Source organism: Micromonospora sp. C97 (genome assembly GCF_018070385.1).
Classification (GTDB): Bacteria; Actinomycetota; Actinomycetes; order Mycobacteriales; family Micromonosporaceae; genus Micromonospora; species Micromonospora parva.
The window spans coordinates 621,742-675,641 of sequence record NZ_JAGPXU010000002.1 but is presented as its reverse complement, the minus strand read 5'-3'; the positions used below and the strand labels follow the sequence as shown (position 1 = coordinate 675,641).

Genomic DNA, 53,900 nt, shown 5'->3' with positions numbered 1-53,900 from the left:
GAGTTACGGCGGTCATGGCGGAGGGGAAACGCCCGGTTACATTCCGAACCCGGAAGCTAAGCCCTCCAGCGCCGATGGTACTGCACTCGTGAGGGTGTGGGAGAGTAGGACGCCGCCGGACAATCTTTCAGAAAAGGCCACCCCTCACGGGGTGGCCTTTTCTGCGTCTCAGCCGCCAACGGGAACGGGTGGACCGTCCTTGAGCGTCACGGTCGCGCTCGATCCAGGATGTAGTGGCTTTGGTGGTGTGCGGGCACCACGACAACCAGGATATTGCGCGATCTTGCGTCCGCCCCTGGGCCGGGTGCCCACGGATAGGCTCGGTCTGTGGACGAGGTCCTGATATTCGTGGTGTTCGCGGGCTGCGTGGCCGCGGTCCTGAGCACCCTGTGGTGGCTCGCATCCCGGGTCCGTCGTCGTGGCATTGGGGGCGAGGTCATGGGCCCGTTCGAGGAGATGTGGCACCCGGCGGCGCACCGCTTCCGGGCCGAGATCCGGGTGCAGGAGAGCCGCACGGTGCCGATGCCGCCACAGGGTGGGAGGCGCGATGGGGCCCGGCGGCAACGCCGCCGAGCTGACCCACACCTGTGACTTCAGGAAAAAGGCCGACCTGGAAGTGGACCTCAGGACGTCTTCGGGCCGCAGACGTAACGGGGTTCCGCGTCGTAGCGCCAGGTGAACTTCTCCCGCTTGACCACCACGCCGCCCTTCTTGATGACCCGGAAGGCGTCCTGGGTGAAGCCGTTGATGCCGTTGGTCTCGATGCACGAGGGCCCGGGGGTCAGGTGGATCTGCTTCGGCGTCGTGATGTTGCGGCGCGGGCCGTACTCCGTCTTCACACTGTCGTAGATCTTCGTGCTCCAGATCGACACGGTGACCGAGCTGGACGTGTACGACGTGTCGATGAGGACGCCGTACTCGGTGTTGTTGCGGAACTTGAAGTCCAGGTTGGGCCAGAAGATGGTCGACTCGATGACCGCCGGGTACCTGTCGAACCAGTACGAGTGCGGCTTGTGCTCGACGTCCTCCAAGCCGGCGTAGTAGGTCGCGTTGAACAGCGTGGTGGTGAACTGCGAGGTGCCACCACCGACCCCCGGCACCAACTTGCCGTCGAGGATGACCGGTGCGTCCCGGTAGCCCTGCGCGTAGCCGCGTTCCCCGGTGTGACCGTTGAGCGAGAACGTCTTCCCGGGCAGCACGACGGTGCCGTCCACCTTCTTCGCGATCGTGGCGATGTTCTGGCTGCGCGACGAGGCCATGCCGCCGGTGAACCGGGTGGTGAAGGTGGAGACCCGCTCCTTGATGCCCAGGCCGGCGAGCTTCTCCGCGGTCAGCTGCGGCGGCGTCGGCTTCAGCTCTCCGGTCACCTCGCGACCGTCTGCCTTTGGCAGCACGGCGAGCAGGTCCCGACTGAGCGCCGCCGTGTCCAGCTGCTGCCCGGACTGTCCGTCCTTCACGGTGGGCCGGCCGCCGGCAATCGTCATCGTGGCGTCCTTCGGCGGCACCTCGATGGCGGCCAACTTCTCGCCGAGCGCGGTGCGCAGGCGCTTGACGTCCACCGTGGGGGTCAGCTTGCCGGTCTTGTCGGCGTTGAACCGCAGGCTCTTCGCGATGGCGGCGGGCGGGACCGTCACCGAGCCCTTGCTGGTGCGCAGGGTGACCGGTGCGGCCACCGCAGGCTTCGCCAGCTCGTTGACCAGCCGATCCAACTCCTCCGGGGTGGTGGCCGGGTGGGTCTCCACCAGGGGCACGGTGACCGGCTCGCCGGCCAGCCAGCCGGCGCGGACCACCTCGGCGGAGCGTTCCGGGTTCAAGGCCAGCCCGGGCTTGGGCTGCACCACCTTCGGGGTGGTGCCCTGATAGGTGATCGCCGGCATCGTCATCCCCTGGGCCTGGTCGCCGAGCACCTTGCGGAGCGCGTCGTCCAACCGGCCCACGTCGACCGTCACCACCGGCTCGACGGTGCGGGAGCCGACCAGCCGGCTGACCGGGTGCGCGTCGGCCTCAGCCGCCGCCGCGACGGTCGCCGGCACGTCGACGGCCAGCCCCACGTCGGCCGGTTTGATCTCGGCGGTACGCCCGTCGACGGTCACCTTCAGCGGTGTGGCCAGCGTCGCCGCCCGCCGGTCCAGCTCCGCCCGCAACTCCCGGTCGGCGTCCGCGCGGCTCCGGCCGCCCAGTTCGGTGCCGAGCACGCTGGTGCCACGGGGAACGTCACCGGCGTACGCCCAGGCGCCGGCGCCCGCCACGGCGGCGAGGACACCACCGGTGATGCCGGCGGCGAGCAGCATCCGCACCCGGCGTGACCGGCGCGGGCCGTTGTCGGGTTCGCCGGGAGCGGCTGTCGTGACCGGCTCAGGTCCATCGTCCGGCCAGGTGACGGCGGTGACCTGCACGGTGGGCCGGTCGTCGACAGGTGGACTGCTTTCGCCGTACAGCGTCACTGCAACCTCGATCGCCAGGGTGCCGCGGGAGGTCCTTCCCTCCCGGAGCCACCTACGGTAACGAATGCCCAGCCGTCCTCGTGGCTGCGCCCACCAGGCGCTGCCACCGCGTGTCGTACGGCGTGTCGCACCGAGCCGGGGGCGGTGCCGGGGGCGGATCACCGACGTGGCACGGTGACCGGGTGGGCACTGCGGAGCGGGTGTTGGCGTACGGGGGCGGCTGGCTGGACCGGGCAGGCCCGTTGCGCACCGATCCGACGCGGTTGAGCGAGCTGTTCGCCGAGCCGACCACGGTGCTGCTGGCCATATGGCGGGACCGCTGTCTCGTCGACGGCGACGGGCCGGTTCGGCTCAGCGCGGAGCGCGCGGCGCTGGTCCGATCCGCCGCCGCCGAGACCGTCTTCCTGGGGCTGGACGCGGAGACCGCCGTGTTCGCCGCAGACCTCTCCGACCTGCCCGAGCGGTCCGCCGTCGAACTGGCCGGTGCGGTGCGGTCCGTCGACGTGCGGGCCCTGGTCGGGCGACTCGAACCCGGTCACGCGGCCGTCCAGGCGTACGCCAGGGGTTTGTTGCACTGGCACCGGCAGCAGCGATTCTGCGGGACGTGCGGCGCGGCGGCCGTCACCGGCGGCGGCGGGCACCTGCGGACCTGCACCGGCGCGGAGTGCGGGCGTCTGCTGTTTCCCCGGATCGAGCCGGCGATCATCGTGTTGGTCGAGGCACCCGGTCCGCCCGGGCGGTGTCTGCTGGCCCGGCACGCGGGCGCGGCCGAGGACGCGTACTCGACGCTCGCCGGTTTCGTCGAGGTCGGCGAGAGCCTGGAGGACGCGGTCCGTCGGGAGATGGCCGAGGAGGCGGGCGTGACCGTCACCGACGTGACCTACCAGGGGTCGCAGGCGTGGCCGTTCCCCGCCGGCCTGATGGTGGGCTTCCGGGCCACCGCCACGTCCGACGAGGTACGCGTCGACGGCGAGGAACTGCTGGAGGCGCGCTGGTTCACGCGGGCGGAGCTGCGGGACCGGGTGGCCTCGGGTCGTCAGCTCGGTCGGGTGGACGCGATCGACCACCGCCTCCTGGCGGACTGGCTCGCGGAGGGTTAGTCGGGCTCGCCCACCGGTGCCCGGGCTGGCCGACGGGCCGCCACCGCCATGATGGCGGTGACGACGACAGCCGTGCCCAGGGCGGCGAGAAGGAGACCGGGGACGGTGTGCGGCCGCAGCGTCGCGGTGACGGCCACCAGGCCGGCAATGCCCACCCACAACGGCGTCGCCGCCCACCGCGTGCCGGCCGCGAGCCGGTCGTTGAGCAGCACGAACGTCACCGCGTAGAGGGCGCCGACCGCCGCGAAGAGGGGCGCGTACCGGCCGAGGTGGTCGTAGTCGGGCCCACCGGCGAGGCGGAAGGCGAGCCCTCCGGCGAGCGCCGAGGCGAGCACCAGGACCAGGCCGCATCCGCCGGTCACCGCGAGCGCAACCGTTCGGCTGCGCCGGTCACCGCGAGCCAGCCGCGGTAGGGCGAGGACGGCGGCGACCTGCGGCGCCCAGAGCGCGCCCTTGCTCAGCACGGTGCCGACCGAGTACGCCCCGGCATCCGACGGGGGCAGCAGTTGCCGGGCCAGCAGCAGATCGGCGTAGGAGACGACGAGCATCGCCAGCGTCGCACCGCAGCCGGCGACAATCTGAGCGACGGCCAGCCGTGGGACGTCGGACTGTCGTCCGGGCTCGCGGGCGAGTCGGGCCAGCACCGGCGGGGCGAGCGCGGCGGTCAGCGCGCCGGCCGCCAGCGCGCCGGTCGGTCCCGCGCCGAGCAGCAGTCCGGCGATCACGCCGCCGTAGCGGCCGGCGGCGAGCACTGCCATCCCGATGGCGAGTCGTACGAAGCGCTGGCCACCCTGCAACTCGCCGAGGGACCGGGAGGAGAGCACGATCGCCGCTGTGCTGACCGCCAGCAGTGCGGGCATCTCGACCGGGAGGTCCAGGGCGGTGACCAGCAGTGGCGTCGCCGCGATGAGGGCCCCCGCGCAGACGGCAGCGGTGATCGCGGTGAGCCGTCGAGTGTCGGAGGACCCGTGTCGGGCGTGGTGCACGGCGACGGCCAGTTGCAGACCGAGCCCGGGCACACCGGCGATGGCCACCAGACCGAGGGCGGCGGCGAGCGCGCTGAGGTCGGCCGGGTCGAGCCGCCGGGCGGCCAGCACCGGCACCACGTACGCCAGGCCGTTGACGAGTACGCCGGCCACCGTGACGCTGATCCCGGCCGCACCGAGACCGTTGTTCCGTCGGCCCGGCTCCTCCGTCTCCGCCGTCCGCTCTGTCGCCTTCGGACGGACGGGTCGCCGAAGGCTCACGTGATCTCCGAGAAGGTCGGACGCTGCCCGTCGGCCGGGCCGGTCGCCTGGTCCGGGCCGGTCGCCGGGTCGGGCTCGGCCGCGTCGGGCTCGGTCTGGTCGGGCTCGGTCTGGTCGGGCTTCGCCGCGTCCGGTTTCGACTCCTCCGCGACCAGCGCAGTCGCCGCAACGGCCGAGGTCACGGCGGTCGGCGTGGTCCGGCGTACGGGTCGTCGGCGGGCGGCGGTGGAGAGCCAGAGAGCACCCAGGGCGACGACGGTCGTGAGTTGCAGCAGGGCGTCGGTGTCGCGTTGCGTCGAATTCAGGTAGAGCCACCCGGCGAGCACCAGGAGCGCTCCCGGCAGCCAGGTCTCCACGGCCCGGCTGATCGTCCTGGCCCGACGTGGGTCAGCCGACCAGGGCAGGCGGCGTGGCCCGGGCACCGCCAGCATGAATCCGGCGGCGACCAGCAGGCCGCCGATGAGGCCGCTCCACAGCACCAACGCGCCGGCCCCGACCGCCAGCAGTGGCAGTGAGCGGGTGACCCGGCGTCTGCCACGCGGTAGGGCGCTCGTCGAGGTTCGCCCGGTGGGCTGGCGGGCGGGCAGCACCGCGAGGAGGACCACCGCCGCCAGCAGGACGCCGCCGAGCAGAAGGCCCGCCCGGTACGTCGTGTCCGGGGCGAAGCGGAGTACCACCTCCCCGGAGGTGCCAGCGGGAAGAATCCAGCCCTGCTGCCATCCGTCCACCACCAGCGGCTTCAGCGTCCGCCCGCCGATGGTCGCCTCCCAGCCGGTGTTGGTGTTCTCCCGAACGGCGAGTACGCGGTCGACGGGGTGGTCGGCCACCCGTACCCGCCGCTCGGTGGCCGTCCAGGAGCCGACCTCGATGGCGCTGGCGACCGCCGCAGGGGTCGGCGTGGGCGTACGCGGCACCAGGGCGACCCGAGTGGGCGAGGCGAGCTTGCTCGGTGTGGTCACGATGCGGTGCTCCCCGCGGCCCAGGTCGAGCTGTCGGGGCGTGTCCCGCCCGCACGGTGTCACCGCCATCTCGCGCAGTTCCAGCAGGTCGCGGAGTGTCCCGCGGAGCGTGGTGGTCACCCGGGACGCGCCGATCCGCAGCGTCGGACCCGACCCGCAGGCCAGCGTCACTGGTGCGTCGGGGCGCGGTTTGACCGTTGACGCTCCGGGCAGCACTGTCACCTCGCCGACCGCGACGGGCAGCTTCTCCGGCAACCGCAGCTTGTACGGGTCCGTGCTGGTGGCGGCCGGCTTGTCGAGGAACTGGATGGTGATCTCGTCGGTCCGCATCGGCGGGTCCAGGCGAAGGAGCCCGTCGTCGCCGAGCAGGCTGCTTCGGAAACCGTCGTCACCGACCACCCGCACACTGCCGAGGCGGGTGGCGGCCGCCTCGTCGTCCACGGAGAACCGGAGTCCGGTGATGGTCTGCGGCTTGAGCCACTTGAGGCGCAGGATCGGTGCCTCGTCGCTGACCGCCGGTGACCAACTGGTGGTCGGGTCCCCGTCGAGTGCCGCGCCGGCCCGACCTGTCGGGTCGGGAACGGCCGTCGAGGAGGCGCTGACCTGCGCCGCGAGGCGCAGTGGCTGTGCGTCGGCCACCAGCTTGTCGAGAGTGTTGTCCAGGTCCGGGCCGGCCGTCGGCCGCGCCCACAGCTTGGCCTCGTAAGCCCCGGCGGCGGGCAGGGTGAGGGTCCGGTCGATGCTGGAGGCGTCCTCGGAACCGCGGACGGCGTCGGTGGAACAGTGGGGGTGGCCGTCGACGGTGAAGCAGGCCGGGGTGGTGGGCGGCGCCGACACGACGACGGTCGCCGGCCGGTCGGTGGCCGGTGCGGCGGGAAGGACAAGGGTCCGGCTCGTCTGGACGCCGGGAATCGTGATCTCGGCGAGGCCGACCGACCCGTTGCCGAACGAGCGGAGGTCGTACGCGTCGTCGATCGAGATCTTGACCGTGCGGGTGGCGTGGACGCCGGGCAGCTCGAAGACCATGTGATCGCTGAACTGTTCGACGGTGCGGCTCTCGTACCCGGCGGCGACGGTCACCGTCGTGGGCAGGGCGTCGGCCTTCAGGTCGAACCAGACCTCGACCCGGGTGACCCGGGTCGGGTTGGCGAGGCCCACCTCGACCCACTGACGGTCGCTGGGCGAGTACGGCGCGGACTGCCAGGACGTTTCCGGATTGCCATCCATCGCCGCGTACGGCTGGTGCTCGGGGCGGGCACCGCCGGGGGAGTCAACCTGCGAGCGGGCGGTCGACGCGCGGATCGCGCTGATGCCCTCGAAACGGGCGACGGTGGACTGCTGCGCCCCCCACTCGGGCAGGTAGTCGTGGGCGGGCGCTGTCACCTCGAAGGTGTCGTCGGCGGTGAGAGTCTGTGAGGCGTTGTCGCGCGAGCGGCCGAACGACACGTCGCGCCTGCGCAGCCCGTCGGTCATCGCGACCGGCCCGGCGATGCCGGCCGCCGTCGCATCGCCGGCCAGGACCGTCGGCGCCGTGCCGAGCTGCCCTGCCGCGGCGAGGTCGAGGAGCGACTCGGGGCCGCCCACAACTGTGGTCACGGCGTCACGGTCGTACGCGACAACCGGCTCGACCGGCCGGTCGACCCGGTAGACCTCCAACGCTCGCACGGGCACGTCGAGCCCCTGGTCGCGGAACTCGTCCGGGGACGAGGGCCCGCCGCGCAGGGGGCCGAAGGAGGTGACGCGGGTCAATCCGGGTGAGCGGTCCAGTGCCTGGCGGACCACAGCCGGGCGGGCCGTGTCCGAGCGGCCGTGGTCCAGGTCGGCGCGGAACAGGACGTGGCTGATCCCGGACCGGGCGAGCAGGTCGGCCAGGCCCGCCGACCCGGCGCCGGTGGCGAGTGTCGACTCGATCGCGTCCAGCAGCCGGATCGTGGTCGGTGGGGTGAAGGGGATGGAGTTGCGTACCGCCCACCGGCTGTTCAGCAGCGGCTGGGCGATCTCATCGGTGGTGTTGCCCCAGTCGTACGAGGGGAAGCGCGCCCCGGGTACGACGAGTACCCGCCCGCGCCCGGTGTTCGCGTCGAGCCAGTCGGTGGCCTCGTGCCAGTAGCCGGGCACCGCCTTGACGCCGCCTGGCGTGGCGAGACCGCCGGCGAGCGCGGGCGTGGCAACCGCCGTGACGGCGACCATGGCCACACCGGCTGTGAGCCAGGCGCGTGCGACAGTTCGTGGGCGGTGCTGCTCGGGCGCGGTGCGTGCCGCGCGGATGGCCAGGCCGATCAGGTGCGCCATACCCAGGGCCAGGGGCAGGCGGAGCAGAACGTCGAACTTGTGCACGTTACGCAGGGGGGCACCGACGCCGTCGAGGAACTCCCGCTGCGGGCCGGCGAGGATGTTCGGCAGGTCACCGACGTGCCCGAGACCGACGAGCGCGGCGCCCAGCACCAGACCGGTGATGAGGAACCGGCGGTGCGGCATCCCGCGTCGGGACAGCCCGAGGACACCGAGGGCCGCGACCACCAGGGTGGCGGCGACCAGTAGCGCCTCGTTGGCGAGTCGTGCGCCGGCCGGAAGGATCGGCCCGAACGGGGTGGCGAGGTAGGCGAGCCAGTAGGAGGCGCCGCGGAGGGTCGTCACCGCGTCGGTGACGCTGGTCGTGTTCCGGGCGGTCTCGATGTAGTCCAGGAAGGGTGGGCTGTACCGGCCCAGAACGAGCAGCGGAACCAACCACCACGCCGTGGCCAGCGCCACCGCGCCACACCACGCGGCGATGGCGGTGACGCGGCGGCGTACGGGCTGGAGGGTGGCGAGCCAGAGCAGGGCGAGTGGCACCACCGCGGCCACGGCTGTGGCGTTGACTCCGCCGGCGCAGGCGACGGCTACGGCCGACCCGGCGACGGCGCGCCGCAGCGGGGTGCCGCCGGCGAGGCCCACCAGCGGGATGAGCACCCAGGGGGCGATGGCGCTGGGCCAGGACTCGACCGAGGCGTAGCCGAGTTGGGTGAGGATGCGGGGTGACAGCGCGAAGGCGACACCGGCGATCATGCGTCCGGCGGGCGTGCCGATACCCAGCCTGCCCGCCAGCCGTACCACTCCCAGGTAGGCGACACAGAAGATCAGCGCCCACCACAGCCGCTGGACCACCCACGGCGCGATGCCGAGTTCCGATCCGAGCAGGAAGAACGGGCCCATCGGCCAGAGATATCCGTACGCCTGGTTCTGTAGCTGACCGAACGTGCCGTTGGGGTCCCAGAGGTGCAGCGAGCGGAGCAGCCAGCCGGCCGGGTTGACACTCAGGTCGATCTTGGTGTCGGGGACGACCTGGCCCGGGGCCTGCTGAAAGGCGAGGGCGGTCAGCGCGATGCAGATGACCAGGTGCCGGAACCGTCGGGCCGTGTGCCGGCTTCGACTGGACACCGGAGCGGCGCCACCGGTCACCTCTGCACGCATTTCGGCTCCTGTCTTCACCGGCCGGACGCGCACCTGCAGCCGACTACTGTCGCGCGACGTTATCCGGACCGGGCACGGACGGGCGACCAGGGGCGCTGCGGTGGCGTTATCGGGAGAACGGCCGTCCCCACGGCGTGTAAGCGTGTGGCAGGCTGCCGACCATGTCAATGCCAGAAGCTGAGGCCGAGACGCATCCGGAAGGCGTCACGTCCGACGGTGACCGGCCGGGGCCGATCGGCCGATGGGTCCGTGCCGACCGCGTCCGCGCGGTGGCGATCGCCCTCATCGTCGTGTCCGTCGCCTGGCGCGCCGGCCTTGCCACCCGTGGCTGGTTCTCGCAGGACGAGTTCGTCATCGCCGCCCAGGTCCTCGACACCCGGTTGGACGCGGACTTCCTCCTGCGTACCTTCAACAACCACCTCATGCCCGGCGGCCTGCTGGTGGCGTGGGCGATGGTGCGGGTGGCGGGCTTTGTCACCTGGCCCTGGGTGCTGCTGCTGGCGGTCGGCCAGGCGGCGATCGGGTTCGCCGTCTACCGGTTGCTGCGCGATCTGCTCCGACCAGGCTGGGGGCTGCTCATCCCGCTGTGCCTGTTCGTGTTCAGCCCGCTGACGCTTGAGGTCTCCTCGCTGTGGTTGGTCGGGCTGCTCGTGATGCCGATGCAGTTGGCCCTGGTCATGGCGGCGACGGCCCAGGTCTGGTACGTGCGGACCGGTCGGCTGCGACACCTCGTGGTGGTTGTCCTGTGGGTGGTGTTCGGCCTGCTCTTCGACACCAAGTCCCTGCTGATCGTGCCGCTGCTGTTCCTGCTGACCGTCTTCCTCTTCACGTCGGGCGGCCCCTGGCGCAGCCTGGTGACGACGGTCCGCCGGCACTGGCCGGCGTGGCTGGTGCTCGGTGCGCTCTCGGGGGCGTACCTGGCGTTCTATCTGACCCGTCCCGCCCGCGAGTTGGACGAACCCACATCCGTCGGTCAGGTCCTCAAATTCCTCGGTGACCTGGTCGGCGAAACCGTCGTTCCGGGTCTGCTCGGCGGACCCTGGCGTTGGGCGTACGCCGGTGACGGTCCGCCGGCCGTGAACCCGTACGACATCGCCAAGTGGCTGTCGTGGGCGGTGCTGGGGGCTCTCATCGTGGTCACCGCGCGGCGGCGCCCGTCGGCCCGGCGGGCCTGGTTGCTGCTCGCGTGCTACCTCGGGCTGGTCGCCGCGCTCTTCGCCGTGACCCGCCTCGGTGGGCCGCTCGGCTCGTTCGTGGGCATCATTCCCCGGTACGTCGCCGACGTGGTGCTGGTCGCCGCGATCTGTGTCGGCGCGGCCCTGTTGGGGACGAAGGACGCCGATGAGGACGACGTGTCCGCGTGGCCGCTGCCGACCGTTCTGCGGGAGCCGGGTGCCTTCGCGGTCGGTCTGGTCTCGATAATCGTCGTCCTGGCCACCATCGGGGTGGGCACGCTGTGGAGCACGGCCCGTTTCGGGGACAACTGGAGCACCAAGTACGGACGGGACTACCTCGCGACGACGCAGATCGAGCTTGCCGCCGCCGCGCCGGGCACCGTCTTCCTGGAGACCACCGTCCCGGACCGCGTCATCGCCGGCTACTTCTGGCCAGACAATCTCCAGTCGCACTTCTTCCGCCCGGCCGAGCGGCGGCCCACCTTCGTGGAGGAGGCCGAGAAGCCGTTCATGTTCGACGACTTCGGCCGGATCCGTCCGGTAGTGGTTCAGGGGCGGAAGGTCGTGCCCGGGACGGTGCCCAACTGCGGGCACCTGGCGGAGGGTGGCGTACCCGCCCGGATCCCGTTGGACGGGTACCTGGAGGAGTGGCCGTACGCGGTCCATTTCGGCTATGTCAGTTCGGGCGACTCGACGGCACTCTTCCGTCTCGGGGACGCGGTCCGGGTAATCACCCTGAAGCGCGGGCTGAACGACGTGTTCTTCCTGCTGGAGGGGGCTGGGGACGCCGTCGAGGTCACCGTGAGCACCTCGGGGGTCCGGGTGTGCACCCAACTGATCACCGTCGGCCGCGCGGTGCCGGCACTGTGAATGGTTGAGCAGACCACCGGCGTCGGGGCCCCACCGGTGCGGCGGGCGCGGGACACGTTGCCGCTGTACGCCGTTGCGGCGGCTGTCACGGTGCTGGTGCTGGCCCCGCTCGCGGCACCGGGATACGCGCTGCTGTACGACATGGTGTTCGTACCCCGGCAGCCGCTGAGTTGGGATCTCGTCGCCCCTGCGCAGACTCTGCCCCGGGCGGTGCCGATGGACGCACTGATGTCCCTGGTCACCCAGCTCGTGCCGGGCTGGGCGGTGCAGCGGGTGGCGCTCGGTGGAGCGGTTCTCCTGGCCGCGGTCGGTGCCGGCCGTCTGGTGCCGACGGAACGGCTCGCGGTCCGGTTGCTCGCCGCGGTGGCGTACGCGTGGACGCCCTACCTGGCCGAGCGGTTGCTGATCGGACAGTGGGGGCTGCTGCTCGCGTACGCCGCGCTGCCCTGGTTGATCCGGGCGGCGCTGGACCTGCGGGCGGGTCGTGACGGCGCGCTCGCCCGGGTGGTGCTCGCCGCGGCTCCCGCCGCGATCACCCCGACCGGTGGGTTGATCGCGTTGGGCACTGTGGCCCTGCTGGTGCCGGACCGGACGCGCCTTCGCCGGTCGGCGCTCGTGGTGGGCGGCGTCGCGTTACTCAACGCCCCCTGGGTGACCGCGGCCCTGGTCACCGGCGCTGGCGGGTCATCCGATCCGGCGGGGGTGGCGGCGTTCGCGGCGCGTTCGGAGAACTGGGCCGGTCCGCTGGTGGCGCTCGCGGGTACGGGTGGCGTCTGGAGCGCACAGGCGACCCCCGCCAGTCGCGCTGCGCCGCTGGTACCGCTGGCGACCCTGCTCCTGCTGGTCCTGGCCGGTGTCGGTGCCGGCCTGCTGCGGCGCCGGGTGCCCCCGGGTGTGGCGGTGCGGCTGGCGCTGCTCGCCGGGATCGCCTGTCTTCTCGCTGCCCTCGGGGTGCTCCCCGGTGGGGCCGCCGTGTTGCGCTGGGCGGTGGTGCATCTGCCGGGTGCGGGGCTGCTTCGAGACGGCCAGAAATTCCTGGCCCCGTACGCCCTGCTGCTGGTGGTGTGTGCCGCGTTGGGAGCCGAGCGGCTGGTGGCCAGGATCGACCGGGAGGTGGCGGGGGTGGTTCTGGTCGGCCTGCTGCTCCTGCCGGTGGCCGTCATGCCGGACCTTGCCTTCGGCGGTGCCGGTCGGCTTCGTCCGGTGAGCTATCCGGCGGACTGGCAGGCGGTGGCCGAGCGGGTGGCCGGCGAGCCGGGGGAGATCCTCGCGCTGCCGCTGTCCGCCTACCGGGCCTACCCATGGAACCCGGGACGTATCGTCCTGGATCCGGCGCCGCGCTATCTGCCGGGGACGGTGCTGACCGACGACACGCTCCGGGTCGGCGACGTCGCGGTGGCCGGGGAGAACCCACGGCTCCGCGAGGTGCGCCGGGTGCTGGCCGAGGGGCGGCCCGTCTCGGCCACCGGTGTGCGCTGGGTGGTCGTGCAGCACCAAGGGCCCAGCGAGGTCGACCCGGCGACCCTTCGTGATCTCGAAGTCGTCCACGAGGGACCGTTTCTCACTCTCTACCGAAACCCGGCTGTTCCTCCGGAATCGGACGCCCCTGGACGTGGTGCGTGGGCCGTCGTGATGGCGCTCGGCGCTGCCCTTCTGGTGGTCATGGCGGCCGCCATTTCGGCACTACACCGGCGTCCTACCGCGTGGTAACGTCCGCTCGCACGTCTCGCCATTGGAGGATTGGCATGCGTAGAGCTCTGACCCTGGTCGTCTCCGGCATGGTGGCGGCGTTGCTGGGGATCCTGGCCCTCGGCGGGCTCTCGGCCGCCGCGACCGCCACCGACAAAGAGGCGGCCAACGAGGCCAAGAGTGTTTCGGAAGCGGCCAAGCGTGCCGGAAAGAAGGACCCGTACGCCCCCGAGGTCTACGGCGACAGGTAGGACGGCTCGCCCCGCTGCTGCACTGGGCGGGGCGACTCCACCCCGCTCAGCAGGTCCGCGAAGCGCCCACCCGCGACCTGCCAGGTGAAGCTCGCCGCGTGCTCCCGGGCCTGCGCCCCCATCTCTCGCCGCATGTCGTCCTCGCGTAGGAGCGTGCGCACCTTCGCCAGGTAGTCGTCGATGTCGTCGGCCAGCAGGCCGGTACGCCCGTCGACGACAGCTTCGGCGACCCCACCCGCTTCCCGGAACGCAACCGTTGGCGTGCCGGCGGAACCCGCCTCGACAATCGTCAGGCCCCAGCCCTCCTTGAGTGACGGGGTCAGGGCGACCCAGGCCGAGGCGAGCAGAGCGGCTTTTTCCTCCTCCGTCACGAAGCCCCGGAAGTCCACCCGCTCGGTGATGTCCAGCTCCGCGGCGAGTTCACGCAGGTGCGACTCCCACCAGCCCTGGCCGGCGACGACCAGCCGCAGCTGGGGCAACTCGTCGGCGAGGGCCGCGACCGCCCGCAACGCCACCTCGACCCGCTTGTGTGGCACCAGCCGATTCAGCGTCACGAGCAGCGGGAACGGCGCCCGCTCGGCGTCGGTGCGGGGCAGCGCCGGGGTGCCGTTGTGCACCACGGCGACCTGCTCCGGCGGTACGCCCAGCACGGCCAGCTCGCTGCGGGTGGCCTCGGAGACGGTGACGTACCGGCACCGCCGGTAGACGCGCACAGCCAGCGACGACTCGACCCACCAGCCGAACCGGGCGGCCCATTTCGGAAGGACCACCGGCCACTGCTCGCGATGCACGTGGTGGATCAGCTTGACCACCGGGCGCCGTGCCCACAGCGGGGAGAGGAACGGCAACCCGTTGCAGACGTCGACCAGGATGTCGGGCCGGCCGCCCCGACGGCTCGACAGCGGGCCCACGCCCAGCGCGCCGGCCAGGTAGCTGAGCGCCGCCCAGAGGTAGACGGTGTGTCTGCCGCCGCGCCGCACCAGCCGAACGCCTGCCTCGTTGACCTCGTCGCCGGGTGCCTCGCTGTGGGCGGCGCAGAAGAGGGTCGCGCGGAAACCGCGCGCCACCAACTCGGCGGCGATCCGTTCCACGTACACCTCGGACCCGCCACCCTCGGGGTTGCGGGTGTCTCGCCAGTTGAGGAACAGCACGTGTCCGGGCATGCCGAAGCGACGCTCCACGCGAACCCTACTCTCAAGTAATTTAGGGACGCGCGTCACACTAGGGGGCCGGGGTGCCGGCCGGCAATGCCCTGATGGGGCAGCGCTGATCGACTGGCGTTACGTGCCGACAGTGGGTGCCGGCGTGACCGTCGGCGCCGCGACGGCCGGTGCGGCCACGTCGACGGTGGGTGTGCCGGACGCCTGCCCGCGCCTGGCCGGTCGCTTCCGACGTTGCGATCCGAGCACCTGCAGGGGCCGCTCGACGCCGTAGTAGCTGACGGTGGCGTACATCAGGCCGAAGACCATGGTGAGTGCGAAGGTGTTGAACAGTCCGCCGGTGAAGAGCGGTCGGTCGTCGATCAGGTAGATGAGTTCGATGACCAGCGGGTGCCACAGGAACAGCCCGTACGAGACGGTGCCGAGCCATCGGGCCGACTCGGCGGCGAAGATTTCCTTGGCCCGCGTCCGCCCGCCGAAGGCCACCGGGATCAGGATCAGCGTCGCGATCGCGAGGTACAGGGCCAGCTTGACCGCGAACTCGGCGGCTGTCGGACCGGTGAGGTCGCGGGGTCCGGCGATGGGCGTCGTCGCGATCGCCATCAGGGCGACCGCCGCTGCCCAGCAGGCAATCGGCGCCGAAGCGAGGTCGTCCAGTACGCGGAAGGCGGCGGGCGCGGTCCCGGTGCGCAGGGCGACGTGCGCCGCCGCCAGGGCCATCCCCGCGCCGAACCAGGCCGCGTACGAGGGGAGCCACATGGTGTGCAGGCCATTGCTGAGCCAGCCGATCCCCAGCAGCGCAAGCCATCCGGCGGTCACCAACAAACCCCCGCAGACGATCACGACGGTTCGGACGGGACGCCACGACCGACCAACAGCGAGCACGGCGATCAGCGGCAGGATCAGGTAGAACGCGACCTCGGTGGCGAGACTCCAGGTCTGGCTGAGCCCGGAGCGCAACTGGCCCGGCTCGTAGATCTGGGTGAAGGTGAGATGGCGAATCCAGTCACCGGCGGACGCCGGCCGATTCTGCGGCAGGACGATCAGGCAGACCAGCACCGCCAGCCAGTAGGCGGGCAGGATTCGTAGCGCCCGCCGCCAGAGGTACCGCCCGGCGCGCGGTCGGGCCTGTCCCGTCGCGGCGTTCAGGGCCCACGGTCGGAACAGCAGGAATCCGGAGAGCACGAAGAAGATGGCAACGCCGACGTCGAGCCGAGCCAGCCAACCGCCCCACGGGGTGTTCATGGTGGCAGCGGTCTGGAACCCGATGTGGTGACCGACGACCGCCACGGCGCCAATTGCTCGCAGCGCGTCGAGTGCGGGGAGTCGGTCGGTAACCGAAGTCTGCGGAATTGTTGGCGCGGCGGCTGTGGACATCTGGACATCCAGGGGGTCGCTTTGAAGGTGACCGGGGAGTAACCTCCCGCCATGTTAAGGATCGGGTGCCCCGGACAACAGGTCGTAGGGCGGCAGGCTACAGGAGGATGAGTGAAGCTTCGCGTGGGCGCCGCGCTCTTCGGGCTCGGTGTTTTGTTGCTGGTCTTCGCGGCTGGGCTGCCGTTCTACGTGGCCCCTTCCGTGACCAAGCTCCCGTATGACCTTGAACCAACGACGTCCGTCGCGGAGGCAAAGAACGCCAAGTTCCTGAAGATCACTCGCGTCGGCGAGTCGGTGAGCATCGAGGTCCTGCAAGGTGACCTCGTCTCCAGCGTCGAGGTCATTCCTCAGCCGGACGACACGAGGGACCGGCTACCCGAGGACCTCAAGGGCGACGCGGTGATCTGGGACGTCTACCAGACCGTCAGGCGTGCCGACACCCCTGATGTGGTCAGCCAGTACAGCACCGAGCTGGCTCTCGACCGGATCTCCGGCGCGGCCGCCCCGTGGAAGGAGCAGTGGCTCAACGAGAGCGGCGCGGAGCAGACTCCGGTCGGGAACGTGACCTACTCCGGCCAGATCTACAAGTTCCCGTTCGGCACCGACAAGCGGGACTACCAGGTTTTCGACCGTGACCTGAAGCGGGCCGTCCCGGCGAAGTTCGTCGGCACCGAAAAGATCAAGGGCATCGAGGCGTACCGCTTCGAGCAGCGCATCGAGAACGAGGCGCTTAACACCCCGGAGGCGAGCCTCAAGCCGCTGCTCGGCAGGTTCGCCCCCACCGCCACCAGCGGTCAGATCGTCTACAGCAACACCCGTACGCTCTGGGTCGACCCGGTGACGGGCTCCTACGTGAACGTCCGGGAGCAGCAGAAGAAGGAGTTGCGCCCGGACACCGGCACCGCCACGGTGCTGCTGGACGCGGACTTCAACTACAACGACGACACGGTCAGCCGCAGTGTCGAGACGGTCAAGGACAACCGCTTCAAGATCGGCCTGATCAGTTTCTGGGGCCCGATCGCCGCCGGTGTCCTCGGTCTGATCGCCCTCGTCGTCGGCGTGTGGCTGGTGATGCGGAACGACGACGGTGCCGCCCGGCACCGCGCCGACGCGGCTGTGGCACCCGGCACCGACCCGACCCGTACCCGGGTGGACCAGGAGCCGGTACGCGACGCGGAGACCGCCGAGCAGCCCCGGACCGAGCCCGCAGGCGGTCCACTGACCGACGAGATCCCGCCGGCGTCGACGAACTGGAAGTCCGAGGACCCGACGGTGCCAACCCAGCGCCCGGCGCACGGCGAGGTCGAGCAGCGCTAGACGGGTACGACGCGATGCACGTTTGAGGGGTGGACCGCAGGTGCGGTCCACCCCTCAGTCGTGAGGCGGCATCTGCCTCGGATGCCCTGCGCGGCGCACGGCGTACCGCGTGCAGACCCAGTCTTCGCTGTACAGCCGATCGCGCCACTGCCCGACGATCTCCCCGTCGTGTGCGGCCATGAGCCGCACCATGTCGGCGTGCGGTACGACCGTCATCTTCATCGGCGCCGGGTAATTGAGCAGGTGACGCTGTGCCCAGCTGATCAGGCGGGCCGGCGCCAGGTGCCAGACGATGCCCCTGGCCGTGTGCGCCGGTTCGGTGGGGAATCCCACGACGGCGGTGCCGCCTGGCCGCAACACGCGCAGGAACTCGGCCAGATAGCAATCGATGGCGGGGCGCGGTAGGTGTTGCAGCACCAGGGCGCTGTAGACCAGGTCGAAGTGACCGTCGGGGAACTGGCTCAGGTCCGGTGCGTCGTTGAGGACGAACCGGATGTTCTCGGCGCTCTGGTTCAGTCGCCGGGCGGTCTCCAGCATCGTCGGAGCGATGTCCACACCGACGACCTCGTCCGCGTGTGGGGCGAGTGCCTGCGACAGTCGCCCGACGCCGCAGCCGAAGTCGAGCACCCGCTCCCAGCGGGTGGGCAGGCCGAGTTGGCGAAGTTGGCCGGTCGTCTCCTCGACGTCGGTGCGGCCGGTGGCCAGGAACTCCCCGACGTCCCACCGTCCGCCGCGTTTGCCGGGCTCGACGAGTACGGCCCAGAGCGGATCTTCAGCTCCGAGCTTGGTCCAGTCGCGTCGCACGTCGTTCAGATGCACGCCGAAACCCTAGGACCTCGGGCCGCTCGGTGGGGTCCTGCTGTCTCCGGGATCGCCTGGATGTTCGGGCGAGAGGACGAGCCGAACGGCTCTCCGCAGCCTGCGTACTTTACATCCGTTACCTAATTGTAATTCCTCGATGCCCTGCGACTCTCTGCTGTCGGGGGGCGGGGTTGTGCCGCCTTTGTCGCCTGTCGAGGCTTCTGTCCACACAGGTAGTTCCACGATTCGTGACGTCGACCGTCTGTTGGATCGCCCTCCTGTTACCGCCGGATGGTCAGGGGGTTGTGAGTCGCGCCGCAACGGGTGCACGATCAGGCTCGATCGTTACCCGCCGGTAACACATGACGTGCCCGGTGCGAGGCCGCCAGTCCGGGACCGGCCACCTGAGGAGGAACCCGTGCAGGATCGCTTTGAGGATCAGGGCCGTACCCGTTGGCGGCGGTTCGCCGCCATGGCGGTCCCCGCCACCGCCGCCGTCGGCGCCATCCTGTTCGGCATGTCGACCGGCGCCATCGCGTCCGACGTCACCGTGTCCGGACAGACGTTCAAGATCGGCGCGGCGCGCCTCGAGGGCGACGGCTTCAAGCAGTACGGCGGCGTCGTCCGCGAGAAGGGTGAGGACGGCAAGACCCACCCGATCGCCGTCGCCGAAATCAGCAGCGCGGAGCTCTACAACCTCTGCCAGTCCATCCGCTCCGACCTGCCCGGCCTGCCCGTGGTGCTCACCATCAACGCCGGTGAGGGCAAGGAGCCCGCCCGGGCCAAGGACCTGCTGATCGCCATGGACTCGCTCGACGGCAACGCGACGTTCACCAACATCAAGATTGGCCGGGACGCGAGCGACCTGAACGCGACAGCGCAGAAGGGCTCATTCGGCCAGAACTCCGACCACGTCAGCATCACGAACCTGCAGCAGGTGTCCCGGTACACCACGGCGGCCACCTTCAACCTGGTCGGACTCCGGTTGAAGGTCAACGTGGGCGACGAGGCCAAGGGCAAGGAGTGCTTCTGAGGTGAGTCGGGCCCGCGGTGGCCGACCACCGGGGGTGCCGTCCCCTTCCCCGTCCCCGCTCCGCCAGGAGGAGTACGTGACAACCGCCAACGCGTCCCACGCCCGGCCCGGCGGCACGGCCCAGGCGTGGCAGACCTTCCGCCGCTGGCAGCGGAGCCGACCGTTCTGGGGAGGCCTCTTCGTCGCCCTGGCCGGGGTGGAGATGTTCGCCTCCACCCGGATGACGATCAACGGCCTGAGCTTCCACAGCGGAGCCACCGGTCTGCTCTCGCTCCTGATCCCGGTCATCCTGGTGACCTGCGCCCTGCTGCTCTGGTTGAGCCCGGCGCAGCGGCTGTTCTACTCGGTCGTCGCGGCGGTCACCACGGTCTATTCGCTGATCGGGCTCAACCTCGGCGGCTTCTTCGTCGGTCTTCTGCTCGGCATCGTCGGCAGCGCGCTCGCCTTCGCCTGGACCCCGACCCGACCCGCGCCAGCCGCTGCCGACCTGTCCGACACCGAACTGCCCCTCGCCGAACAAATCGATGCGGATCAGGCAGACGCGGATCAGCGCGGCACGGATCAGGCAGACGCGGATCAGCCTGGCGCGGAGCAGCGCGGAGTCGAGCGGCTCGACACGGAGCGGATCGGAGTCGGGCAGACCGACGCGGCCGGCGAACCGGTGGACCGCCCGGCGAGCGACGCGACCGACGCGGGCGCACCCCCCGAGTGGCCGGGACGTCCTGCTGATCCGCGGGTGTTCGGAGTCGCGCTGCTGGTGCTGGGCCTCGCCGCGGCCGGCCTGGCCACCCAGCCGGGAGCGGTGCAGGCCGCACCGACCCGACCCGCCGCGACCGCCTGCCCGACCCCGTCCCGGTCCGTCACGCCGTCGCGCAGCCCCTCCACTCCCACCAGGACGCCGACCCCGACACCGAGCGTCAGCCCGGAGCGGGACGGCAACATCATCACCGACATCCTGGATGGAATCGGGGACCTGTTCAACGGTGGACGCGACGAGAAGACCGCGACGCCGTCGGCCACCCCGACCGCCAACCCGTCGGCGAAGCCGACAGTCACGCCGACGGCCCGTCCCGGGTCCACGGCCTGCCCGTCACCGAACCCGGGCGGGTCAGGTAAGCCCGGGGCCACGACGCCCGACAAGCCGGACAAAGCGGAGCCGGGCAAGCCGCTGCCCCGCATCGCGGCCGACCCGAATCTGCCGATGGTGGGCGAGACGCCGTCCAAGCTCACCGGCTCCAAGGTCACCATGACCGGGCTGCGGTTCGACGGGACCACCGAGCTGCGGACCGAGAAGGGCAGCCTCAAGGTGCTGAAGTTCAGCATGCGGGAGGCGGTGACCGACGACTTCCTGCTGGTCGCCGACGGCCCCGACGGGCGCACCCAGCGGTACAAGACCGACCGGCTGACCGTCCGCGGTGACGTGGCCTTCTACTCCACCCGGTTCGTCGGCAAGCTGCTCGGCATCAAGCTCACTCTGACCCCGGACCTGCCGTTGCCGGACGGGATCCCGGTCACCCTGCCGATCTCGATCACGTTCACCGACCCGGTCATCGATCTGGCGTTCGTCACCAGTGACACGCTGACCGCCCGGCCCTCGTTGGCGCTGGCACTCGGCTGAACGACAACCGTCCCGATGGCTCCGGGTGCTGGCGGTACGACGAACCGCCAGCACCCGGGCCGTCAGAGACTCAGAGCCGGGCCAGCGCCCGACGCAGCGGGTCGAGACCCAGCGCACCCAGGTCCAACGCCTGCCGGTGGAACTCCCGCAGGTCGAAGTCGGCACCCTTGCGGGCCTTGGCGTCCTCGCGGGCCTGCAACCAGATCCGCTCACCCACCTTGTACGACGGCGCCTGCCCCGGCCAACCGAGGTAGCGGTTCAGCTCGAAGCGCAGGTTCTCGTCCGGGACCCGGCAGTGCGCCCGCATGAACTCCCAGCCCAGCTCGGGCGTCCAGCGCTCGCCCGGGTGGAAGCCGAAGGGGTTGTCCTTCGGGATCTCCAGCTCCAGGTGCATGCCGATGTCCACGATCACCCGTGCCGCGCGCATCGCCTGGCCGTCGAGCATGCCGAGCTTGTCGCCCGGGTCGTCCAGGTAACCCAGTTCGTCCATCAGCCGCTCCGAGTAGAGCGCCCAGCCCTCGCCGTGCCCGGAGACCCAGCAGAGCAGCCGCTGCCAGCGGTTGAGCAGGTCGGCCCGGACGGCGGTCTGCGCCACCTGGAGGTGGTGACCGGGCACGCCCTCGTGGTAGACCGTGGTTACCTCCCGCCAGGTGGAGAAGTCGGTGATGCCCTGCGGCACCGCCCACCACATCCGACCCGGGCGGGAGAAGTCCTCACTGGGGCCGGTGTAGTAGATGGCGCCGTCGCTGGTCGGGGCGAGGCAGCACTCGATGTGGCGGACCTGCTCCGGGATGTCGAAGTGGGTGCCGTGCAGCTCGGTGATCGCCTTGTCGGCCAGCGCCTGCATCCAGTCCCGGAACGCCTCCTTGCCCTGGATGGTCCGGGCCGGGTCGGCGTCCAACCGGGCCACTGCCTCGTCGACTGTGGCACCGGAGCCGGCGATGCGCCCCGCCACGACGCGCATCTCCTCCTCCAGCCGGGCCAGCTCCGCGAAACCCCAGGCGTACGTCTCGTCCAGGTCGACCTTGGCGCCGAGGAAGTACTGAGAGGCGAGTTCGTAGCGCTCCCGGCCGGCGGCCTGCTTGTCCCGCCCGTGCGGGGCCAGCTCGGTACGCAGGAACTGGCCGAACTCGGCGGTCGCCGCCGTCGCCGATGCCGCGCCCCGACGCAGCTCCGAGCCGAGCGTGCCCTCCGCTCCCAGCCGCTCGACCAGCCCGTGGAAGAAGTTGTCACCGGTCGGGTCGACCCAGATGTCGCACTGCTTGGCCACCTCGACCAACTGCACCTTCGAGCTGACCGCACCGACGGCGAGCGCCTCGCGCAGGGTGGTCTTGTAGCCCTCCAGCGCGGCGCCGAAACCGTTGAGCCGGGCGGCGATGTTGGCCTGGTCGTCGCTGGTCGCGGTGGGCATCAGGTCGAACACCATGCGGATCTCGTGCAGCCCGCTGGTGATCACACTGACCTCGCTGGTCACCTCGCCGGCGTCGTACCGGGCGAGGTCCAGGCCGAGTCGTTCCTGCATGGCCTCCTTGGCGGTCCGTTCCGATTCGGTCTCCGGCTCGGTCACCTCCAGCTCGGCGAGCGTCCGGCGGGTGAGGTCCGCGCGGGCCCGGTAGCCGTCGGGCGACAGGTCGTCGAGCTGATCGTCATGGCCGGCGATGCCGACGAAGGTCGCGCCGGTGGGGCTCAACGGCGCCCACTCGGCCACGTAGCGGTTGGCGAGTTCATCAATTCGTCCCACGCTGCGACACTACGTGACCGCCCCACCGCTTTGTCGCCGACGTTTGTTGTGTTCGAGCTGCGGGTTCGGGCACGGCGTGACGGCCGAAAGGCGCGCGACTTTGTCGTACGGTTACGGCAGAGTGTCAGGGGTGACCACCGATACCACTCCTGACAAAGCGCCGGTCCGCGCCTGGCTGCCCGGCTTCGTCGCCCTCGCCGCGATCTGGGGCTCCAGTTTCCTGTTCATCAAGGTCGGGGTGGCCGAGCTGCACCCTGTTCAACTCACCCTCTACCGGGTCCTCGCCGGGGCGCTGACTCTGCTGGTGGTCCTCGCCGTGCTCCGCGACCGACTGCCCCGCGAGCCCCGGGTCTGGGCGCACCTGACCGTCGTCGCCGCCTTCGGCGTGTCAGTGCCGTTCACCCTCTTCGGTTACGGGGAGCAGCGGGTCGAGTCGATGCTGGCCGGCATCTGGAACGCCACCACCCCGTTGATCGTGCTGCCGCTGGCGGTGCTGGTCTTCCGCACCGAGCGGCTCACGGTGCGCCGGGCGGTCGGGCTCGGGCTCGGTTTCGTCGGGGTGCTGGTGGTGCTCGGGGTCTGGGAGGGCATCGGCGGGGCCCACTTCGTCGGGCAGCTCATGTGCTTCGGCGCGGCGGCCTGCTACGGCGTGGCCATCCCGTACCAGAAGCGGTTCGTCGCCGGCAGCACGCACTCGGGTCTGTCGCTCTCCACCGCGCAACTGCTGCTCGCCGCCGCGCAGTTGGCAATCGTCACCCCCTTCGTCGCCGGCCTGCCGCCGCTGCCCACCGAGCTTTCGGCGGGGGTGGTGGCGAGCGTGCTGACCCTCGGCGCGCTCGGCACCGGCCTCGCGTTCGTGATCAACATGCGCAACATCCGGGTGGCCGGCGCGAGCACCGCGTCCACCGTCACGTACCTGATCCCGATCTTCGCGGTGCTGATCGGTGCCGTGGCGCTCGACGAACGACTCAACTGGCACCAACCGGTCGGCGCGCTGATCGTGCTGCTCGGGGTCGCGGTCTCGCAGGGGATGTTCAGTCGCCGCCGGACCAGCCCGGTGGTCGGCGTCGGCGCACCCACCACCCCGGCCGCCGAACCCGCCCGCCGCTGAGCGACCACCTGATCGACACGGCTTTTCAGAAATCGGGGTGTCCGGCGGACCCGGACACCCCGATGTCCAGAAACGCGAGTGGATCAGCGCCGGTCGTGCGTCCAGGCCACCAGTTGCTCCGCCGACCACGTGTTGACCACCCGGTCGGCGGGGACACCGCACAGTGCCGCGCGTTCGCAGCCGAACCGCTGCCAGTCGAGCTGGCCGGGCGCGTGCGCATCCGTATTGATGGCGAACCGGCAGCCGGCCTCCAACGCGCGGCGGATCAGACGCTTCGGTGGGTCCTGCCGCTCCGGCCGAGAGTTGATCTCGACGGCGGTGTCGTGCTCGGCGCAGGCGGCGAAGACGGCGTCCGCGTCGAAGTCGCTCTCCGCCCGGGTACGCGCCCGGTGCCCCCGATCGCCCGGACCGGTCACCCCGGCGGGCCGGGACGACACCATCCGGCCGGTGACGTGGCCGAGGATGTCCAGGTGCGGGTTGGCAACCGCCTTCACCATGCGCCGGGTCATCTTCGACCGCTCGTCCTTCAGCCCGCTGTGCACCGACCCGACCACCACATCGAGGCGCGCCAGCAGGTCGTCGTCCTGGTCCAGGGAGCCGTCAGCGAGGATGTCCACCTCGATCCCGGTGAGGATCCGGAAACCCTCGGGCAGCGCCGCGTTGACCTGCGCCACATGGTCGAGCTGCTGGCGCAGCCGGGCCGCGGTCAGCCCCCGGGCCACCGTCAGCCGGGGCGAGTGGTCGGTCAGCACCAGATACTCGTGGCCCAACTCCACCGCGGCCAACGCCATCTCCTCAATGGGCGAACCGCCGTCGGACCAGTCCGAATGGGTGTGGCAGTCGCCGCGCAGGGCGGCGCGCAGCGCCGTGGCCTCGGCGTCCAGGTCGCTGCCCTCGGTCGCCACCAGCCGGCGCAGGTAGACCGGCTCCTCACCGGCGAGGGACTCCGCCACACAGCGGGCCGTCACGTCACCGACCCCGGCCAGCTCGGTGAGCGTGCCGTTGCCGGCCCGTTCGGTCAGCTCGGCCGCGGGCAGGCCGGCCAACGCCTTCGCCGCCGACCGGAACGCGCGTACCCGGTAGGTGGCCTCGTTGGCCCGTTCCAGAAGGAACGCGATCCGGCGCAGGTCGGCGATGGGATCTCTCGCGCGAGCCATGTCAGGGCGCCTTCGGGCAGCCGTGCCGGCGTTGCCACGCGGTGACCTCGGCGGCCGGCTCCCGGTTGCCGCCGCGCCGCCAGGAGTCCAGGTAACGCGCCGGCCAGATCACCCCACGCCGGATCCACCAGCCGTCCTTACCCGTGCACCCCGGCGAGATGCCGAAGTGCACGTGACAGACGTTGTTCGCGTTGCCCGTGCGGCCCACCTTGCCGAGCTGCTGCCCGGCGCGGACCCGCACCCCGGCGTCGACACCGCTGGTCACGGCGCTCAGGTGCGAGCCGTAGTACCGCACCCCGTCGTCGCCGAGCAGGGAGACCGACAGGCCGCCGTTGTCCGGGCCCTGTGGCCCGCGCTTGCGGTACCGGTCGACTCGGCTCACCTCCAGCACCGTCCCGTCGGTCACCGCCACGAACGGCTCGCCGCAGGCGGCGAAAAGGTCCGTCGCCGGGTACGCCCCGTGCGTCGGGTGGTAGTCGACGTTGTCGGCGCGTACCGGAAAGACATGCTTCAGCCCGACGCGGGGTGCCGTCGCCGAGGGCGTGGCCGACGACGGCGCCGGCGGGCTCGGGTCGGTTGCCGCCGGCGACGGCGGCTGCGACGCCGGCTGGTCGGCTGTCGCCCAGACCGCCGGTGGCGTCGGCGCGGCGCCGTCGGGCACCCCCGGCCGGGTGGTCGCGCAACCGGCGGCCAGCACCGGGGCGAGCAGCAGCAGGATGGGGTACGCCGGACGAGCGCGGCGGCTGATCGTCGGCGAGGCCATCCGGTCATCCTGGCAGAGCCGGTACCGTGGGCACGAGCGGCACGCGTGAGGGAGGGCAGCGACGGTGACCTTTGCCCGACCCGAACCTGGCCCGGACTTCGGTGCCGCCCGCCCGATGCCGCGTACCCCGTCGGGTCTCTTCCCCTCCGGTCCTCCGACCCGACCCACCTACCGCGAGCCGCACCCGGTCACCGGCGGTGGCGTCGCCGCCGGTGGTGGCGCGGCAGCCGGTTGGTTGCTGCTGTTCGGCCTGCTCGGCACCGACGTGGCCAGCTACGCCTGGTGGACGGTGTTCGCCGGCCTGCTGGCCTGGGTCACCGCCCTGGTGCTGGTCCGCTACGGCGACCGGGGGGTGGCCACCGGGGTCGCCATCGTCACGGCCGGTGGCTGGAGCATCGCCGCCGCCGTGGTGGCGGTCCGCTGGGCCACCAGTGGTGACTGGCCGCTGTGGTGACCAGCACGGACCGGCCCCGGAACGCCGCCCGGTGACTGCGCCGCGTGCCCGGATGGCTGCGTAGCGAACGCCGTCTTGACGTGGCCGCCCAGACTCGGCACGCTCGGCACTATGGTCTGGACCACTCCGCGACAGGATCCCGATCGCAGCCGCCGCCGCCTGCAGTTGCTGGCCGAGCTGGCGGGTGCCCGGGCGGTCCGCCAGCGCAGCCGACCACAGCGGCAGCGCACCGAGCGTCTGCGGCAACTCATCGCCACCCGCCGTCGAGTCGTCGGCTGATTCGACTTTGTCAGGAATGACCCGCCCTTCGGGGCGTTGACGGGTCGCCTGCCGACCCGACCGGCTAACGTGCACGCGTAACGAGTCGACGCTGTGTCGAGGGCTATTGGGGGGACCGTGTCGTACTTCGCTGCGGCCGTGGTGCGCGACGACAGTGGCTGGACCGCCGCCGAGGTCAGCCTGCGTGGCGCGACCGACATCGACGAGGTCGCCGACCGGCTGCGTGACGTCGACCAGGAGGCCGACGTGTCGCTGCTCTTCGTCGAGGCCGACGACGCGTACCTGGTGATCCTGCGCCTGGACGAGGGCGAGGACCTGCGGGTGTTCGGTTCGGACTCCGCGTACGCCGAGGAGTCGCAGCTGGGGGCGCTGCTGGTCGGTGACCTGAAGACCTCGGTCACCGGGCTCGACGGTGACGACGAGCCCCGCCCGGCGAGCACCGGCGACGACGAGAGCGAGCAGCCCGTCGTCGACCCGGAGGCCGACCCGGTCGGTGACGCCGACCTGCTGGCCAACCTCGGCATCTCCGCGCAGAAGCTGCTGACCCTCTGCACCCACGAGGGGATGATGCCGGCGGACGTCACCGCCGAGATCTGCCAGGTGCTCGGCTGCGCCGACGAGGTCGAGGAGCTGCGTGAGGTCTGAGCCGGCCGACGCCACCGATCCGTCGCTGGAGTCGATCCGGCCGGGCCAACCCACCCCCGGTGCGGTGGGCCGCGCCGGGCCCGGTGCCCACGAGGGCCTTGCCGACACTGGTGAGATCGGCCGGCGGCAGCGGCACGAACTGTGGATGCGCCGCGCCCTGGAGGTCGCCGTCGCCGGTCCGCCGGTCGACGACGCGGTCAGCACCGACGTCGACGACGTGCCGGTGGGGGCGGTGCTCTACGGCCCGGACGGCACCGAGCTGGCCACCGGACGCAACGAACGGGAGTTGACCGGGGACCCCACCGCGCACGCCGAGGTGCTGGCCCTGCGCCGAGGCGCCGAACGCACCGGCCGGTGGCGGCTCGACGGCTGCACCCTGGTGGTCACCCTCGAACCGTGCACCATGTGCGCCGGGGCGCTGGTGCTCGCCCGGGTCTCCACCGTCGTCTTCGGCGCCTGGGAACCCAAGACCGGCGCGGCCGGATCGCTCTGGGACGTGCTGCGCGACCGCCGGCTCAACCACCGCCCCGAGGTCTACGGCGGCGTGCTGGAGACCGAAACCGCCACCGTCCTGCGCGCGTTCTTCCGCTGAGGTCGGGTCGCCGGTCAGGCCGGCGGCAGGGTGACGGTGACGACCAGCCCGCCGCCCGGACGGGGCTGCGCCTCGGCGATGCCACCGTGGGCGCGGGCCACCGCGCGGACGATGGACAACCCCAGCCCGAAGCCCCGCGCGCCGACGACCCGCTCCCGCGACAGCCGCCGGAACGGCTGGAACATCGTCTCCACGTCGTAGCCGGGAACGACCGGGCCGGTGTTGGTCACCGTGAGGGTGGGCCGACCCCCGACCAGCCCGGTACGCACCTCCACCCAGCCGTCGGCGGGCAGGTTGTGCCGCAACGCGTTCTCCACCAGGTTGAACGTGAGCCGCTCCAACAGCACCGGGTCGCCGCTCGTCGGCGCCGGGGCCAGCACCCGCCGTACCCGCACGCCGGGTGCCTGCCCGCCGGCCTGATCGGTGGTGTGCGCGCAGACCTCGGCCAGGTTGACCGGCGCACGCTCGGTCAGCTCGTTCTCCGAGTCGGCCAGGGTCAGCAGGCCGTCGATCAGCCGCTCGTGGCGTTCGTTGACCGCCAGCAGCGACTCACCCAGTCGCCGGGTCTCGGCCGAGGCGTCCGGGCGGGTGACCGCCAGCTCCACCAGGGCGCGGTTGAGCGCCAGCGGGGTACGCAGCTCGTGCGAGGCGTTCGCCACGAACCGGCGCTGCCCGTCGAAGGAGCGGTCCAGTCGTTCCAGCATCTCGTCGAACGTGTCGGCGAGTTCGCGTACCTCGTCGGGAGGGCCGGTCAGTGCGATGCGCTCGTGCAGACCACGGCCGGCGGTGTCCGCGCCGGCGATCCGGCGGGCCGTGCCGGTGATCTGGTGCAGTGGCTGCAACGCCCGGCCGGCGAGCAACCAGCCGAACGCGATCGCCACCGTCGACACCACTATCAACGCGATGCCGCCCTGGGTGAGCAGCGACTCCAACGCGTTGCGTTTCGCTTCGTCCTGCACCTCCTGCACCAGGGCGCGCAGGTTGTCGAGGTTCTGCCCGCTGGGCGTCGTGGGGGTGGTCCTCGGCAGGTCGCGCAGGCTCACCCCGAACGGCTGCGGCATCCGCTGATCCACCAGCACGTACGTGACGGCGAGCAGGACCACGCCGGCCAGCAGGAAGAGCCCGCCGTAGATGAGGGTGAGCCGGGCGCGGATCGTCAGGCGTTTCATCGGATCTGGTACCCCGCCCCGGGCACCGTCTCGATCACCGGCGGGTCGCCGAGTTTGCGGCGCAGCTTCATGACTGTCACCCGGACCACGTTCGTGAACGGGTCGATGTGCTCGTCCCAGGCGCGTTCCAGCAGGTCCTCGGCGGAGACCACCGCGCCGTCGGCACGCAGCAGCTCGGCCAGCACCGCGAACTCCTTGCGGGACAGCGCCACGTACCGGTCGTCCCGGCGTACCTCGTGTCGGGCCGGGTCGAGCTGGATGCCGGCGCGCCGTAGCGTCGGCGGCGCCGCCGGGCGAGACCGGCGGGTCAACGCGTGCACCCGGGCCGATAGCTCAACCAGGGCGAAGGGCTTGGTCAGGTAGTCGTCGGCGCCGAGCGCCAGCCCGGCCACCCGCTCCCGGACCGCCGCCGACGCGGTCAGCATCAGCACCCGGGTCTCCCCGCCCGCATCCACGATCGCCCGGCACACGTCGTCGCCGTGCACCACCGGCAGGTCCCGGTCCAGGACCACCACCGCGTACTCGTTGACGCCGAGCCGTTCCAACGCGGCGTCCCCGTCGTACGCCACGTCGACAGCGAACGACTCCCGGCGCAGCCACTCGGCGATGGCGTCCGCCAGCACGTTCTCGTCCTCGACCACCAGCACTCTCACCCCTCAATGGTGCTCGGGGCTCCGTAACGGCGGCATAACCGCCGACGGTAACGCCGGGGATACGCGCGCTGCCGTGCACTGGGTGCCACGTTCGGCGAACCGCGCCGGACCTGAGCGGAGGTGGACATCATGCGACGACATCTGCTTGCGATCCCCGTCCTGCTCGCCCTGGCGCTGTCCGGGTGCGGCGCGGGAGGTGACGACGGCGGCGGGGTCGCTACCGCCGGCGGGACGAAGGCCGACGCGACGGCGACCGGCACGCCGGTCAGTGACTCGGACCGGCAGCTCGCCTTCGCCAGGTGCATGCGGGAGAACGGGGTGGACCTGCCCGACCCGGAGGCGGGCGGCCGTCCCGGCTTCCGGTTCGGCGCTGACGTGGATCAGCAGAAGGTCCAGGCGGCCATGGAGAAGTGCCAGGACAAGCTGCCCAACGGCGGGCAGGGACCGCAGCTCAACCCCGAGCAGGCCGAGCGGATGCGCACGCTCGCCAAGTGCATGCGGGAGAACGGGGTGCCCGACTTCCCGGACCCGGACGCCGACGGACGGGTCCGGATCGGGGCGGGGGACAACGCGATCAACATCGGCGACCCGGCCATGAAGGCCGCGCTGGAGAAGTGCCGGCAGCACGCACCGCAGTTCGGGGGTGACCGGTGACGATCCGACGCTCGCGGCTGCGCGCCGCCGTCACCGGAGGCATCGTCCTGCTGGTCGCGGCGGTGGGCGTGGTCGCCGCGGTGGGCTTCGGCGGCGGTGCCGACGGCGGACGCGCCCAGGCCGGCAGCGCACCACCCGCCACCGCCACCGTCACCCGGCAGACCCTCGCCGACTCGGAGACCGCCGACGGTGAGCTGGGGTACGGCACCACGCGTACCGCCACGGCGAAGCTCAGCGGCACCGTCACCGCGCTGGCGGCGACCGGGTCGACGGTACGGCGGGGCAAGGCGCTCTACCGGGTCGACAACGAGGCGGTGGTGCTCCTCTACGGCGGGCTGCCCGCGTACCGGACCCTCGCCCCCGGGGTGGAGGGGGCCGACGTCGCGCAGTTCGAGCGGAACCTCGACGCACTGGGCTACACCGGTTTCACCGTCGACGACGAGTACACCGGCGCCACCGCGGACGCGGTCCGGCAGTGGCAGGAGGACCTGGGTCTGACCGAGACCGGTCGGGTCGAGCCAGGGCGAATCGTGTACGCCGGCCGGGAGGTCCGGGTGGACGGCCACCAGGCCGACGTCGGCGACCTGACACAGCCCGGCCAGGCGGTGCTGACCTACACCGGCACCAGCCGGGTTGTCACAGTCGAGTTGGACGTGGACGACCAGCGGCTGGCCAGGCGCGACGCGAAGGTCTCCGTGCGGCTGCCCGACGGCCAGACGGTGGCGGGCACGATCAGCACTGTCGAGACGGTCGTCCAGGCCGGTACGGCTGGTGCCAACGGACAGTCCGGCGACGCCGAGACGAAGATCGAGGTGACCGTCGCGGTGACCGATCCGAAGGCCCTCACCGGGTTCGACCGGGCCAGCGCGGACGTCACGTTCACCGTCTCGGAGCGCCGCGACGTGCTCACCGTGCCGGTGGCGGCGCTGTTGGCTCTGGCCGAGGGCGGCTACGGCGTCCAGGTCGCCGAGGGTGGCACGAGCCGGATCCTCGCGGTGACCACCGGGTTGTTCGCCGGCGGGCGGGTGGAGGTCACCGGCACGGGCCTCACCGAGGGCGCGACGGTGGTGGTGCCGACGTGAGCGGCGAGGTGATCGTGCTCGACCGGGTCAGCAAGCGGTATGCCGGCGGCGTCGTCGCCCTGGACGACGTGTCGCTGCGGATCGGCCACGGCGAGTTGGTAGCGATCGTCGGCCCGTCCGGGTCGGGAAAGTCGACGATGCTGCACCTGATCGGCACCCTGGACCGGCCGTCGTCGGGCAGCGTGCTCATCGACGGGTACGACGCGGCGAAGCTGACCGACCGGGAGCTGTCCGCGTTGCGGGCCACCCGGATCGGCTTCGTGTTCCAGCAGTTCCACCTCGCCCCGGGCGTTCCGGTGGTGGACAACGTCGCCGACGGGTTGCTCTACTCCGGCGTACCGCTGCGGCGGCGGCGCGACCGTGCGGAGGCCGCGCTGGTCCGGGTTGGCCTGGGCCACCGGTTGGGGCACCGGCCGCACGAACTCTCCGGCGGGGAACGGCAGCGGGTCGCCGTGGCCCGTGCGGTGGTCGGCGAGCCGGCGGTGCTGCTCGCCGACGAGCCGACCGGCAACCTGGACTCCCACTCCGGTGCCGAGGTGTTGGAGCTGCTGCACGACCTGCATCGGGCCGGGACCACCGTCGTGGTGATCACCCACGACCGGGAGATCGCGGCAAGCCTGCCCCGGCAGGTGCGGATGCGCGACGGCGCGGTCCGACACGACTCGGCCCGCACGTCGGACGGGGTCGGCTGATGGCGACGCTGACCCCGGCCCGCCTGGGACCGGCGGACGTGCTGCGCGTCGGCGGGGTGGGGCTGCGGACCCGTCCGCTGCGGGCGTTCCTCTCCGCGTTGGGCATCGCGATCGGCATCGCCGCGATGATCGCGGTGGTCGGCATCTCCTCGTCGTCCCGGGCCGAACTGGACCGGGCGCTCGACGCGCTCGGCACCAACCTGCTCACCGTCGAGCCGGGCAGCACCCTGTTTGGTGCGGACGCGCAACTGCCCGAGGAGTCAATCGCGATGATCGGGCGGATCGGCCCGGTGACCGAGGTGTCCGCGACCGGGCAGGTCTCCGACGCCAAGGTGTACCGCTCGGACCGGATCCCGGCGGCGGAGACCGGCGGCATCGCCACCCGGGCGGCAGGGCTGGATCTGCTCGGCACCGTCGGGGCCGAGGTGGCCACCGGCACCTGGCTCAACGAGGCGACCGCCCGCTACCCGGCGGTCGTGCTCGGCGCCACCGCGGCGCAGCGGCTCGGGATCACCGCGGCCGACCCGCAGGTGCAGGTGTGGCTGGGTGGACGCCCGTTCACCGTGGTCGGAACCCTCGCCGCCGCACCTCTCGCCCCGGAGCTGGACACCTCGGCGTTGATCGGCTGGTCGGCGGCGACCGAATACCTGGGCTTCGACGGCCACCCCACCATCGTCTACACGCGGGCCGAGGAGTCGCAGGTCGAGGCGGTCCGGTCGGTGCTCGGCGCGACCGCCAACCCGGAGGCGCCGAACGAGGTGGAGGTGTCCCGGCCCTCGGACGCGTTGGCCGCCGCCGAGGCGACCGACGACGCGTTCACCGGTCTGTTGCTGGGTCTGGGCGCGGTCGCCCTGCTGGTCGGTGGGGTCGGTGTGGCGAACACCATGGTGATCTCGGTGCTGGAACGCCGAGCCGAGATCGGCCTACGCCGGTCACTCGGGGCCACCCGTGGTCAGGTTCGGACCCAGTTCCTCGCCGAGTCGCTGCTGCTCTCCGCGCTCGGCGGGATCGGTGGGGTGGTGCTGGGCATCCTGGTCACCTCGGGATACGCGCTGTCGCAGCACTGGCCGACAGTGGTGCCGGCCTGGGCGATGCTCGGCGGGGTGGGTGCCACGCTGATCATCGGCGGCTTCGCCGGCCTCTACCCGGCCGTGCGCGCCGCTCGCCTCTCACCGACCGAGGCGCTGGCCGCCGTCTGACTTTCTGCGGCTGTGGCCCGGCGGCCTGATGCGAAAGAGCGTGATGACTCTGAGGCATCTTGATGCCACACAGTCATCACGCTCTTCGCGGTATTGCCGCCGGAACGGGTCAGGCGATGATCGTGTCGAGGGCGATCTCGACCATCTGGCTGAAGGTCTGCTCCCGCTCCTCGGAGGTGGTCTTCTCGCCGGTCTTGATGTGGTCGCTGACGGTCAACACGGTCAGCGCGCGGGCCTTGAACCGCGCGGCGATCGTGTAGAGCGCCGCCGACTCCATCTCCACGGCCAGCACGCCGTAGTCGGCGAGGGTGTCGTAGAGGTCCGGCCGGTCGGTGTAGAAGGCGTCCGCCGCCAGGATCGGCCCGACGTGCATGCTGATGCCGCGCCGCTCCGCCACCTCGACCGACGTCCGCAGCAGCCCGAAGTCGGCCACCGGGGCGTAGTCGATCAGCCCGTCGAAGCGCATCCGGTTCATGTTCGAGTCGGTGGACGACCCGATCGCCGCCACCACGTCCCGCAGTTGCAGGTCGGTGCTGAGGGCACCGCAGGAGCCGACCCGGATCAGCGTCTTCACGCCGTACTCGTTGATCAGCTCGTGGGCGTAGATGGAGGCCGACGGCATGCCCATGCCGGAGCCCTGGACGGAAACCTCGACGCCGTTCCAGCGGCCGGTGAAGCCCAGCATGCCCCGGACCGTCGAGTAGCAGGTGGCGCCCTCGAGGTAGGTCTCCGCGATCCACTTGGCCCGCAGGGGGTCACCCGGCATCAGGACCCGCTCGGCGATCTCGCCCGGCTTCGCGCCGATGTGCGTACTCATGGCAAAGATCCTGCCAGGCCGGCCCGGGCGATACCGGTTCGGCGTCGGAACCAGCGGTCCTGTACCCTCGTCGGCGGTGGCGTGTCCGAGCGGCCTAAGGAGCACGCCTCGAAAGCGTGTGAGGGTTAACGCCCTCCGAGGGTTCAAATCCCTCCGCCACCGCTCTGTAGTGCGGAAACGCCCGGTTCGACCCGCGAGGATCGAGTCGGGCGTTTCTTCGTCGGCCGGTAGCGCGGTGGTGGTGGGTCAGCAGGGGCCGACGCCGTCGTGGAAGAGGCGGCGGGCCCAGTCGGCGTACCCGGCGATGGTTTTCCGGACCGTGCGCCCGTCGTGGAGGAACAGGTACGCGCGGTCGCCGCTGCGGGCGAGCAGCCCGTCGAGGCGATGTGTCCCCTGTGGAGCGCGAAGTCGGCTGACCTGGGGGTAGCTGTCCCAGACCTGGTCGACGGGCGAGCCGACGGTGATGCCCTCCGGTGTCCGCATCGGGTCGCCGACCCAGAGCAGCACGAGTTTGTCGTCCATGAAGACCGGGCTGACGGTGTCGTGGCCGGCGAGCACCGGCCCGCAGGCGTCCAGGCTGGTACGCAGGATGCCGCGTCTGGTCAGCTCGTCCTCGGTGGCACCGAATTCGATGTTCCGTAGGCCGTTCAGGTCGATGATCTCCACGCTGCCGACGGGCCGACCGTCCGGGATCGGCCCGGTTGGTGGTACGCCGCTGCCGGCGATTGAGGCAGCAGTCATCAGCGTGGCGATAAACGCAAATTGTCGCAATTTCATGGAATCCCCCAGTCCCCAACGGAACGGGAGCATTCAGGTTGCTGCCAGTGGCCGGATTACTGATTTTCCCACTGCTCGACCAGCTCGTCCCAGTAGTCGGCGCTGAGCCGGCGCCGCCCGTGTGCCAACCAGCCGTCGGTGTTTCGCTCCAGGTGCAACCCCAGTTCGGCGAACGGGTCGATCCAGGTGCCGGGCTCGACGCCGAGCCGGGTCAGGGCCCCGTTGATCGGCCAGAGCGGGCGCGGCGCTTCCAACTCGTCGTCGAAGCACGGGCCCCAGGACAGCTCCCCGCCCAACCACACCGCCGCCGACTGGTAGCCGGCGCCGGCACCGAACTCCGCCTCCAGGTATGCCACCGGCCCCGACCGCGACCAGCGGCTCAGCACCTCGACCAGGGCCGTGGACAGCACCAGGCCGAACGGACGCTCGGCGCTCCGGTCGTCAGTCGCGAAATCCGGTAACGACCCGGTCAGTTCGATCACCAACTGTGGGGTGACCGGCAGCAACGCGAAGTCCTGACGCAGTTCGCCAAGGACGGCGTGGTCCAGCTCGGCGGTCTGCTCGCGGAGCAGTTCGGCGTCCGCGACCACCGCGCTGAGCTGGTAACTCATCAGTCCCCCGTCGTCCACAGGGTGTGGATAGAACATGTGTACGACGGCGGCGGGCTCCACCGGCCCCGGGACCGTACCCGCCGTCCGCGCTCACCCCCGAATCAGCCGGGGTGGTTCGTCATCGCACTGTCCGTTCGCCTCATTTCGATGGCCCGGTCGGCTGCCTATGGTTTCCTGGCGCCTGTCGAAACGGGGTCTCTGTGCAACGAAGCGCACCTCTCCTGGTTCTCCCCATCGTGCTGGCCGGCCTGGCGGTGAGTGCCCCCGCGCAGGCCGCGGACGGCGTCCAGACCATCACCCGGGGTGGCGTCGCGCTCAGCACCACAAGGTGTCCCTGCTGAAGGCGACGCCCCGGCACGTCCAGGTGGCCGGCTGACGTCACCGCGCAGACGACTCAGGGCCGGTCCCGTTGGGGCCGGCCCTGTCGTTCGTGCTGCTCAGGTGAGCGGAGGATACGAGATTCGAACTCGTGAGGGTGTAAACCCAACACGCTTTCCAAGCGTGCGCCCTAGGCCTCTAGGCGAATCCTCCGCGAGCCAGGATACAGGCCCGTGTCGGCCGGGCCACCCCACCACCCCCTGAAGATCGACGGGCGGTCGGGTAAGCTGGGCGTCACCTCCCGTGCGGCGGTATCTCGTGAACCTCCCCAGGGCCGGAAGGCAGCAAGGATAAGCGAGCTCTGCCGGGTGCACGGGAGGCCTTTTTGTCTGTGGGCTGGTTGATCCACTCGACATTCATGATGTCGCGGTGTCCCGGCCAGACGGACATCGCGGTTTCCAGGAAGCCGAGTCGATCAAGCGCGGCGGCCAGGAAGCCGAGTCGATCAAGTCCGTAGGCCCGGGCGCCGCGGCGGGGTGGGTGGTCACCCGCGCCCGACCGGCGCAGAATGGCTCGGTCGAGAGGAGGCGGGACGAGTGACGCTGGCGCTCTACCGCAAGTACCGGCCGCGTACCTTCGCTGAGGTTATCGGTCAGGAGCACGTGACCGAGCCGCTGTCGCAGGCGCTGCGCAGCGGACGGCTCAACCACGCCTACCTCTTCTCCGGCCCACGCGGCTGCGGCAAGACCTCCAGCGCCCGGATCCTGGCCCGGTCGCTCAACTGTGAGCAGGGCCCCACCCCGGAGCCGTGCGGCAAGTGTGAGTCCTGCCGCTCGCTGGCCACCGACGGTGCCGGCTCGATCGACGTGATCGAGATCGACGCGGCCAGCCACGGTGGTGTCGACGACGCCCGTGAGCTGCGCGAGCGCGCCTTCTTCGCGCCAGCCAGCAGCCGCTTCAAGATCTACGTCATCGACGAGGCGCACATGGTCTCGACCCAGGGCTTCAACGCCCTGCTCAAGCTGGTCGAGGAGCCTCCGGAGTACGTCAAGTTCATCTTCGCCACCACCGAGCCGGAGAAGGTCCTCGGCACGATCCGGTCGCGGACCCACCACTACCCGTTCCGGCTGATCCCGCCGAAGGTGCTCCGCCCGTACCTGGAGCAGCTCACCCAGGCCGAGGGCGTCGCCGTCGAGCCGGCGGTCTTCCCGCTGGTGGTCCGCGCCGGCGGCGGCAGCGCCCGGGACAGCCTCTCCGTGCTCGACCAGCTCATCGCCGGGGCCGGCCCGGAGGGGGTCACCTATGCCCGGGCCGCCGCGCTGCTCGGGGTCACCGACGCCGCGTTGATCGACGAGATGTGCGACGCGCTGGCCGCCGGGGACGGGGCCGCCGCGTACGCCACCGTCGACCGGGTCGCCGAGGCCGGGCACGACCCGCGCCGGTTCGCCTCCGACCTGCTGGAACGGCTGCGCGACCTGATCGTGATCCAGCAGGTGCCGGACGCCGCCGCGAAGGGCCTGATCGACGGTCCGGCCGACCAGATCGAGCGAATGGCCGCCCAGGCCTCGCAACTCGGCCCGGCCACGCTCTCCCGTTGCGCCGACATCGTGCACGACGGCCTGGTGGAGATGCGCGGCACCACAGCGCCCCGCCTGCTGCTGGAGCTGATCTGCGCGCGGATGCTGCTGCCCGGCGTCGACGACTCCACCGGCGGCCTCCTCCAGCGCCTGGAACGGATGGAACGCCGGCTCACCCTGGGCGGCACCGACGCGCCGTCGGCAGCCGCCGGCTCCGCGCCCGCCAACCACCCAGGGGTACGCCCACAGCCCGCCGCACCGGTCCCGGCTGCCGCCACCCCCGCGAACGCCCCGACCTCCGCCCCGCCGTGGGAGGTCGACCCGGCCGCGTCCCCGACCCGGGGCGCTGCGGCCCCGGGTGCTCCCGCGCCGGCCGCCGCGGCACCCGCCTTCGGCGCTTCGATGTCAAGCGCTCCCAGCCCGGGTGCTCCGACCTCCGGTGCGCCGGCCTCGTACGTGTCGACGGCCGACTCGCCGATCCCGGCGTCTCCGGGCGCGTCGACCGGCTCGGCCGCCGCTGACCCGACCGTCCCCGTCTCGCCCGCCGGGCCGGCCCCGCGTCGCGTGGTGCCACCGTCGGCGGTGCTTCCCGACCCGGCCACGCCCGCGCCGCCCCGTCCGGGGGCACCGGCCCCCGCGCTGGACGCGGTCGCGGTGCGCCGCGTCTGGCCCGACGTGGTCGGCAAGGTCAACCGGACCAACAAGCGGATCGCCGCCCTGATGCGGGACGCGGTGGTCCGTGAACTCGACGGCGACATGCTGGTCCTGACGGTGAAGTCCACAGTGCTGGCCAAGATGATGGCCGACCACGCGGCGGTACTCACCGACGCGCTCTACGAGGAGTTGGGCGGGCGCTGGCAGATCCGGTGTGAGGTGGCCGGCGAGCGCGGCGGCGCGTCGCTGTCCGGCCCTCCGCGCTCGCAACCCGCCGCCCCGGCCCGCTCCGCAGCCCCGCCCGCCGCGACCCCGACGGCCGGCCCGACGAGCGCGCCGCCAGCCGTTCCGAACTCGAACGCCCCTGGCTCGCCCTCCGCGCCGGGCTCGAACCCTGCCTCTGGCTTCAACCCTGCGCCGGGCTCGAACTCCGCGTCAGGCTTCGACCCTGCGTCAGGGTCGAACGCTGCGCCGGGCTCCAGCCACGCGCCGGGCTTCGACCCTGCGTCAGGCCCCGACGCTGCGCCTGGCTCGAACTCCGGGCCAGGCGTCGGCGCAACGGCTGGCACGAACGCGCCAGGTGCGAACGTCGCCGGGCCAGGGGGGACCCCGACACCCAACGCCCCGACCGGCGCTGCCGGCCCGACGAGTGGGCCGCGCACGGCGGTGAACCCGACCGGCGCTGCCGGCCCGGCTTCGCGGGGCGGTGTCGGCGCGGGTAGCGGTGGTCACGGTGCGGGTCGACAGGGTGCGGTGCCGTCCACCCCGGCGGCGGACGACGAGGGCGACTGGCCGGAGGCGGCCCGACCCGGCGGCGGTGCGCCCGTCGCCGAGGCGACGGATGACGAGGACTGGCCGGAGGCCGCCCGACCCGGCGGCGCGTCGGCCGGCAGCGGATCGAGCCCGGACGCCTCCCAGCCCGCATCGGCGTCGACCGGCGCGTACGGCGGGGGCGCGAACGGCAGCGGCACCAACGGCGGCGCGGTGACCGGCAGCGGCACCAACGGCACCGGCACCAACGGCACCAACGGCGGCGGCGGTGCGAACGGTGCCGGACCCGGCGGTTCGGGTGGTCCCGGGGCGGCGGCCGGTGGCGGTAGGCCGGGCGGGCGGGGTAACCCGGCCCCGGTGGCCCGGCAGCCGGCGACAGCCGGTGGTGCCCCGGTGAGCAGCGCCATCGCCGCGGCTCGCGCGGCGGCGGCGGGGCGCGGTGCGCGTACCGGAGCGGCGGCCCGGCCCATCGCGGACGCCGAATGGGCCGGCGAGCCGCCCTACGACCCGGACTTCGATGGTCCGACGCGAGCCGGCCGGCCCGGCGGCGCGGCACCGGCGGCGACCCCGGTCTATGAGGGGTTCGACCCGGGCGACGAGCCGTTGGACGAGATCATCGACGAGAAGACCGCGCGGGAGTCGAGCGAGGAGCAGGCGGTACGGCTGCTCCGGGAAACCTTCGGCGCCGAGAAGATCAACGAAGTCGACGCCCGCTAGCCCTCGCCTCGCCCTCAGCTCCCCGATCTTGCAGTTTCAGTAGTCGAAATGGGCAGAATGCCCTCCGATGTCGGCGCGGAAAGTGCAAGATCGCGCAGGGGAGGGGGTTCGGCCAGCGAGACTCCCAGGCAGCAGGCCCAGAGGGGGAAGGGTAGGACGGCTATTCGTTCCATGCCGCCTACCCCGATTCCCAGGCCCTGCTGGGCGGCGAACAATGCCGTCCCGACCAGCGCGATGAGCCCTGCGGTGAGGGTGAGTCGTCGGTACCGGCCGAGCGTCGTGCCGCTCGGGGCGAAGCCGGCGAGGAGCAGACCGACGTTGCCCAGACCCATGATCAGGAATGCGCCGAGAACGTGCAGGTTCTCGTTGACGTCGGCCGGGTAGCCGGCCGCTAGGGCGTATCCGCCGGCGGCCAGCAACAGGAGGGTCTGAGCCGACCGCACCACCGGGCCGCGGCCGAGGATCCGCCAGGTCAGCAGGAGCCCGACGGCGAGCAGTACGGCGGTGGCCACTGTCGCGGTGTTCATCAGCGGATGCCACGGCGAGCAGACGTAGCGGGGGCGGGTGGTGTCCCAGCTGCCGCAGTGGACGTTGCCGAGGTCGCTGATGTTGTGGGTGGCCCAGCTGTAGGTCGGCTCGCGCCAGCGCAGCCCGGTGACCAGACTGGCGACGAGGAAGACGGGCGTGGCCGCCAGCCAGCACAGCGCGCCGACCCGGCCGGTACGGGTGAGGTTCATACCCCGAAGCAGACCAGTGCGGCGGCTGTGGGCGCACTACCACCAGATGGCCGGTTCGGGGTAGGGGTAGCCGTACCCGGAGCGCCCGGCGTGGGCGGACGCACCGGGCGGGGCGAGGTCGGTCCCAGCGGATAGGCTGAGCGGCGGTCGAGCAGACGAGTGCGAGAAGGAGCCATCCCGTGCGCCCAGGTGGACAGCCGAACATGCAGCAGATGCTGAAGCAGGCGCAGAAGATGCAGCAGCAGATCGCCGCCGCGCAGGCCGAGCTGGCCGAGGCCGAGCTGACCGGCACCGCCGGTGGCGGGCTGGTCACCGCGACCGTCTCCGGCTCCGGTGAGCTGAAGGCCATCAAGATCGACCCGAAGGCCGTCGACCCGGAGGACGTGGAGACGCTGGAGGATCTGGTCATCGCGGCCGTGCACAACGCCGCCGAGGCGGCCCGGGAGCTGACCGAGCGCAAGATGGGCCCGGTCGCCGGCGGCATGGGCGGCCTCGGCCTGCCCGGTTTCTGAGCCGGCAGATGTACGAAGGTGCCATCCAGGATCTGATCGACGAACTGGGTCGGCTGCCGGGCGTGGGTCCGAAGAGCGCTCAGCGGATCGCGTTCCACGTTCTCTCGGCGGATCCGGCCGACGTCAACCGGCTGGCCGGCGCGCTGCGCAAGGTCAAGGAGCTGGTCCGGTTCTGCACTACCTGCTACAACGTGGCCGAGTCCGAGCAGTGCCGGATCTGCCGCGACCCGCGCCGCACCGACGAGGTGCTGTGCGTGGTGGAGGAGCCCAAGGACGTGGTGGCCATCGAGCGGACTGGTGAGTTCCGCGGTCGCTACCACGTGCTGGGCGGTGCGATCAATCCGCTGGAGGGGATCGGCCCGGACAATCTGCGCATCCGGGAGCTGATGATCCGGCTCGGTGGCGGCGGGGTGCGGGAGCTGATCCTGGCCACGGACCCGAACACCGAGGGCGAGGCGACAGCGACCTACCTGGCGTTGATGGTGAAGCCGATGGGCATCTCGGTGACCCGGCTGGCCAGCGGGCTGCCGGTCGGCGGCGATCTGGAGTACGCCGACGAGATCACCCTCGGTCGGGCCTTCGAGGGGCGTCGCGCGGTCTGACCCCCTGGCGTACGACCGGTGGCCGGCACCCGGGTGGGTGCCGGCCACCGCTGTGTCCCTGCCCGGAAATGATCTGACACCTGTGCCCTCATCGGGGCTGTTCGACGTAACAGTTTGGCATCGCGGGTGCTGATTGATCGGTTTTGGCCGCCGTTTACCTACGAATCGAATGTCAAGCGGCGGTTGAGGCACGATCCGATACCAACAGTCCACCCGGCTGTTTCCGGCTGGTCGCATCGGGAGCTATGGTCACCGCCATCGGTGACCCCTGTCACCACGTTGTCCGTACCCCCAAGGACGAGGTGAAGCACACATGCGTGCACCCAGGCCGAAGGTCGCGATCGCGGCCGTCGCGGTCGCGGCCCTCGCGGTAGCAGGCTGCGCCGAGAGCAACCGCGACGACAAATCCGGTGGAAGCAAGAAGGACACCCTCGTCTTCGGCGTCGCCGGAGACCCGAAGGTGCTCGACCCGAGCTTCGCCAGCGACGGTGAGTCGCTGCGTGTGGCGCGTCAGGTCTTCGAGACCCTGGTCCGGCCGGAGGAGGGTGGCACGAAGGTCACCCCCGGCCTGGCCGAGTCCTGGACCCCGGACGCCGCCGGCACCACCTGGACCTTCAAGCTCCGCTCGGGCGTGAAGTTCCACGACGGCACCGACTTCAACGCCGAGGCCGTCTGCGTCAACTTCAACCGCTGGTACAACGCCAAGGGCCTCATGCAGAGCCCGGACGTCACGGCGTACTGGCAGGACGTCATGGGCGGCTTCGCCAACAACGAGAACGCGGACCTTCCGCCGAGCCTCTTCAAGTCGTGCACCGCCAAGGACGCGACCACTGTGGACCTCTCGTTCACCCGGGTCTCCAGCAAGATCCCGGCCGCGCTGATGCTCCCCTCGTTCTCCATCCACAGCCCGAAGGCGCTGCAGGAGTTCGACGCCAGCAACGTCGCGGGCAGCGCCGAGGACATCAAGTACCCGGCGTACGCGACGGAGCACCCGACCGGCACCGGCCCGTTCAAGTTCAAGGCCTGGGACGTCGCGAACAAGACGCTGACCCTGGAGCGCAACGAGGACTACTCGGGCCCCAAGGCCAAGCTGAAGACCCTCATCTTCAAGACGATCTCGGACGAGAACGCCCGCAAGCAGGCGCTGCGCTCCGGTGACATCCAGGGCTACGACCTGGTTGGCCCGGCCGACGTCGAGCCGCTGAAGTCCGAGGGCTTCAACATGCTCACCCGCCCGGCGTTCAACGTGCTCTACCTGGCGATCAACCAGAAGGGCAACCCGAAGCTCGCCGACCTCCGGGTCCGGCAGGCCATCGCGTACGCCCTGAACCGTGAGCAGCTGGTCACCTCCAAGCTGCCGCCGGGCGCCAAGGTCGCCGACAACTTCATGCCGGACACCGTCGAGGGCTGGAACGGCGACGTTCCGAAGTACACCTACGACCCGGCCAAGGCGAAGGCGCTGCTGGCCGAGGCGGGCGCGTCGAACCTGACCCTGAAGTTCCACTACCCGACCGAGGTCACCCGGCCGTACATGCCGAACCCGAAGGACATCTTCGAGTTGCTCTCGGCGGACCTGAAGGCCGTTGGCATCACCGTCGAGGCGATCCCGCTGAAGTGGAGCCCGGACTACCTGAACGCCACCACCTCGGGTAGCAAGCACGACATCCACTTCCTGGGCTGGACCGGTGACTACGGCGACGCCTACAACTTCATCGGCACCTTCTTCGACCGGCCGAAGGACGAGTGGGGCTTCAACAACAAGGCCCTGTTCGACCAGTTCAAGGACGCGGACACCACCGCGGACATCGCGGCCCGTACCGAGAAGTACAAGGCCCTGAACAAGTCCGTGATGGAGTTCCTGCCCGGTGTGCCGATCTCGCACTCGCCGCCGGCGATCGTGTTCGGCAAGGACGTGACCGGCGTCAAGGCGAGCCCGCTCACCGACGAGCGTTTCGCCACCGCCGAGTTCAAGTAAGTCCTGATCTGACGCAGCAAGGAACGCGGGCGGGCGCTGTCGCACAGCGCCCGCCCGCAACCCTCCGCACCCCTTCGAGGCCGCCGTGTTCCGGTTCATCGTCAGGCGCCTGCTTCAGCTGATACCCACGCTGTTCGGGCTCTCCCTCCTGCTCTTCATCTGGCTCCGCCGTCTCCCCGGCGGCCCCGAGACCGCCATCCTCGGCGAGCGCGGCACCCCCGAGATGCGGGCCGCGATTCGCCGCAACATGGGGCTCGACGAGCCCATCCTGGTGCAGTACGGCCGCTTCGTACGGCGGATGATCAAGCTCGATCTGGGCACCTCGACCTCCACCAAGCGGGCGGTCACCACGGAGTTCATCGAGCGCTTTCCCGGCACCGTCGAGCTGACCATCACCGCGATGATCATTGCGATCGGTGTCGGCATCCCGCTGGGCTACCTGGCCGCCCGTCGTCGCGGCCGCTTCCTGGACCACGCGTCTGTGGGCGGCTCGCTGATCGGCATCTGCATCCCGGTCTTCTTCCTGGGCTACGTGCTCAAAGCGATCTTCTCGGAGAACCTGCACTGGTTCCCGTCCAGCGGCCGGCAGGACCCGACGCTCGGGGCGACCCGGGTGACCAACTTCTTCGTCCTCGACGGGTTGATGACCCGGGAGTGGGACGCCGCAGCCGACGCCCTCTGGCATCTGGTGCTGCCCGCCATCGCGCTGGCCAGCATCCCGCTGGCGATCATCGTCCGGATCACCCGGGCGAGCGTGCTCGAGGTGCTCAACGAGGACTTCGTACGCACCGCCGAGGCGAAGGGCCTGACCGAGCAGACGGTCCGTCGCCGGCACGTCCTGCGCAACGCCATGCTGCCGGTGGCCACCTCGATCGGTCTGCTCGCGGGCGGCCTGCTCTCCGGCGCCGTGCTGACCGAGACCGTCTTCGCCTTCAGTGGCATCGGAGCGTTCGTCGCCGAGGCCATCGGCCAGCGCGACTATCCGGTGCTGATGGGCTTCATTCTGATCATCGCGGTGGTGTACGTGCTGGTGAACCTCCTGGTTGATCTCTCCTACAGCTTCATCGACCCGAGGGTGAGGGTGCGATGACCCTCAGCCCGGGCAAGAAGCGCGAAAAGATCGACCGGCTCTCCGAACTGGCCGCCCGCGACGACGAGCGGGGTGTCAGCCTCTGGCAGGAGGCGTTCCGGCGGCTGCGCGGCAACCCGGCCGCGATCGTCGGCGCGGTCATCCTGGCGCTCTTCGTGTTGGTAGCGGTGCTCGGCCCGTTCCTCGTGCCGTACGCGCCGACGGACACGATCGGTATCCGGGAAGGGCTGATCAAGCCGGGTGTCATCCCCGGGCCCGACGGCGATCACTGGTTCGGTTACGACCACCAGGGCCGTGACGAGTTCAGCCGCATGATCGTGGGAGCCCGTCAGACCCTGCTGGTCGGTGTGGTCTCCACCCTGATCGGTCTGGCCATCGGCGCGCTGATCGGTGGCATCTCCGGTGCCGCGGCCGGTCTCGGCGGCCGGTGGGGGCGGTGGGTCGACACCACCCTGATGCGCTTCATCGACATGCTGCTGGCGATGCCGAGCCTGCTGCTGGCGGTGAGCATCGCCGCCCTGCTCGGGGCCAGCCTGACCACTGTGATGATCGCTGTCGGTGTGGTCTCGGTGCCGGTGTTCGCCCGGCTGCTGCGCGGCTCGATGATCTCGCAGGCCAACAGCGACTACGTGCTGGCGGCCACCTCGCTCGGCGTCAAGAAGTCGAAGATCGCGCTGACCCACGTGGTGCCGAACTCGCTCGCCCCGGTGATCGTGCAGGCCACCCTGACCCTGGCCACCGCGATCATCGAGGCTGCGGCGTTGTCGTTCCTCGGTCTGGGTAACCCGGACACCGCCGTACCGGAGTGGGGGGTCATGCTCGCCGACGCGCAGCAGTACCTCGGCATCCGGCCGTCGCTGGCGATCTACCCGGCGGTCGCGATCATCATCACCGCGCTCGGCTTCACCCTGCTGGGTGAGGCGATGCGTGAGGCCCTCGACCCGAAGCTGCGGAAGTAGGCCCCTGATGGCACTGCTCGAAGTTGAAGATCTCGCCGTCACGTTCGCCCGCCGCGGTCAGCGGGCCGTGCACGCTGTCGACGGGGTGTCCTTTTCGGTCGACGCCGGTGAGGTGGTCGGCCTGGTCGGTGAGTCCGGCTGCGGCAAGAGCGTCACCTCGCTCGCGATCATGGGTCTGTTGCCCAAGCAGCCGGGCCTGCGGGTCGGCGGCAAGGCCGTCTTCGACGGCACCGACCTGCTCCAGCTCGACGACCGGTCGCGGCGGGACATCCGGGGCCGGGACATCGCGATGATCTTCCAGGATCCGCTCTCCTCGCTGAACCCGGTGATCCCGATCGGGTTGCAGGTGACCGAGGTGCTCACCCGGCACCGGGGGATGAAGGGTGAGACCGCGGCGAAGGAGGCGGCGGCGCTGCTCGACCGGGTCGGCATCCCCGACCCGAAGCGGCGGCTGAAGGAGTACCCGCACCAGCTCTCCGGTGGGATGCGCCAGCGTGCGCTCATCGCGATGGCGGTGGCCTGCCAGCCGCGGCTGCTGATCGCCGACGAGCCGACCACCGCGCTCGACGTCACCATCCAGGCCCAGATCCTGGAGCTGCTGAAGGAACTGGTCCGGGACTCCGGCACCGCGCTGTTGATGATCACGCACGATCTGGGCGTGGTGGCCGGCATGTGCGACACCGTGAACGTGCTCTACGGCGGCCGGGTGGTGGAGACGGCCCGCCGACGCCCGCTGTTCCGCCAGCCGCGTCACCCGTACACGGTGGGTCTGCTCGGTTCGGTGCCGCGCCTGGACGCCGGGCGGGGCGAGAAGCTCAACCCGATCCCCGGTTCGGTCCGCGACCTGCTGCCCTGGCCGGACGGTTGTGCCTTCGCCCCGCGCTGCTCCCGACGGATCGACGAGTGCGTGGGCGAGCCGCCGGAGCTGGTGCAGGCGTACGACGGACGTAGCTACCGGTGCGTGAACCCGGAGCCGGTGCCCGGCACGGTGCCCGCCCCGCGCGAGGAGGAATCAGCGTGAGCGAGCGTAGCGAGCGAACCGAGAACGACGTCCTCGTCGAGGTGCGCGATCTGAAGGTGCACTTCCCGATCAAACGGGGGGTGCTCTTCGACCGGGTGGTCGGCCAGGTGAAGGCCGTCGACGGGGTCGACCTGAGCATCGCGCGGGGCAAGACGTACGGCCTGGTGGGTGAGTCCGGCTGCGGCAAGTCCACGTTGGGCCGGGCGCTGCTCCAGCTCACCCCGCCGACCGCCGGTGAGGTCAGCTTCGACGGTGTCGAGTTGACCACGCTGCCGCCCGGCAAGCTGCGCGGCATGCGTCGCCGGATGCAGATGATCTTCCAGGACCCGATGTCCAGTCTCGACCCCCGGCAGAACGTCGAGTCGATCCTGACCGAGGGCCTGCAGACCCACGGGATCGGCGCCGACCGCACCGACCGTCGGCGGATCATCGGCGAGACCCTGGACGCGGTCGGGCTGCCGCGCTGGGCGCTGTCCCGTTACCCGCACGAGTTCTCCGGCGGGCAGCGGCAGCGCATCGGCATCGCCCGCGCGCTGGTCCTCGGGCCGGAGCTGATCGTCGCCGACGAGCCGGTCTCGGCGCTCGACGTGTCGATCCAGGCCCAGGTGGTCAACCTGCTGGACGAACTCCAGGACAGCCTGGGGCTGACCTACCTGGTGATCGCGCACGACCTCGCGGTGGTCCGGCACATCTCCGACACGGTCGGCGTCATGTACCTGGGGGCGTTGGTCGAGGAGGCGCCGAGCGACCGGCTCTACAACGAGCCGCTGCACCCGTACACGCGGGCGCTGATGTCCGCGGTGCCGGTGCCGGACCCGGACGTGGAGGACCGCCGGGAGCGGATCCTGCTCGCCGGTGACCTGCCGTCGCCGGCCAACCCGCCGTCCGGCTGCCGCTTCCACACGCGCTGCCCGTGGGCGCAGCCCACCCGCTGCGCCGACGAGCGACCGGTGTTGCGGGAGATCGGTGGCAGCCGGGTGGCGTGTCACTTCGCCGAGCAGATCGCCAGTGGCGAACTGCGTCCGCACGGGGTCAGCGCGCAGATCGTCCGGCCCGAGGGCGAGGGGGACGCGCCGGGCGTGGTCTCCGCGCCCACCGAGCCCGGTTCGTACGTCTGAGCCGCAGGACGCGGTGCCGGCGGTCGTCAGCCCTCGGGGCGGTTCAGCAGCCCCACCGCGACGCCGTGCACCGCGTCCAGCCCGGCCGGGTCGGCCAGCGTGACCGACGTGCCGGTCACCGCGTACCACTCGTCCGCGTCCTTGTACTGCACCCGCACCGTGACCTTGCCGTCCGCGTACTCGGTGCGCAGCGTCAGGTCCCCGGTGACGACGCCGACCTCGTCGGTCATCACGCCGCCCGGGCCGGGCACGATGTCGGTGGTGCGGCTCTGCGGGCCGGCCGCGCCGCCGGAATCCGCGACCATGCCGGCACCTGGCACGGCGGCGGGAGTCTCGGCGGTGCCGTCGGCGGTCATGCCGGCGGCGGACGGGACGCCCTCCCCGGCGGCGGTCACGATTCGCTCCCCACTCAACAGCCCTCCAACATGTCGGTCAGTGCGGCCTTCTCGGCGCTGGTCACCGTCAGTCGCCAGTAGTGCTTGACCGTCACCCAGTCCTGGGCGTATTTGCACCAGTACGATCGGTTTGCCGGCTTCCACTGGGACGGGTCCTGGTCACCCTTTGCCCGGTTCGACGAGGCGGAAACCGCGAACAGCTGCGGACGGGTGGTGTCGTTGGCGAAGTCGCCGCGCTTCGCGTTGTCCCACTCGTCGGCACCCGAGCGCCACGCGTTGGCCAACGGCACCATGTGATCGATGTCCACGTCGGAGGGATCCGAGAAGCTGCGACCGTCGTACACGCTCTCCCAGCGCCCACCGACCACGTTGCAGCCGGAGAGCTTCACGTCCTTGCCGTCGCGCTGGAGGATGCTGTCCCGGACGTCGCAGTTCTTGCCGGTGTCCCGCCAGTGCGGGAAGCGGTCCCGGCTGTAGCCCTTCATCGAGCCGGCGGTGGCGACGGTGAGCTCGCTCAACTGCTCCACCGCGTTGCCGCCGTCACTCGGCGGCGGGGTGGCCGGCTCATCCGGCGGGACGCAACCGGCCACGCCGAGCGCCAGCGCCGCGGCAAGCGCAGCCACCGCCGCTCGCGGTCCTGATCTGGTACGCACAGACGACACCTCTCCAGCTTGGGGGCTCCCGGCGATTGCGCACAGTACCCGGGAACGGTTTCGGCGTTTCGTGGCGTCTCCCACATGATGCAAGGCAGATTGGTGGGATGACCGCACCCGTGCCGGCCGCAGCCCTCCGGATGGGCACCACCGCCGGCCGGGGCACGCTGCTCGCCGCCGTACTCGCCTCTGGCATGGTCTTCCTCGACAGCACTGTCGTCAACGTGGCGCTGCCGAGGCTCGGGCAGGATCTCGGCGCGAACGTCGCCGATCTCCAGTGGACCATCAACGGCTATCTGCTGATGCTGGCGGCGTTCGTGTTGCTCGGTGGTGCGCTGGGGGACCGCTTCGGCCGGCGACGCATCTTCCTCATCGGCGTGGTCTGGTTCACCGCCGCCTCCGTGCTCTGTGGGCTCGCCCAGGACACCGGTTGGCTGATCGGAGCGCGGTTCCTCCAGGGCGCCGGCGGCGCGCTGCTCACGCCCGGGTCGCTGTCGGTGCTCCAGTCGAGCTTCCACCCCGACGACCGGGGCCGCGCGATCGGTGCCTGGGCCGGGCTGTCCGGCGTGTCCACCGCGCTGGGCCCGTTCATCGGCGGCTGGCTCATCGACGCGCTCTCCTGGCGCTGGATCTTCTTCCTCAACCTGCCGATCGCCGTGCTGGTGCTGCTGGCCGCGCTGCGCTGGGTGCCGGAGAGCCGGGACGAGAGCGCCTCCCGGATCGAGGGACGGGATCGGGCCCGACGTCGGTTCGACGTCGCCGGAGCCCTCCTCGGAGCGCTCGCGCTCGCCGGCGTCACCTACGCCCTGATCGACGCGCCGGCTCGCGGGTTCGACTCCGCCGAGGTGCTGATCGCGGCAGCGGTCGGTGTGCTCGCCGCGGTGGCCTTCGTGCTGCTGGAGCGGCGGCGGGGCGACGCCGCGATGCTGCCCACCGGGCTGTTCAGCAGCCGACTCTTCTCGGTGCTGAACCTCTTCACGGTGGTCGTCTACGCGGCGCTCGGCGGCTTCACCTTCTTCTTCGCCGTCTACCTGCAGAACGTGGTCGAGTGGTCGGCCTTCCGCACCGGCATCGCGTTGCTGCCGATGACGCTGCTGCTGTTGGTCGGGTCGGCGCGGGCCGGCGCGCTGTCGGCGCGGATCGGCCCGCGCCTGCCCCTCGCCGTCGGACCGGTGATCGCCGCCGTCGGTCTGCTGCTGCTGCGCGGAGTCGGACCGGGCGCGTCGTACTGGCGCGACGTGCTGCCCGGCGTGCTGCTCTTCGGCATCGGGCTGACCCTGGTGGTGGCACCGCTGACCGCGTCGGTGCTGGCCGCCGTGCAGGACCGCTTCTCCGGGGTCGCCAGCGGCTTCAACAACGCCGCGTCCCGTGCCGGCGGCCTGCTCGCGGTGGCGGCGCTGCCGCTGCTGGTCGGTCTCTCCGGCGCCGGCTACGAGCAGAAGGCCGACCTGACCGACGCGTACCGCGCGGCGTTGGCCTGGTGCGCGGGGCTGCTGCTGGCCGGCGCGGTGCTGGCCCTCGTGCTGGTCCACCGACCGCCCCGGGAAGCCCCGCCGTCGCAGCCCTGCCACTCGCTGCCCGCCGCCACGCCCCCGAGGTAGCGGACCACCTCGGGGACGCGACGCCTGGGATCAGCGACGTGCGCGGTTGACGGCGCTGGTGACCGCCTTGATCGACGCGGTGACGATGTTGGCGTCGGTGCCGACACCCCAGACCGTCTTCCCGTCCACCTCACACTCCACGTACGCGGCCGCCTGCGCGTCACCGCCGGAGGAGAGCGCGTGCTCGTGGTAGTCGAGCACCCGCACGCCCACGTCGACCGACTGCAGCGCGTTGACGTACGCGTCGATCGGACCGTTGCCGACCGCGGCGAGGGACCGCTGCTCGCCGCCCACCCCGACGTGGGCCTCGATCTCGACCTTGCCGTCCGCCGTGCCGATCGTGTAGCCGGCCAGCCGGACCGCCGGGTCGGGCTGGTGGTCGAGCAGGTAGTGCGTCGCGAAGATCTCCCACATGGCGGCCGGGTCGACCTCGCCGCCGTCGTGATCGGTGACCTGCTGCACCACCCCGGAGAACTCGATCTGGAGCCGGCGCGGCAGGTCCAGCTGGTGCTCGCTCTTCATGATGTACGCGACGCCGCCCTTGCCGGACTGCGAGTTGACCCGGATCACCGCCTCGTAGGTGCGGCCCAGGTCCTTCGGGTCGATCGGCAGGTACGGCACCGCCCAGGTGTGCTCGTCCACCGGCACGCCGGCCGCCTTCGCGTCGGCGGCGAGGGCGTCGAAGCCCTTCTTGATGGCGTCCTGGTGGGAGCCGGAGAAGGCGGTGTAGACCAGGTCGCCCGCGTACGGGTGGCGCTCGTGCACCGGCAGCTGGTTGCAGTACTCGACCGCCCGCCGGATCTCGTCGATGTTCGAGAAGTCGATCATCGGGTCGATGCCCTGGGAGAAGATGTTGAGCCCCAGGGTCACCAGGTCGACGTTGCCGGTGCGCTCACCGTTGCCGAACAGGCAGCCCTCGATGCGGTCCGCGCCGGCCAGCAGGCCCAGCTCAGCGGCGGCCACGCCGGTGCCCCGGTCGTTGTGCGGGTGCAGGCTCAGCACCACGCTGTCCCGGCGCGGCAGGTGCCGGTGCATCCACTCGATCGAGTCGGCGTACACGTTGGGGGTGGCCATCTCGACGGTGGCCGGCAAGTTGATGATCAGCGGCCGGTCGGGGGTCGGGTCGATCACGTCGATCACCCGGGAGCAGACCTCCAGCGCGTACTCCAGCTCGGTGCCCGTGTACGACTCCGGCGAGTACTCGTAGAAGATCTCGGTGTCCGGGGTGTGGATCTCCGCGTACTTCTGGCAGAGCCGCGCCCCGGTGGTGGCGATGTCGGCGATGCCGTCCTTGTCCAGGCCGAAGACCACCCGCCGCTGCAGGGTGGAGGTCGAGTTGTAGAAGTGCACGATGGCCCGCTTGGCGCCGCGCAGCGACTCGAACGTCCGGTAGATCAGGTGCTCCCGGCACTGGGTGAGCACCTGGATGGTGACGTCCTCGGGGATCATGTCCTGCTCGATGAGCTGCCGGACGAAGTCGAAGTCGGTCTGGCTGGCCGACGGGAAGCCGACCTCGATCTCCTTGTAGCCCATCTGGACCAGCAGCTGGAACATCCGGCGCTTGCGCTCCGGCGACATCGGGTCGATCAGGGCCTGGTTGCCGTCGCGGAGATCCACCGCGCACCACCGGGGGGCGGCGTCGACGGTGCGGGTGGGCCAGGTGCGGTCCGGCAGGTCGACCCGGAACTGCTCCTGGTAGGGCTGGTAGCGGTGGTACGGCATCCGGCTGGGGCGTTGCCGGGCGAACGGATTGGACTCGGTGTCGGTGACAGGTTGAGCCATCTCAGAGTGCTCCCTGGAACATGTGGCGTCAGCAGATCGGAAGGTGTCGGCGGATGCCGGGCGACGATGCGCGGCGGTGCCGAGAGGAAACTCAGATGTGCTGGACGGCGCGATGCGACTCCGCGACGAGGTGCCGGCCGGTCAGGCCTCGTCGCGGCGGCTAAGGAGGAGCAGCGCCTGCCACATGACCAGGTCACCCTACGTGATGTAACGGGGGGTGGAAAGGCCGGTCCGGACTATGGGACCGAGGTCATCGCCGGCTCCGGTGCCTGGCAACCCAGCCTCGGCGTCCGTTCGGCCCAGGCCACGGCGGGCACGATCGCCAGCCCGACCAGCGCGAAGATCGCTGCCGTCGGTAACCAACCCCAGCCGCCGGTGCTCACGCCGAGCGCGGTCAACCCCGCCGGGGCGATCAGATACTGCACCTGGGAGCCGAGCCGGAACGCCCCCACGTACGCGCCGCGCTGGGCGGCCGGCGGCAGGGTGGCGGTGAGCCCCCAGGCGCCCGCCGACTCGATCAGCTCGGCCAGGATCAGCAGCGTCGCGGCGGCCACCAGCACCACGACGGTGAGGCCGCCCCCGGTCAGCCCGGAGATCGGCAGGACCAGACAGAACAGGGCGATCAGCAGGGCGCCCCGACGGGAGGCACGGGCCGCGCCCGACGCGGTGTCAGCGCCTCGGCTGGCGCGTACCTGGAGCAGCACGATCAGGATCGTGTTGAGCAGCACCAGGGCGGCGATCACCGTCTTCGGGGCGTCGGTGTGGGTGAGGATCCAGAGCGGCATGACCGTCAGGTAGAGCGTCTGGTGCGCGGTGAGCAGCCCGGAGAGCAGGGATGCCGCCATGAACGGGCGGTCCCGGAGCACGGCGAGCCGACTCATCGGCTCAACCGGCCGGGCCACCTGCGGCAGGCGGGGCAGTCGTCGCACGAAGAGGGCCGTCACCAGGAAGACCGTCGCGATGAACCAGACCATCCCCCGGTAGGCCGCCATCGTGTCGACCGCCAGCACCACGCCGCTGATCACCGCGCCGAGCCCGAAGCCGACATTCAACGACGAGCGCTGGTACGCCATCGCCGTGACCCGTTCGGCCGGGGGGAGCGCGTTGATCGAGTAGACCTGCCGGGCCACACCGGTCGCGGCCTCCACGGCGGCCAGCGCCACCACCACGGCGAGGAAACCCGCGAAGCCGCCGACGAACGGGTAGGTCGCGAAGAGCGCCGCGTCCAGTGCCAGCCCGACGATCCAGACCCGCTGCGGTCCGTACCGGTCGGTGAGCCCACCCAGCGGCACCGTGCCGAGCAGCGACACCCCCGCCGCTACGGACAGGCCCAGCCCCACCTGGGCGGCGCTGAGCCCGAGTGCCCGGGTGAAGAAGACGGCGCTGCCGGCGTGGAACAGGCCGCTGCCGACGGCTCCGACCATGGCCTGTACGGCCAGCGCGCGGGTCAGCCCGGCCGGCGGTACGACGTGGTGGACAACGGTGCGAATGGTGTCTCTGGCCCCCATGGCCGGTGAGTGAACCGTGCCCCCATGACGGTGGTCGAGTCTTTTAGGCTCAACCGAATCCTGCTCCCGGGGAGGGTGCGTGTCCGAGTTGCGGTTCAACGTGGCCGACGTGGCGGGAGTGCGGTTGGCCGTGTCGCCGGTCAACGAGACGGTCATGAGCATGTGGGCGCTGGCCAGCCCAATTCACTACGCGGTGCACCTGCCCTGGATCGACCGCGCCCGGGTGACCCTGCGTCGGCCCGAGGTGGCCTCCCGGGTCCGACCGCTGGTGGAGCTGGCCCGACCGCGTTGCTGGCTGCCCGACTTCCTCACCCCGGCCGCCCGGCCGAACGTGGAGATGGCCGAGCAACTCGAACAGATCGCCGCCACGCCGCCGGCCGTGGTGGTCCAGGACCTGCTGGCGACCACCCCGCGCCGGCCGCTGGGTACGTTCGGGCAGGCGCTGCTCGCCGACCCCGGTGGGCTGCTGCCGCAGCTCGTCGACGCGGTGCGGGTCTGGTACGACGAGGCGATCGCCCCGGACTGGCCACGGATGCAGGCCCTGCTCGACGCCGACGTGACGTACCGGGCCGCCCAGCTCGCGGAGAACGGCGCCGGCCGGTTCTTCGAGCAGCTGCACCCGAGCCTGCGCTGGCTCGGCGACCGGGTGGTCAGCGACGACCCGTTCGAGCGGGACTTCGACCTGCGGGGTCGTGGGCTGGCGCTGAACCCGACGGTGTTCAGCGGGCGGCGGGTGCTGTGGAACCTGCTGGAGGATTCGCTGCCGGCCGGCGCGTACCCGGTCCGAGCGGTCGGGACGCTCTGGGAGGCGACAGCGCCGCCGCCGGGCGACCCGCTGGGGCGGGTGATCGGCCCCGGCCGGGCCGTGCTGCTGCACCGGCTCGACACGGCGGCCACCACCACCGATCTGGCCCGACTCACCGGGATGTCCGCCGGGAACGTCTCGCAGCACCTGGCCGCGCTGCATGCCGCCGGCCTGGTCAACCGGTCCCGACAGGGCCGGCACGTGCTCTATCGCAACAC

Annotated in this window: 46 protein-coding genes, 2 tRNA genes, 1 rRNA gene and 1 other RNA gene (1 of these 50 running past the window's edge); 30 read left to right on the top strand and 20 right to left on the bottom strand. The window is 71.2% G+C overall.

The features are described 5' to 3' along the window. Window positions 1–4: 4 nt before the first annotated feature. Window positions 5–121 (top strand): 5S ribosomal RNA (gene rrf, locus KBX26_RS06330). Between the two features lie 206 nt (window positions 122–327). Further along, window positions 328–591 carry a hypothetical protein gene (locus KBX26_RS06325; protein WP_210864916.1) on the top strand — a complete coding sequence of 88 codons (264 nt, stop codon included), beginning with the start codon at window positions 328–330 and terminating at the stop codon, window positions 589–591. 32 nt (window positions 592–623) lie between these two features. Here KBX26_RS06325 and KBX26_RS06320 read toward each other — a convergent pair whose 3' ends face one another. Then, on the bottom strand, window positions 624–2,444 hold the full coding sequence (locus KBX26_RS06320) for a VanW family protein (protein WP_210862884.1): 1,821 nt from the start codon (window positions 2,442–2,444) through the stop codon (window positions 624–626). A 182-nt stretch (window positions 2,445–2,626) separates the two neighbouring features. On the opposite strand from KBX26_RS06320, the gene nudC reads away from it, so the two are divergent. Beyond that, window positions 2,627–3,544, top strand: a complete 918-nt coding sequence (gene nudC / locus KBX26_RS06315; RefSeq protein WP_210864915.1) for an NAD(+) diphosphatase — start codon at window positions 2,627–2,629, stop codon at window positions 3,542–3,544. Here nudC and KBX26_RS06310 read toward each other — a convergent pair. Further along, on the bottom strand, window positions 3,541–4,791 hold the full coding sequence (locus tag KBX26_RS06310; RefSeq protein ID WP_374224216.1) for a lipopolysaccharide biosynthesis protein: 1,251 nt from the start codon (window positions 4,789–4,791) through the stop codon (window positions 3,541–3,543). The two genes, nudC and KBX26_RS06310, sit on opposite strands and share 4 nt — an antisense overlap. Beyond that, window positions 4,788–9,200, bottom strand: a complete 4,413-nt coding sequence (locus KBX26_RS06305) for an alpha-(1->3)-arabinofuranosyltransferase (protein ID WP_210864914.1) — start codon at window positions 9,198–9,200, stop codon at window positions 4,788–4,790. Before KBX26_RS06305 ends, KBX26_RS06310 begins: the two co-directional genes overlap by 4 nt. Window positions 9,201–9,367: 167 nt before the next feature. Here KBX26_RS06305 and KBX26_RS06300 point away from each other — a divergent pair, with 167 nt between their 5' ends. Genes KBX26_RS06300 through KBX26_RS06290 form a run of 3 tightly spaced genes read left to right on the top strand, consistent with a single transcriptional unit; the run spans window position 9,368 to window position 13,185 of the window. Further along, complete coding sequence (locus tag KBX26_RS06300; protein ID WP_374224220.1) at window positions 9,368–11,245, top strand: hypothetical protein; 1,878 nt, start codon at window positions 9,368–9,370, stop codon at window positions 11,243–11,245. Then, window positions 11,246–12,955 carry a hypothetical protein gene (locus KBX26_RS06295; RefSeq protein ID WP_210864913.1) on the top strand — a complete coding sequence of 570 codons (1,710 nt, stop codon included), beginning with the start codon at window positions 11,246–11,248 and terminating at the stop codon, window positions 12,953–12,955. It abuts the gene before it with no gap. Window positions 12,956–12,990: 35 nt separating this feature from the next. Then, on the top strand, window positions 12,991–13,185 hold the full coding sequence (locus KBX26_RS06290; protein ID WP_030328187.1) for a hypothetical protein: 195 nt from the start codon (window positions 12,991–12,993) through the stop codon (window positions 13,183–13,185). Here the strand turns inward: KBX26_RS06290 and KBX26_RS06285 are convergent. Both KBX26_RS06285 and KBX26_RS06280 read right to left on the bottom strand, forming a co-directional pair. Continuing rightward, a complete protein-coding gene (locus tag KBX26_RS06285; RefSeq protein ID WP_156057253.1) occupies window positions 13,170–14,348 on the bottom strand; it encodes a glycosyltransferase family 4 protein in 1,179 nt (392 codons plus the stop codon). The two genes, KBX26_RS06290 and KBX26_RS06285, sit on opposite strands and share 16 nt — an antisense overlap. Window positions 14,349–14,465: 117 nt before the next feature. Beyond that, on the bottom strand, window positions 14,466–15,722 hold the full coding sequence (locus tag KBX26_RS06280) for an acyltransferase (RefSeq protein ID WP_210858311.1): 1,257 nt from the start codon (window positions 15,720–15,722) through the stop codon (window positions 14,466–14,468). Between the two features lie 111 nt (window positions 15,723–15,833). On the opposite strand from KBX26_RS06280, the gene KBX26_RS06275 reads away from it, so the two are divergent. Beyond that, window positions 15,834–17,039: a DUF3068 domain-containing protein gene (locus tag KBX26_RS06275; RefSeq protein WP_210864912.1), complete on the top strand. Its 1,206-nt coding sequence runs from the start codon at window positions 15,834–15,836 to the stop codon at window positions 17,037–17,039. Between the two features lie 54 nt (window positions 17,040–17,093). On the opposite strand, the gene KBX26_RS06270 is transcribed toward KBX26_RS06275, so the two are convergent. Beyond that, the gene (locus KBX26_RS06270; protein ID WP_210864911.1) at window positions 17,094–17,858 is read right to left on the bottom strand and encodes a class I SAM-dependent methyltransferase; all 765 of its coding nucleotides are present in this window, start codon (window positions 17,856–17,858) and stop codon (window positions 17,094–17,096) included. Window positions 17,859–18,258: 400 nt separating this feature from the next. Here KBX26_RS06270 and KBX26_RS06265 point away from each other — a divergent pair, with 400 nt between their 5' ends. After that, the gene (locus tag KBX26_RS06265; RefSeq protein WP_210864910.1) at window positions 18,259–18,873 is read left to right on the top strand and encodes a DUF6230 family protein; all 615 of its coding nucleotides are present in this window, start codon (window positions 18,259–18,261) and stop codon (window positions 18,871–18,873) included. A gap of 76 nt (window positions 18,874–18,949) precedes the next feature. Continuing rightward, window positions 18,950–20,491, top strand: coding sequence for a DUF6114 domain-containing protein (locus KBX26_RS06260; protein ID WP_210864909.1), 1,542 nt, complete (start codon window positions 18,950–18,952; stop codon window positions 20,489–20,491). Window positions 20,492–20,561: 70 nt separating this feature from the next. Here the strand turns inward: KBX26_RS06260 and KBX26_RS06255 are convergent, their stop codons facing one another. Beyond that, window positions 20,562–22,232, bottom strand: coding sequence for a DUF885 domain-containing protein (locus KBX26_RS06255; RefSeq protein ID WP_030328174.1), 1,671 nt, complete (start codon window positions 22,230–22,232; stop codon window positions 20,562–20,564). Window positions 22,233–22,362: 130 nt separating this feature from the next. Here KBX26_RS06255 and KBX26_RS06250 point away from each other — a divergent pair, with 130 nt between their 5' ends. After that, on the top strand, window positions 22,363–23,343 hold the full coding sequence (locus KBX26_RS06250) for a DMT family transporter (RefSeq protein ID WP_210864908.1): 981 nt from the start codon (window positions 22,363–22,365) through the stop codon (window positions 23,341–23,343). 83 nt (window positions 23,344–23,426) lie between these two features. Here the strand turns inward: KBX26_RS06250 and KBX26_RS06245 are convergent, their stop codons facing one another. Together KBX26_RS06245 and KBX26_RS06240 are read right to left on the bottom strand one after the other, a co-directional pair. Further along, entirely contained in the window at window positions 23,427–24,500 is a 1,074-nt protein-coding gene (locus KBX26_RS06245) for a PHP domain-containing protein (protein WP_030328170.1), read from the bottom strand. A 1-nt stretch (window position 24,501) separates the two neighbouring features. After that, a complete protein-coding gene (locus KBX26_RS06240) occupies window positions 24,502–25,263 on the bottom strand; it encodes a M23 family metallopeptidase (protein WP_210864907.1) in 762 nt (253 codons plus the stop codon). Window positions 25,264–25,378: 115 nt separating this feature from the next. Here KBX26_RS06240 and KBX26_RS06235 point away from each other — a divergent pair, with 115 nt between their 5' ends. From KBX26_RS06235 to KBX26_RS06220, 4 genes are all read left to right on the top strand, one after another. Continuing rightward, window positions 25,379–25,717: a hypothetical protein gene (locus tag KBX26_RS06235; RefSeq protein WP_030328166.1), complete on the top strand. Its 339-nt coding sequence runs from the start codon at window positions 25,379–25,381 to the stop codon at window positions 25,715–25,717. A gap of 111 nt (window positions 25,718–25,828) precedes the next feature. Further along, complete coding sequence (locus tag KBX26_RS06230) at window positions 25,829–25,996, top strand: hypothetical protein (protein ID WP_167337265.1); 168 nt, start codon at window positions 25,829–25,831, stop codon at window positions 25,994–25,996. A 117-nt stretch (window positions 25,997–26,113) separates the two neighbouring features. Further along, window positions 26,114–26,641: a tRNA adenosine deaminase-associated protein gene (locus KBX26_RS06225; protein ID WP_030328163.1), complete on the top strand. Its 528-nt coding sequence runs from the start codon at window positions 26,114–26,116 to the stop codon at window positions 26,639–26,641. Between the two features lie 145 nt (window positions 26,642–26,786). After that, window positions 26,787–27,233 carry a nucleoside deaminase gene (locus KBX26_RS06220; RefSeq protein WP_209444471.1) on the top strand — a complete coding sequence of 149 codons (447 nt, stop codon included), beginning with the start codon at window positions 26,787–26,789 and terminating at the stop codon, window positions 27,231–27,233. Window positions 27,234–27,247: 14 nt separating this feature from the next. Here the strand turns inward: KBX26_RS06220 and KBX26_RS06215 are convergent, their stop codons facing one another. Together KBX26_RS06215 and KBX26_RS06210 are read right to left on the bottom strand one after the other, a co-directional pair. After that, complete coding sequence (locus tag KBX26_RS06215; protein WP_210864906.1) at window positions 27,248–28,402, bottom strand: cell wall metabolism sensor histidine kinase WalK; 1,155 nt, start codon at window positions 28,400–28,402, stop codon at window positions 27,248–27,250. Further along, entirely contained in the window at window positions 28,399–29,055 is a 657-nt protein-coding gene (locus KBX26_RS06210; RefSeq protein ID WP_030328157.1) for a response regulator transcription factor, read from the bottom strand. Before KBX26_RS06210 ends, KBX26_RS06215 begins: the two co-directional genes overlap by 4 nt. A 129-nt stretch (window positions 29,056–29,184) precedes the next feature. Between KBX26_RS06210 and KBX26_RS06205 the strand changes: the two genes are divergently transcribed. Genes KBX26_RS06205 through KBX26_RS06190 form a run of 4 tightly spaced genes read left to right on the top strand, consistent with a single transcriptional unit; the run spans window position 29,185 to window position 32,682 of the window. Next, window positions 29,185–29,709, top strand: a complete 525-nt coding sequence (locus KBX26_RS06205; protein ID WP_030328154.1) for a hypothetical protein — start codon at window positions 29,185–29,187, stop codon at window positions 29,707–29,709. Continuing rightward, on the top strand, window positions 29,706–30,791 hold the full coding sequence (locus KBX26_RS06200) for an efflux RND transporter periplasmic adaptor subunit (protein ID WP_030328152.1): 1,086 nt from the start codon (window positions 29,706–29,708) through the stop codon (window positions 30,789–30,791). The genes KBX26_RS06205 and KBX26_RS06200 overlap by 4 nt, the downstream gene beginning before the upstream one ends. An 8-nt stretch (window positions 30,792–30,799) precedes the next feature. Then, window positions 30,800–31,483 carry an ABC transporter ATP-binding protein gene (locus tag KBX26_RS06195; RefSeq protein WP_209444469.1) on the top strand — a complete coding sequence of 228 codons (684 nt, stop codon included), beginning with the start codon at window positions 30,800–30,802 and terminating at the stop codon, window positions 31,481–31,483. Continuing rightward, complete coding sequence (locus KBX26_RS06190) at window positions 31,483–32,682, top strand: ABC transporter permease (RefSeq protein WP_030328149.1); 1,200 nt, start codon at window positions 31,483–31,485, stop codon at window positions 32,680–32,682. The genes KBX26_RS06195 and KBX26_RS06190 overlap by 1 nt, the downstream gene beginning before the upstream one ends. Before the next feature lie 109 nt (window positions 32,683–32,791). Here KBX26_RS06190 and deoD read toward each other — a convergent pair whose 3' ends face one another. Further along, window positions 32,792–33,499: a purine-nucleoside phosphorylase gene (gene deoD, locus KBX26_RS06185; RefSeq protein ID WP_030328147.1), complete on the bottom strand. Its 708-nt coding sequence runs from the start codon at window positions 33,497–33,499 to the stop codon at window positions 32,792–32,794. 75 nt (window positions 33,500–33,574) lie between these two features. Between deoD and KBX26_RS06180 the strand changes: the two genes are divergently transcribed. Then, window positions 33,575–33,661: transfer RNA gene (locus tag KBX26_RS06180), tRNA-Ser, on the top strand. 84 nt (window positions 33,662–33,745) lie between these two features. Here the strand turns inward: KBX26_RS06180 and KBX26_RS06175 are convergent. From KBX26_RS06175 to KBX26_RS06165, 3 genes are all read right to left on the bottom strand, one after another. Further along, a complete protein-coding gene (locus KBX26_RS06175; protein WP_030328144.1) occupies window positions 33,746–34,240 on the bottom strand; it encodes a hypothetical protein in 495 nt (164 codons plus the stop codon). A gap of 92 nt (window positions 34,241–34,332) precedes the next feature. Next, window positions 34,333–34,887 carry a hypothetical protein gene (locus KBX26_RS06170; protein WP_210861644.1) on the bottom strand — a complete coding sequence of 185 codons (555 nt, stop codon included), beginning with the start codon at window positions 34,885–34,887 and terminating at the stop codon, window positions 34,333–34,335. Window positions 34,888–35,333: 446 nt separating this feature from the next. Further along, window positions 35,334–35,418: transfer RNA gene (locus KBX26_RS06165), tRNA-Ser, on the bottom strand. 82 nt (window positions 35,419–35,500) lie between these two features. Between KBX26_RS06165 and ffs the strand changes: the two genes are divergently transcribed. Both ffs and KBX26_RS06155 read left to right on the top strand, forming a co-directional pair. Beyond that, an RNA gene (gene ffs / locus KBX26_RS06160) (signal recognition particle sRNA small type) lies at window positions 35,501–35,590 on the top strand. Window positions 35,591–35,801: 211 nt separating this feature from the next. After that, window positions 35,802–38,924, top strand: coding sequence for a DNA polymerase III subunit gamma and tau (locus KBX26_RS06155; protein ID WP_210864905.1), 3,123 nt, complete (start codon window positions 35,802–35,804; stop codon window positions 38,922–38,924). Between the two features lie 14 nt (window positions 38,925–38,938). On the opposite strand, the gene KBX26_RS06150 is transcribed toward KBX26_RS06155, so the two are convergent. Beyond that, window positions 38,939–39,661, bottom strand: a complete 723-nt coding sequence (locus KBX26_RS06150) for a DUF998 domain-containing protein (protein WP_051708127.1) — start codon at window positions 39,659–39,661, stop codon at window positions 38,939–38,941. 203 nt (window positions 39,662–39,864) lie between these two features. On the opposite strand from KBX26_RS06150, the gene KBX26_RS06145 reads away from it, so the two are divergent. The 7 genes from KBX26_RS06145 (at window position 39,865) to KBX26_RS06115 (ending at window position 46,938) form a co-directional block, all read left to right on the top strand. Beyond that, on the top strand, window positions 39,865–40,173 hold the full coding sequence (locus KBX26_RS06145; RefSeq protein WP_030328137.1) for a YbaB/EbfC family nucleoid-associated protein: 309 nt from the start codon (window positions 39,865–39,867) through the stop codon (window positions 40,171–40,173). Window positions 40,174–40,181: 8 nt separating this feature from the next. Beyond that, window positions 40,182–40,775, top strand: coding sequence for a recombination mediator RecR (recR, locus tag KBX26_RS06140; RefSeq protein WP_030328135.1), 594 nt, complete (start codon window positions 40,182–40,184; stop codon window positions 40,773–40,775). A 313-nt stretch (window positions 40,776–41,088) separates the two neighbouring features. Then, window positions 41,089–42,750, top strand: a complete 1,662-nt coding sequence (locus tag KBX26_RS06135) for an ABC transporter substrate-binding protein (protein ID WP_030328133.1) — start codon at window positions 41,089–41,091, stop codon at window positions 42,748–42,750. A gap of 85 nt (window positions 42,751–42,835) precedes the next feature. Then, window positions 42,836–43,840 (top strand): ABC transporter permease, encoded by a 1,005-nt coding sequence (locus tag KBX26_RS06130; RefSeq protein ID WP_030328131.1) that lies wholly within the window; start codon window positions 42,836–42,838, stop codon window positions 43,838–43,840. Further along, window positions 43,837–44,799, top strand: a complete 963-nt coding sequence (locus KBX26_RS06125) for an ABC transporter permease (protein WP_030328130.1) — start codon at window positions 43,837–43,839, stop codon at window positions 44,797–44,799. The genes KBX26_RS06130 and KBX26_RS06125 overlap by 4 nt, the downstream gene beginning before the upstream one ends. 7 nt (window positions 44,800–44,806) lie before the next feature. Beyond that, entirely contained in the window at window positions 44,807–45,820 is a 1,014-nt protein-coding gene (locus KBX26_RS06120; protein ID WP_030328128.1) for an ABC transporter ATP-binding protein, read from the top strand. Then, window positions 45,817–46,938: an ABC transporter ATP-binding protein gene (locus tag KBX26_RS06115; protein WP_030328126.1), complete on the top strand. Its 1,122-nt coding sequence runs from the start codon at window positions 45,817–45,819 to the stop codon at window positions 46,936–46,938. Before KBX26_RS06120 ends, KBX26_RS06115 begins: the two co-directional genes overlap by 4 nt. A 26-nt stretch (window positions 46,939–46,964) precedes the next feature. On the opposite strand, the gene KBX26_RS06110 is transcribed toward KBX26_RS06115, so the two are convergent. Next, entirely contained in the window at window positions 46,965–47,354 is a 390-nt protein-coding gene (locus KBX26_RS06110; RefSeq protein ID WP_210859008.1) for a hypothetical protein, read from the bottom strand. Beyond that, entirely contained in the window at window positions 47,348–47,986 is a 639-nt protein-coding gene (locus KBX26_RS06105) for an HNH endonuclease family protein (protein WP_210859005.1), read from the bottom strand. The genes KBX26_RS06110 and KBX26_RS06105 overlap by 7 nt, the downstream gene beginning before the upstream one ends. Window positions 47,987–48,093: 107 nt before the next feature. Here KBX26_RS06105 and KBX26_RS06100 point away from each other — a divergent pair, with 107 nt between their 5' ends. Then, complete coding sequence (locus KBX26_RS06100) at window positions 48,094–49,587, top strand: MFS transporter (protein ID WP_210864904.1); 1,494 nt, start codon at window positions 48,094–48,096, stop codon at window positions 49,585–49,587. 30 nt (window positions 49,588–49,617) lie between these two features. Here KBX26_RS06100 and leuA read toward each other — a convergent pair whose 3' ends face one another. After that, entirely contained in the window at window positions 49,618–51,369 is a 1,752-nt protein-coding gene (gene leuA / locus KBX26_RS06095; protein WP_210864903.1) for a 2-isopropylmalate synthase, read from the bottom strand. Between the two features lie 236 nt (window positions 51,370–51,605). Beyond that, on the bottom strand, window positions 51,606–52,877 hold the full coding sequence (locus KBX26_RS06090) for an MFS transporter (RefSeq protein ID WP_210864902.1): 1,272 nt from the start codon (window positions 52,875–52,877) through the stop codon (window positions 51,606–51,608). Window positions 52,878–52,956: 79 nt separating this feature from the next. On the opposite strand from KBX26_RS06090, the gene KBX26_RS06085 reads away from it, so the two are divergent. Next, on the top strand, window positions 52,957–53,900 hold the 5' portion of the coding sequence (locus KBX26_RS06085; protein ID WP_210864901.1) for an ArsR family transcriptional regulator. Its footprint extends 43 nt past the window's final position; only the first 944 of its 987 coding nucleotides appear in the window; its start codon is at window positions 52,957–52,959; its stop codon lies beyond the right edge, outside the window.

Excerpts from the sequence above, each read along its gene's own strand:
- KBX26_RS06175 (WP_030328144.1), bottom strand. The coding sequence starts at position 34,240 with ATGACTGCTGCCTCAATCGCCGGCAGCGGCGTACCACCAACCGGGCCG.
- KBX26_RS06120 (WP_030328128.1), top strand. The coding sequence starts at position 44,807 with ATGGCACTGCTCGAAGTTGAAGATCTCGCCGTCACGTTCGCCCGCCGC.
- KBX26_RS06280 (WP_210858311.1), bottom strand. The coding sequence starts at position 15,722 with ATGTCCACAGCCGCCGCGCCAACAATTCCGCAGACTTCGGTTACCGAC.
- KBX26_RS06240 (WP_210864907.1), bottom strand. The coding sequence starts at position 25,263 with ATGGCCTCGCCGACGATCAGCCGCCGCGCTCGTCCGGCGTACCCCATC.
- KBX26_RS06090 (WP_210864902.1), bottom strand. The coding sequence starts at position 52,877 with ATGGGGGCCAGAGACACCATTCGCACCGTTGTCCACCACGTCGTACCG.
- recR (WP_030328135.1), top strand. The coding sequence starts at position 40,182 with ATGTACGAAGGTGCCATCCAGGATCTGATCGACGAACTGGGTCGGCTG.
- KBX26_RS06145 (WP_030328137.1), top strand. The coding sequence starts at position 39,865 with ATGCAGCAGATGCTGAAGCAGGCGCAGAAGATGCAGCAGCAGATCGCC.
- KBX26_RS06150 (WP_051708127.1), bottom strand. The coding sequence starts at position 39,661 with ATGAACCTCACCCGTACCGGCCGGGTCGGCGCGCTGTGCTGGCTGGCG.
- KBX26_RS06235 (WP_030328166.1), top strand. The coding sequence starts at position 25,379 with ATGCCGCGTACCCCGTCGGGTCTCTTCCCCTCCGGTCCTCCGACCCGA.
- KBX26_RS06230 (WP_167337265.1), top strand. The coding sequence starts at position 25,829 with ATGGTCTGGACCACTCCGCGACAGGATCCCGATCGCAGCCGCCGCCGC.
- KBX26_RS06215 (WP_210864906.1), bottom strand. The coding sequence starts at position 28,402 with ATGAAACGCCTGACGATCCGCGCCCGGCTCACCCTCATCTACGGCGGG.
- KBX26_RS06205 (WP_030328154.1), top strand. The coding sequence starts at position 29,185 with ATGCGACGACATCTGCTTGCGATCCCCGTCCTGCTCGCCCTGGCGCTG.
- KBX26_RS06285 (WP_156057253.1), bottom strand. The coding sequence starts at position 14,348 with ATGCCCGGACACGTGCTGTTCCTCAACTGGCGAGACACCCGCAACCCC.
- leuA (WP_210864903.1), bottom strand. The coding sequence starts at position 51,369 with ATGGCTCAACCTGTCACCGACACCGAGTCCAATCCGTTCGCCCGGCAA.
- KBX26_RS06100 (WP_210864904.1), top strand. The coding sequence starts at position 48,094 with ATGACCGCACCCGTGCCGGCCGCAGCCCTCCGGATGGGCACCACCGCC.
- KBX26_RS06245 (WP_030328170.1), bottom strand. The coding sequence starts at position 24,500 with ATGGCTCGCGCGAGAGATCCCATCGCCGACCTGCGCCGGATCGCGTTC.
- KBX26_RS06305 (WP_210864914.1), bottom strand. The coding sequence starts at position 9,200 with ATGCGTGCAGAGGTGACCGGTGGCGCCGCTCCGGTGTCCAGTCGAAGC.
- KBX26_RS06290 (WP_030328187.1), top strand. The coding sequence starts at position 12,991 with ATGCGTAGAGCTCTGACCCTGGTCGTCTCCGGCATGGTGGCGGCGTTG.
- KBX26_RS06295 (WP_210864913.1), top strand. The coding sequence starts at position 11,246 with ATGGTTGAGCAGACCACCGGCGTCGGGGCCCCACCGGTGCGGCGGGCG.
- KBX26_RS06300 (WP_374224220.1), top strand. The coding sequence starts at position 9,368 with ATGCCAGAAGCTGAGGCCGAGACGCATCCGGAAGGCGTCACGTCCGAC.
- KBX26_RS06190 (WP_030328149.1), top strand. The coding sequence starts at position 31,483 with ATGGCGACGCTGACCCCGGCCCGCCTGGGACCGGCGGACGTGCTGCGC.
- KBX26_RS06170 (WP_210861644.1), bottom strand. The coding sequence starts at position 34,887 with ATGAGTTACCAGCTCAGCGCGGTGGTCGCGGACGCCGAACTGCTCCGC.
- KBX26_RS06135 (WP_030328133.1), top strand. The coding sequence starts at position 41,089 with ATGCGTGCACCCAGGCCGAAGGTCGCGATCGCGGCCGTCGCGGTCGCG.
- KBX26_RS06220 (WP_209444471.1), top strand. The coding sequence starts at position 26,787 with ATGCGCCGCGCCCTGGAGGTCGCCGTCGCCGGTCCGCCGGTCGACGAC.
- KBX26_RS06125 (WP_030328130.1), top strand. The coding sequence starts at position 43,837 with ATGACCCTCAGCCCGGGCAAGAAGCGCGAAAAGATCGACCGGCTCTCC.
- deoD (WP_030328147.1), bottom strand. The coding sequence starts at position 33,499 with ATGAGTACGCACATCGGCGCGAAGCCGGGCGAGATCGCCGAGCGGGTC.